The sequence below is a fragment of the Williamsoniiplasma luminosum genome (genome assembly GCF_002803985.1).
Classification (GTDB): domain Bacteria; phylum Bacillota_I; class Bacilli_A; order Mycoplasmatales; family Mycoplasmataceae; genus Williamsoniiplasma; species Williamsoniiplasma luminosum.
The window spans coordinates 288,357-346,027 of sequence record NZ_CP024963.1 but is presented as its reverse complement, the minus strand read 5'-3'; the positions used below and the strand labels follow the sequence as shown (position 1 = coordinate 346,027).

At 30.2% G+C, this 57,671-nt stretch carries 43 protein-coding genes (2 of these 43 cut by a window edge); 10 read left to right on the top strand and 33 right to left on the bottom strand.

Annotated elements, in window-relative coordinates:
- The 6 genes from ELUMI_RS01410 to ELUMI_RS04525 form a co-directional block, all read left to right on the top strand.
- Positions 1-3,053, top strand: the 3' portion of a protein-coding gene (locus tag ELUMI_RS01410; protein WP_100618536.1) for a lipoprotein. Its footprint begins 2,515 nt before the window's first position; only the last 3,053 of its 5,568 coding nucleotides appear in the window; its start codon lies off the left edge, out of view; its stop codon occupies positions 3,051-3,053.
- A gap of 45 nt (positions 3,054-3,098) precedes the next feature.
- Positions 3,099-3,287: a hypothetical protein gene (locus ELUMI_RS01405; protein WP_100618534.1), complete on the top strand. Its 189-nt coding sequence runs from the start codon at positions 3,099-3,101 to the stop codon at positions 3,285-3,287.
- A gap of 304 nt (positions 3,288-3,591) precedes the next feature.
- Positions 3,592-8,847 (top strand): lipoprotein, encoded by a 5,256-nt coding sequence (locus ELUMI_RS01400; protein ID WP_100618535.1) that lies wholly within the window; start codon positions 3,592-3,594, stop codon positions 8,845-8,847.
- A 158-nt stretch (positions 8,848-9,005) separates the two neighbouring features.
- Positions 9,006-9,194, top strand: a complete 189-nt coding sequence (locus ELUMI_RS01395) for a hypothetical protein (protein WP_100618534.1) — start codon at positions 9,006-9,008, stop codon at positions 9,192-9,194.
- A gap of 552 nt (positions 9,195-9,746) precedes the next feature.
- Complete coding sequence (locus ELUMI_RS01390) at positions 9,747-12,989, top strand: N-ethylmaleimide reductase (protein WP_100618533.1); 3,243 nt, start codon at positions 9,747-9,749, stop codon at positions 12,987-12,989.
- A 157-nt stretch (positions 12,990-13,146) separates the two neighbouring features.
- The gene (locus ELUMI_RS04525; RefSeq protein WP_156921426.1) at positions 13,147-13,317 is read left to right on the top strand and encodes a hypothetical protein; all 171 of its coding nucleotides are present in this window, start codon (positions 13,147-13,149) and stop codon (positions 13,315-13,317) included.
- A 101-nt stretch (positions 13,318-13,418) separates the two neighbouring features.
- Here ELUMI_RS04525 and ELUMI_RS01385 read toward each other — a convergent pair whose 3' ends face one another.
- Positions 13,419-14,405, bottom strand: a complete 987-nt coding sequence (locus tag ELUMI_RS01385; RefSeq protein ID WP_025734500.1) for a hypothetical protein — start codon at positions 14,403-14,405, stop codon at positions 13,419-13,421.
- 38 nt (positions 14,406-14,443) lie between these two features.
- The gene (gene alaS / locus ELUMI_RS01380; RefSeq protein WP_025734499.1) at positions 14,444-17,131 is read right to left on the bottom strand and encodes an alanine--tRNA ligase; all 2,688 of its coding nucleotides are present in this window, start codon (positions 17,129-17,131) and stop codon (positions 14,444-14,446) included.
- A 221-nt stretch (positions 17,132-17,352) separates the two neighbouring features.
- On the opposite strand from alaS, the gene ELUMI_RS01375 reads away from it, so the two are divergent.
- Entirely contained in the window at positions 17,353-18,231 is an 879-nt protein-coding gene (locus ELUMI_RS01375) for an HAD-IIB family hydrolase (protein WP_025734498.1), read from the top strand.
- A 39-nt stretch (positions 18,232-18,270) separates the two neighbouring features.
- On the opposite strand, the gene pepF is transcribed toward ELUMI_RS01375, so the two are convergent.
- From pepF to rpmE, 22 genes are all read right to left on the bottom strand, one after another.
- A complete protein-coding gene (gene pepF / locus ELUMI_RS01370; RefSeq protein WP_025734497.1) occupies positions 18,271-20,064 on the bottom strand; it encodes an oligoendopeptidase F in 1,794 nt (597 codons plus the stop codon).
- The gene (locus ELUMI_RS01365) at positions 20,064-20,687 is read right to left on the bottom strand and encodes a DsbA family oxidoreductase (RefSeq protein ID WP_025734496.1); all 624 of its coding nucleotides are present in this window, start codon (positions 20,685-20,687) and stop codon (positions 20,064-20,066) included. The genes pepF and ELUMI_RS01365 overlap by 1 nt, the downstream gene beginning before the upstream one ends.
- Positions 20,674-21,366, bottom strand: a complete 693-nt coding sequence (locus ELUMI_RS01360) for a hypothetical protein (RefSeq protein WP_025734495.1) — start codon at positions 21,364-21,366, stop codon at positions 20,674-20,676. The genes ELUMI_RS01365 and ELUMI_RS01360 overlap by 14 nt, the downstream gene beginning before the upstream one ends.
- Positions 21,367-21,860: 494 nt before the next feature.
- The gene (locus ELUMI_RS01355; RefSeq protein WP_025734494.1) at positions 21,861-23,210 is read right to left on the bottom strand and encodes a M17 family metallopeptidase; all 1,350 of its coding nucleotides are present in this window, start codon (positions 23,208-23,210) and stop codon (positions 21,861-21,863) included.
- A gap of 61 nt (positions 23,211-23,271) precedes the next feature.
- Complete coding sequence (locus tag ELUMI_RS01350) at positions 23,272-26,829, bottom strand: ABC transporter permease (RefSeq protein WP_025734493.1); 3,558 nt, start codon at positions 26,827-26,829, stop codon at positions 23,272-23,274.
- Positions 26,830-27,060: 231 nt separating this feature from the next.
- On the bottom strand, positions 27,061-28,248 hold the full coding sequence (gene tuf, locus ELUMI_RS01345) for an elongation factor Tu (protein WP_025734492.1): 1,188 nt from the start codon (positions 28,246-28,248) through the stop codon (positions 27,061-27,063).
- A 143-nt stretch (positions 28,249-28,391) separates the two neighbouring features.
- Positions 28,392-30,467 (bottom strand): elongation factor G, encoded by a 2,076-nt coding sequence (gene fusA / locus ELUMI_RS01340; RefSeq protein ID WP_025734491.1) that lies wholly within the window; start codon positions 30,465-30,467, stop codon positions 28,392-28,394.
- A 14-nt stretch (positions 30,468-30,481) separates the two neighbouring features.
- Entirely contained in the window at positions 30,482-30,949 is a 468-nt protein-coding gene (gene rpsG / locus ELUMI_RS01335; RefSeq protein ID WP_025734490.1) for a 30S ribosomal protein S7, read from the bottom strand.
- 63 nt (positions 30,950-31,012) lie between these two features.
- On the bottom strand, positions 31,013-31,423 hold the full coding sequence (gene rpsL, locus ELUMI_RS01330) for a 30S ribosomal protein S12 (RefSeq protein ID WP_035018922.1): 411 nt from the start codon (positions 31,421-31,423) through the stop codon (positions 31,013-31,015).
- Between the two features lie 211 nt (positions 31,424-31,634).
- Positions 31,635-32,615 carry a hypothetical protein gene (locus tag ELUMI_RS01325; protein WP_025734488.1) on the bottom strand — a complete coding sequence of 327 codons (981 nt, stop codon included), beginning with the start codon at positions 32,613-32,615 and terminating at the stop codon, positions 31,635-31,637.
- 42 nt (positions 32,616-32,657) lie between these two features.
- Positions 32,658-34,199 carry a cardiolipin synthase gene (gene cls, locus ELUMI_RS01320; RefSeq protein WP_025734487.1) on the bottom strand — a complete coding sequence of 514 codons (1,542 nt, stop codon included), beginning with the start codon at positions 34,197-34,199 and terminating at the stop codon, positions 32,658-32,660.
- Entirely contained in the window at positions 34,199-34,888 is a 690-nt protein-coding gene (locus tag ELUMI_RS01315; protein WP_025734486.1) for a hypothetical protein, read from the bottom strand. Before ELUMI_RS01315 ends, cls begins: the two co-directional genes overlap by 1 nt.
- 49 nt (positions 34,889-34,937) lie before the next feature.
- Positions 34,938-35,840, bottom strand: a complete 903-nt coding sequence (locus ELUMI_RS01310; RefSeq protein ID WP_025734485.1) for a hypothetical protein — start codon at positions 35,838-35,840, stop codon at positions 34,938-34,940.
- A gap of 79 nt (positions 35,841-35,919) precedes the next feature.
- Entirely contained in the window at positions 35,920-36,615 is a 696-nt protein-coding gene (locus ELUMI_RS01305; protein ID WP_025734484.1) for a hypothetical protein, read from the bottom strand.
- Positions 36,615-37,115, bottom strand: a complete 501-nt coding sequence (locus ELUMI_RS01300) for an L-threonylcarbamoyladenylate synthase (protein ID WP_025734483.1) — start codon at positions 37,113-37,115, stop codon at positions 36,615-36,617. Before ELUMI_RS01300 ends, ELUMI_RS01305 begins: the two co-directional genes overlap by 1 nt.
- Positions 37,105-38,550: a hypothetical protein gene (locus ELUMI_RS01295; RefSeq protein ID WP_025734482.1), complete on the bottom strand. Its 1,446-nt coding sequence runs from the start codon at positions 38,548-38,550 to the stop codon at positions 37,105-37,107. Before ELUMI_RS01295 ends, ELUMI_RS01300 begins: the two co-directional genes overlap by 11 nt.
- A gap of 9 nt (positions 38,551-38,559) precedes the next feature.
- The gene (gene prmC / locus ELUMI_RS01290) at positions 38,560-39,390 is read right to left on the bottom strand and encodes a peptide chain release factor N(5)-glutamine methyltransferase (RefSeq protein ID WP_025734481.1); all 831 of its coding nucleotides are present in this window, start codon (positions 39,388-39,390) and stop codon (positions 38,560-38,562) included.
- The gene (gene prfA / locus ELUMI_RS01285; protein WP_025734480.1) at positions 39,390-40,484 is read right to left on the bottom strand and encodes a peptide chain release factor 1; all 1,095 of its coding nucleotides are present in this window, start codon (positions 40,482-40,484) and stop codon (positions 39,390-39,392) included. The genes prmC and prfA overlap by 1 nt, the downstream gene beginning before the upstream one ends.
- A gap of 13 nt (positions 40,485-40,497) precedes the next feature.
- Positions 40,498-41,109, bottom strand: coding sequence for a thymidine kinase (locus tag ELUMI_RS01280; RefSeq protein ID WP_051449470.1), 612 nt, complete (start codon positions 41,107-41,109; stop codon positions 40,498-40,500).
- On the bottom strand, positions 41,099-42,058 hold the full coding sequence (locus ELUMI_RS01275) for a DHH family phosphoesterase (protein ID WP_025734479.1): 960 nt from the start codon (positions 42,056-42,058) through the stop codon (positions 41,099-41,101). Before ELUMI_RS01275 ends, ELUMI_RS01280 begins: the two co-directional genes overlap by 11 nt.
- Positions 42,048-43,937, bottom strand: coding sequence for a hypothetical protein (locus ELUMI_RS01270; RefSeq protein WP_025734478.1), 1,890 nt, complete (start codon positions 43,935-43,937; stop codon positions 42,048-42,050). Before ELUMI_RS01270 ends, ELUMI_RS01275 begins: the two co-directional genes overlap by 11 nt.
- Before the next feature lie 82 nt (positions 43,938-44,019).
- Positions 44,020-44,262, bottom strand: a complete 243-nt coding sequence (gene rpmE, locus ELUMI_RS01265; protein ID WP_025734477.1) for a 50S ribosomal protein L31 — start codon at positions 44,260-44,262, stop codon at positions 44,020-44,022.
- A 313-nt stretch (positions 44,263-44,575) separates the two neighbouring features.
- Between rpmE and ELUMI_RS01260 the strand changes: the two genes are divergently transcribed.
- Both ELUMI_RS01260 and ELUMI_RS01255 read left to right on the top strand, forming a co-directional pair.
- Positions 44,576-45,085, top strand: a complete 510-nt coding sequence (locus ELUMI_RS01260) for an isochorismatase family protein (RefSeq protein ID WP_025734476.1) — start codon at positions 44,576-44,578, stop codon at positions 45,083-45,085.
- A gap of 3 nt (positions 45,086-45,088) precedes the next feature.
- Positions 45,089-45,931, top strand: coding sequence for a Cof-type HAD-IIB family hydrolase (locus ELUMI_RS01255; protein ID WP_025734475.1), 843 nt, complete (start codon positions 45,089-45,091; stop codon positions 45,929-45,931).
- An 89-nt stretch (positions 45,932-46,020) separates the two neighbouring features.
- Here the strand turns inward: ELUMI_RS01255 and fba are convergent, their stop codons facing one another.
- The 5 genes from fba to gltX all read right to left on the bottom strand — a co-directional run bounded on the left by fba (position 46,021) and on the right by gltX (position 51,849).
- Entirely contained in the window at positions 46,021-46,926 is a 906-nt protein-coding gene (gene fba, locus ELUMI_RS01250; RefSeq protein WP_025734474.1) for a class II fructose-1,6-bisphosphate aldolase, read from the bottom strand.
- 95 nt (positions 46,927-47,021) lie between these two features.
- Positions 47,022-48,614 carry a CTP synthase gene (locus ELUMI_RS01245; RefSeq protein ID WP_025734473.1) on the bottom strand — a complete coding sequence of 531 codons (1,593 nt, stop codon included), beginning with the start codon at positions 48,612-48,614 and terminating at the stop codon, positions 47,022-47,024.
- 78 nt (positions 48,615-48,692) lie between these two features.
- Complete coding sequence (gene rpoE, locus ELUMI_RS01240) at positions 48,693-49,079, bottom strand: DNA-directed RNA polymerase subunit delta (protein ID WP_025734472.1); 387 nt, start codon at positions 49,077-49,079, stop codon at positions 48,693-48,695.
- A gap of 34 nt (positions 49,080-49,113) precedes the next feature.
- The gene (locus ELUMI_RS01235; protein WP_025734471.1) at positions 49,114-50,322 is read right to left on the bottom strand and encodes an HD domain-containing protein; all 1,209 of its coding nucleotides are present in this window, start codon (positions 50,320-50,322) and stop codon (positions 49,114-49,116) included.
- A 72-nt stretch (positions 50,323-50,394) separates the two neighbouring features.
- The gene (gene gltX, locus ELUMI_RS01230; RefSeq protein WP_025734470.1) at positions 50,395-51,849 is read right to left on the bottom strand and encodes a glutamate--tRNA ligase; all 1,455 of its coding nucleotides are present in this window, start codon (positions 51,847-51,849) and stop codon (positions 50,395-50,397) included.
- 180 nt (positions 51,850-52,029) lie between these two features.
- On the opposite strand from gltX, the gene ELUMI_RS01225 reads away from it, so the two are divergent.
- A complete protein-coding gene (locus ELUMI_RS01225; protein WP_025734469.1) occupies positions 52,030-54,063 on the top strand; it encodes a type IA DNA topoisomerase in 2,034 nt (677 codons plus the stop codon).
- Between the two features lie 117 nt (positions 54,064-54,180).
- On the opposite strand, the gene ELUMI_RS01220 is transcribed toward ELUMI_RS01225, so the two are convergent.
- From ELUMI_RS01220 to arcC, 4 genes are all read right to left on the bottom strand, one after another.
- Positions 54,181-54,849 (bottom strand): hypothetical protein, encoded by a 669-nt coding sequence (locus ELUMI_RS01220; RefSeq protein WP_025734468.1) that lies wholly within the window; start codon positions 54,847-54,849, stop codon positions 54,181-54,183.
- Between the two features lie 125 nt (positions 54,850-54,974).
- Positions 54,975-55,586, bottom strand: a complete 612-nt coding sequence (locus tag ELUMI_RS01215) for a hypothetical protein (protein WP_156921425.1) — start codon at positions 55,584-55,586, stop codon at positions 54,975-54,977.
- A gap of 514 nt (positions 55,587-56,100) precedes the next feature.
- Entirely contained in the window at positions 56,101-56,883 is a 783-nt protein-coding gene (locus ELUMI_RS01210) for an ABC transporter ATP-binding protein (RefSeq protein ID WP_025734466.1), read from the bottom strand.
- A gap of 168 nt (positions 56,884-57,051) precedes the next feature.
- Positions 57,052-57,671: the 3' portion of a carbamate kinase gene (gene arcC / locus ELUMI_RS01205; RefSeq protein ID WP_025734465.1), read on the bottom strand. Its footprint extends 313 nt past the window's final position; 620 of the gene's 933 nt are visible here — the last part of the coding sequence; the start codon falls outside the window, past its right edge; it ends in the stop codon at positions 57,052-57,054.

Below are 57,671 nucleotides of genomic sequence, written 5' to 3'. Positions count from 1 at the left end.
GAAAAGAAACAATTGATGACACTGTACATATTTCAACAATTGACGATGAACTGCAAAAAATTTTAGACCATAAAGAGCATGCAGGTTGAACTACAAACGATTTACAAACTAAAATCAATGAAAAATATGGAACTGGAGAAATTACAGTTGAGGAAATAAACTCTTCTTCTCGTGCATGAGACGAACAACATCACACACAAGAATGAAAATTTATTGGAAATGGTTTAATTAGCAATTCAGCTAAATATAACGGTGATATTATTTTGAAACATAAGTGATCAATTGTAATAAATACAACATCACCTATTTCACAAATTCAAGGTGAATTACAACACATTTTAGATGAGAAAAAACATGCAGGTTGAACTACAAACGATTTACAAACTAAAATTAATGAAAAATATGGAACTGGAGAAATTACAGTTGAGGAAATAAACTCTTCTTCTCGTGCATGAGAAACACAACATCACACACAAGAATGAAAATTTATTGGAAATGGTTCAGTCAACAATTCATATAAATATAATAGTGACGTTACTTTAACTCATGGTTGAAAAGAAACAAGTGACACAACCCAACCTATTTCAACAATTCAAACTGCATTAGAGGAAATTTTAAAATCTCGTCCGGCCCAAGCTTGAACTGAAAGTGAGTTGCAAACTGAAGTTAATACAAAATATCCTTTAGGTGGTATTAGTGTTAAAAAAGGTGGTTCATCTCGTGCTTCTCATCCGCAAAGCCACAATGATCCATATATTTTTAGTGGTGATGGTAATATTAGTAATGAACATCAGTACAAAGGGTCAATTACTTTAACACATAGTTGAACAGAAACAATTGATGACACTATAAATATTTCAACCATTACAACTGATTTACAAGCTATTTTAAATAAACGTCCAACTCAAGCTTGAACTCAAAGTGAGTTGCAAAATGAAGTTGATACAAAATATAACGTTGGAGAAATTACAGTTCAAAAAATCGACACTTTAACTCGTGCTTCTGGTGTAGAAAACCGTGTGCATCAATACAAATTTATCGGAAATGGTTTAACCAGCAATTCGTATAAATACAATGGTGATGTTACATTGGATCATGATTGAAAAGAAACAATTGATAAAACAAAAAATATTTCAACAATTTCAAATGATTTACTAGTTATTTTAAACAAACGCCCAACCCAAGCTTGAAGTCAAAGTGAGTTGCAAACTGAAGTTGATACAAAATATGGAGCAGGGGAAATTACAGTTGCAAAAATTGATGCTTTAACTCGTGCTTCAGGTATAGAAAATCGCAAACACCAATACCAATTTATTGGAAATGGCTTAATCAGCAATTCATATAAATACAATAGTAATGTTACATTGGATCATGATTGAAAAGAAACAATTGATAAAACAGAAAATATTTCAACAATTTCAAATGATTTGCAAACTATTTTAAACAAACGCCCAACCCAAGCTTGAAGTCAAAGTGAGTTGCAAACTGAAGTTGATACAAAATATGGAGCAGGGGAAATTACAGTTGCAAAAATCGATGCTTTAACTCGTGCTTCAGGTGTATTAGATCATACAAACCAATACAAATTTATTGGAAATGGTTCAATAAATAATTCATATAAATACAAGGGTGATGTTAATTTAGATCATAATTGAAAAGAAACAATTGATAAAACTATACATATTTCAACAATTTCAAATGATTTACAAGCTATTTTAAACAAACGCCCAACCCAAGTTTGAACTCAAAGTGAATTGCAAAATGAAGTTGATACAAAATATAATGTTGGAGAAATTAGAGTGGAGAAAATAGAATCTTCAAATCGTGCCACCATCACAAAACCATATACACAAAAATGAAAATTTATTGGAAAAGGAAATATAGACAATAATTTCCAATATTATGGTTATATTACTTTGGATCATAATGGTTCAGAACTTATTACTACAAATGGAGATATCAGTCATTTAAAAGTTCAAGTTAAAATTGGTGATACTATAGGGTTTGCTAAAAAGAAAGTGGCAGAAGCAATAAAAAATAATGTTTTTAGCAAAGCAAAAGAGGGTACCGATTATTATTTTGAACTTAATGAACTGGTGAACTTAACAGGCGCATGAAGTGCGCATGATACTGATACATTTGGAAAAAATGGAGAAGCTGGAGTATACACACAAGGAAATGAACTTAAAGGTTCTTTCAAACTTATTGTTGGAACTGGTCCAAAACCACCAGTAATTGATCCACCAGTTGATCCACCAAATCCAGGAAATAAGATTAATATTGATGGTCTTTTCGTTGATGCTTATATTGGGGAAACTGTCGGTCAAGCCAAACGTAAAGTAAAACAAGAATTATCAAAAAGATTAGGCAAAGACGCTGTCGAAGGTGTTGATTATGAAATGAAAAATAGTGAAATCACAGAATTCACAAGTGGAAATACAGATGATAATGCTGTAATCGACAGAGCTCCACTCTCTGCTAATTGATACATCTATGGAAAAAGTGATCGAATTAGTGGTAAGGGAAAAGTTCGAGTTTCACGTGATTCAAATGTAAAACCACCAACCGGAAATGATATTAGTAATATTAAGAGTGAGTTACAAAGTCTTTTAGATTCAGTTCCATTAGGTGACAAATATAAGATGGAAGCAGAAATTCAAAAAAAATTAGATAACAACTCAAAATATAGTGGAATAGTTGTAAAACTATGAAGGCATGATGCAAAGTACTTTGATTTTAAAGGGGGAACTAGTCAATACACTGGTGAAGTATCATTGTTATGAAATGGAAACTCAAATCCTGGTCCTAATCCAGGTGGAGGACCTATAGCCAAGATCAAAGATGAATTGCAGAGAATCGTCAGATCATTTACGAGCGCAAGTAGTATGGAGAGTCTGACAGCCAATATAAGAGATGCGGTAAATCGTGAATTCAGTGGTATAACTACGACATATGAATTTAGAAATGGAATACCTAGAAATTGATTTATATTTACTGGTGATGGCAATCCATGACATGGTCGTATAGACATAGCTTGAGCACTGCCATTATAAATTAAAGAAGTACTTTTAAAAAAAATACCCAAAGGAGGAAGACTTATGATCATCAAAAGAATAACAATCGATTTTGAAACCGAAGAAGAATATAAGGATTTTAAAGCTAAAATCAAGTATTTTAAAAAGAAGACATATATTACAAATAACGGGAATGTTATTAGGTATTGTGTGGACGCCAAGTTTGATATGGAAACAGATCAAGAAGAAGAACACACAATCAAAACAATATAATTTCTCAATCAAATAGTTGAATAAACTAAAATCTTAATAAAACAAAAAAAACGCAAATTTGCGTTTTTTTACTGCTTAAATGGATATAAAACCACTTCATTTGAGTCCAAACTCAAATTAATTTCATTTTTTTAAAAGTCTATAAATAGTTTTCGATAAGAGTGTGAAAAAGGCATAATTTTTGGTTTTTTTTGACTTTTTTTTGCCTTTTTAATCACAAAAGTGTTTATTTTTCAATACTTCTTGACAAAAAAAAAAAAAAAAGAAAATTAAGATAAGCTTATGGCTTGAAGGGATTTTAAAAATGAAAAAATTATTAGCATTATTAGGAAGTCTTTTAATGGTTGGGGGAAGTGCAACCACTGTTGTTGCTTGCGGAACTCGTGTTTATGATCGAGTTAATATTTCAGATATTAATATTGACTCAGTTCATGTTGGTGATGATTTTGAACAATTAAAACAAGATATTGAGACAGAAATAATAGAAATATCTAAAGAAGCAAGAATTGAAGTTGATTATGTCATTAATGGTGATACAAACAAACCAGGAACAATCGTTGTTGTTGCTGTGCCTTCAAGTAAATTACTTGAAGGAAAATTTGAAATAAGTGTTGGACAAATAGATATTTCCAAGATTCAAATTAATGATATCAAAGTCGGACTTGAAAAAGCTTCAGTTGAAGACAAAATTGATAAAGAAATTAAAGGCTTATTTGTTGATGCTCAATTAGGTTTAGATTATGTCATTGAAGGATTAGATGACTTATTACGTGGAACTAAGATTATTAGAACTGGATTGATCAGCGTTATTGCAAATGAAGATTATTTAACTGGTGGGTTTTTATTAGAAATTAATGAAAATGGTTCAACAACAACTCCACTCCCACCAACTAAGCCAACAATTCCTGGTTATAAAAAGAAAGATATTTCTAAAATTGAAATCAAAGATGTAACTAATAAAACAACAATGGTTGAAGTTAAAACAAAAGTGGCAGAAAAAATTAAAACTATATCTAAAGAAGCGATTTTAGGAGCTGATTATCTAATTGTTGGAAATCCACAACAAGATAAAATAATTAAAGTTAAAACAATTAGTTCAAGTTCATGAATTGAAGAGAATTTTGAAATTCAAGTGAAACAAGATATTTCGAATATTGAAATAAATAATATCAATGTCGGAATGGAAACTCGTGCAATTGAGGGTGAAATTTTGAATGCAGTCAAATCCTTATATGATAATGCTAAATTAGATACAGATTATAAAGTTGAAGGATTAAAAAATTTATTAATCGATGATCAGGACGAAAAAATTGACATCACTGGATATGTAAGTGTTCTGGCCATTGGAGATTATTTAATGGGAGCATTTTTATTAGAAATTAGTGAGGATGGATCAATAACTAAACCAATTGAAAAACCGAACCGACCAACAATTCCTGATGAAAAGAAAGATATTTATCTTTTACAAGGTGAAATTACAGATGTTGACAATGAAACAGACAAGAAAGAACTTGATGCTATTATTTATTCAAAAATCAAAGAATTTGCAGAACAGGATGTTTTAGTTGGATGAGATTATATAATTTCTGGAGATCCAAAAAAAGACAAGATTATCAAAGTTTCGGCAACTAGTTTGAGTGAATTAATTGAAGGAAGTTTTACAATCAATGTGAAACCAGTTATTCGTTCTATCGATATTTCAGACGTTGAAGTTAATGACATTAAATATGGGGATAACATAGATCAAGCTCATGCAAAAATTGCAGAAAAAATTAAAGCGAAATATGAAGATGCTCAATTACGCCAAGATTATACAGTTGAAGGGTTAGAAAAAATCATAAAAGAAGGTGTTATCGGAATTGATGGAAAGGTAACTGTTAAAGGTGTTGGAGCACGTTTACATGGGGGATTTGATTTAGAAATTAATGAAAATGGTTCAACAACAAAACCATTCGAACCGGGAACAAATCCACCTGGTTCTATTCGACCAGAACTAATTCCTCTTTTAACCAACATTGAAAATATTAAAATCACTGATGTAACTAATAAAACAACTGAGGGCGCACTTAAAAATAAAATTGAAGAAGAAATTCAAAAAATATCTAAGGAGGCTAAATTTGGTATTGATTATCTAATTGAAGGTAATCCCAAAAATGATAAACAAATTCAAGTTAAAGCAACTGGTTCAAGCAAGTGAATTATAGGAAGTTTTACAATTGATGTTAAACAACTTAACCTAACAGAAAATATTTCAAAAATTCAAGCTGAGCTACAAGCTATTTTGGATGAACGACCAACCCAAACTTGAACCGACACTGATTTACAAAATCGAATTAATACAAGATATGGCAATGGAGAGATTACAGTTCAAAAAAGCGAAACTTCAAATCGTATTTCTGGGGAAAATCTTCACCAAAATAAATACAACTTTATTGGAAACGGAACAGAATACAATAAGTTCAAATATGATGGCAACATAACTTTAACTCATAAGTGAAAAGAGACAGTTGACAAATCAGAAGATATTTCAACAATTACAAAAAATTTACAAGATATTTTAAGTGGTAGAAAAGAATCAGCTTGAACTCAAAGTGAGTTGCAAATTGAGGTTGATAAAATTGATGGTGTTGGAGCAATTACAGTGCAAAAAGATGGGGTTTCAACTCGTTCTTCAAGCATAGTGCCTGGCAAAGACAAATGAAAATTTATTGGAAATGGAAAAATTGATAATGCTTTCACATATAATGGTCAAACTAGTTTAGACCATAATTGATCAAAAACAACTGATACAACCAAACCTATTACAAACATTGATTCTCAATTACAAGCTATTTTAAGTGGTAGAAAAGAATCAGCTTGAACTCAAAGTGAGTTGCAAAATGAAGTTGATAAAATTGATGGTGTTGGAGCAATTACAGTGCAAAAAGATGGGGTTTCAACTCGTTCTTCAAGCATAGTGCCTGGCAAAGACAAATGAAAATTTATTGGAAATGGAAAAATTGATAATGCTTTCACATATAATGGTCAAACTAGTTTAGACCATAATTGATCAAAAACAACTGATACAACCAAACCTATTTCAGACATTAATGCTCAATTAGAAACTATTTTAAGTGGTAGAAAAGAATCAGCTTGAACTCAAAATGACTTGCAAACTGAAGTTGATAAACTTGATGGTGTTGGAGCAATCACGGTGCAAAAAGATGGGGTTTCAACTCGTTCTTCAAGCATAGTGCCTGGCAAAGACAAATGAAAATTTATTGGAAATGGAAAAGTTGAGAATGCTTTCAACTATAATGGTCAAACTAGTTTAGACCATAATTGATCAAAAACAACTGATACAACCAAACCTATTTCAGACATTAATGCTCAATTAGAAACTATTTTAAGTGGTAGAAAAGAATCAGCTTGAACTCAAAGTGAGTTGCAAATTGAGGTTGATAAAATTGATGGTGTTGGAGCAATTACAGTGCAAAAAGATGGGGTTTCAACTCGTTCTTCAAGCATAGTGCCTGGCAAAGACAAATGAAAATTTATTGGGAATGGAAAAGTTGAGAATGCTTTCAACTATAATGGTCAAACTAGTTTAGACCATAATTGATCAAAAACAACTGATACAACCAAACCTATTTCAGACATTAATGCTCAATTAGAAACTATTTTAAGTGGTAGAAAAGAATCAGCTTGAACTCAAAGTGAGTTGCAAATTGAGGTTGATAAAATTGATGGTGTTGGAGCAATTACAGTGCAAAAAGATGGGGTTTCAACTCGTTCTTCAAGCATAGTGCCTGGCAAAGACAAATGAAAATTTATTGGGAATGGAAAAGTTGAGAATGCTTTCAACTATAATGGTCAAACTAGTTTAGACCATAATTGATCAAAAACAACTGATACAACCAAACCTATTTCAGACATTAATGCTCAATTAGAAACTATTTTAAGTGGTAGAAAAGAATCAGCTTGAACTCAAAGTGAGTTGCAAATTGAGGTTGATAAAATTGATGGTGTTGGAGCAATTACAGTGCAAAAAGATGGGGTTTCAACTCGTTCTTCAAGCATAGTGCCTGGCAAAGACAAATGAAAATTTATTGGGAATGGAAAAGTTGAGAATGCTTTCAACTATAATGGTCAAACTAGTTTAGACCATAATTGATCAAAAACAACTGATACAACCAAACCTATAGGAGATCTTGAGTCTGCATTGAAAGCAATTTTAGCCGAACGTCCAACAGAAGCTTGAACTGAAAGTGATTTACAAAATCGAGTTAATAAAGATTATCCTTTAGGCGGAATTAGTGTTAAAAAAGGTAGTTTGTCTCGTGGTTCTCATACAGAAAACCGCGAAGATTTATATATTTTTAGTGCTAATGGCAATATCAATAATGTCCATGAATATGTTGGTGAACTTCCATTAACTCACACTTGAACAGAAACAATTTATATAAAAGATGATATTTCTAAAATTAAAATCACTGATGTAACCAATAAAACAACTGATAGTGAAGTTAAGAATAAAGTTGCGGATAAGATAAAAGCTATTAATAAAGCTGCAGTTTTAGGAACTGATTACACAATTAAAGGAAATCCACAAAATAGTCAAACTATTCAAATTAAAGCAACTGACTCAAGTGAATTAATTACAGGAGCATTTACAATTAATGTTCTAGATAATAGGAAAGATGTAAGCAAGATTAGTTTGGGAATTAAAATTGGAGAAACTGTAGCGAATACTCATGCTAAAATACAAGAAAAAATAAAAAAAGAAGTGTTGGGTAGATACCCTGATGAAGGCCGTGATTATCGAATCGATATGAACCAAGTAACTAAATTAACACATGACATTCATGGTGGACTCAATGCTACTTTTAAAGATTCAGGGACAGTAGACGTCTTTGGGGTTGGGGATAGACTTAAGGGTAAATTCATCTTTCATGTTAACAAGGATGGAACAGTTCCAGGTACAAATCCACCAGTTGATCCACCAACTCCAGGGAATAAGATTAATATTGATGGTCTTTTAGTTGATGCTTATGTCGGAGAAACTGTGGGTCAAGCCAAACGTAAAGTAAAACAAGAATTGTCAAAAAGATTAGGCAAAGACGCTGTTGAAGGTGTTGATTATGAGATGATGGATAGTGAAATATCATGATACACCAATGGAAATACAAATGACAACGCTGTAATCGACAAAGCTCCATATTCTGGTAATTGATACATCTATGGAAAAGGTGATCGAATTAGTGGTAAGGGAAAAGTTCGAGTTTCACATGATTCAAATGTAAAACCACCAAATCCTAATCCACCAAGTTCAAACGATGTTTCAATTGTGAGAGACAGATTACAAGCATTACTAGATAGACAAGCAATCCAAGAACATCATTCAATATTAGAAAAAAGAATGAACGAAGAATTAGCAAGTGACCCAGAATTAAAAGGCATAGTAGTACGACAAGCTTCTACAGGTAGAAATGAATATGTGTTCTGAGGGGATAAGAATGGATGAACAGGCAGAATAACACTGTCATGACGCAATCCAAACTGACCAAACAAATTACAATAATTTGTAATTTCACATCATCTTTTTAAATCAAGGTGTATAGAAAAATTGTTCATAAATTCATTTTGAACTGAAACTAAAAATAGAATAATTTTTACTACACACAACAATGATAGGCAATTACTAACTATAAATCAAATATACCCAAGAAAGGAAGACTTATGATCATCAAAAGAATAACAATCGATTTTGAAACCGAAGAAGAATATAAGGATTTTAAAGCTAAAATCAAGTATTTTAAAAAGAAGACATATATTACAAATAACGGGAATGTTATTAGGTATTGTGTGGATGCCAAGTTTGATATGGAGACAGATCAAGAAGAAGAACACACAATCAAAACAATATAATTTCTCAATTAAATAGAGTAGTAAACCAAAAGTTTATTACTCTTTTTTAATGGCTAAAAGTCCTTGTTTTTTGTGTTTCAAAAAACCTTCATTTTCACCAAATAAATTATAAATTTTTTTTGACAATAGCAGCAGAAAGTGGGAAAATAATATTGAGGCAAATATATAAAAATTAAAATGTCCTCAAAAAGATTATTGAAAAAATGATTCTTAAAAAATATCGATATTTCCACTTATCTTAGGGTTGAATAATTGTTTTAAAAAATGCTATGTGAGCAGTTTTTAAAACAATAAACCGAGTATTACCAAAATATAAAAGATTTAGTTTTCAAGTTTGAAAACTATCAAAACTCATATTAGTACCACAAATTTAAAAATGGTATTTATTTTAACCGACCTCTAATTAAGAAGTGTGTTATCTAAGTTATTTTGGCTATTGACCGATAAAAATCCTTAATACTCACAAAATCTAATTCGCAAAGAACATTAAAAATCTTTTTGACCTCATTTCATTTATAAATTCAGACCGCCTCAAAAGGATGTTTAAAAAAAATGAAAAAACTATTAACATTACTCTCGACTATCGGGATAGCAGGAACACTTTCTGCAACAGTTGTTTCTTGTGGCGTACGTGTTTATGAGAAACCAGAAGAAGAAGAAAATGATGCAGAACCTAAAGATATTTCTAAACTAAAAATTAATGATCTACAAGTTGGAATTAATGCAAAAATAATTCATGAAAAAATTCTTGGTGCAATTAGAACCATCTATAAAAAAGCTGAATTAGATCATGATTATTTGATTGAAGGATTGGATGAACTTTTAAGTAATGACGTTGTTAGAACAACTGGAAGTATAAGCATTATGGCTCAAGGGGAATATTTAGTCGGTGGATTTGTCATAGACATAAATGAAAATAGTTCAATCACAAGCCCAATTCCACCTGACCCAAACCCAAATCCGGGTGCTAAATTTGATATTACCAAACTTATAATTACGGGTGTAACTAATAAAACCACAATGGATGAAATCGAACAAAGAGTAGAAGCTAAAATTCAAGAAAATGTGGTTAAAGGTATTATGTTTGGGCGTGATTATACAATTGCTGGAAATCCCCAAAAAGATACCAACATCCAAATTCAAAGTACTAGTTTCAGTCATTGAATTACTGGAGGTTTCACCATTAAAGTTGAACCAATCATCAAGAAAGATATTTCAGACATTAAGATTAATGATATAAAAGTAGGGACAAGCAAGGATGCAATTTATACCAAAATTGGTAATGAAATTAAAGCTAAATATGGTGATGCTATTTTACGACAAGATTATCTAATCGAAGGGTTGGACAATCTCTTGGAAAACAATTTGATTCACATGACCGGAAGTGTGAGTGTTATTGCTCAAGGGGATTATTTAGTTGGTGGATTTGTCTTACAAATCAATGAAAATGATTCAACAACTAGCCCGATTTCACCAGATCCAAACTCAAATCCTGGGGCTAAATTTGATATAACAAAAACTACGATTGAAGGCATAAATAACAAGACTACGATTGATGAAGTTAAGCAAAAAGTTGAAGCAGAAATTAAAAAAAATGTAACTAATGGTGTCACATTTGGGCGTGATTACACAATTGCTGGAAATCCACAAAAAGATACCAACATCCAAATTCAAAGCACTAGCTTCAGCCATTGAATCACAGGAGGTTTTACAATTAAAATTGAACCAATCATCAAGAAAGATATTTCAGATATTAAGATTAATAATATAAAAGTGGGGACAAGCAAGGATGCATTTTATACCAAAGTTGGTGATGAAATCAAAGCTAAATATGATGGTGCTACACTAGGACAAGATTATTTAATTGAAGGACTAGATAATCTCTTGGGAAACAACTTAATTCACATGACTGGAAGTGTGAGTGTTATTGCTCAAGGGGATTATTTAGTTGGTGGTTTTGTCTTACAAATCAATGAAAATGATTCAACAACTAGTCCAATTTCACCAGATCCAAACCCAAATCCTGGGGCTAAATTTGATATAACAAAAATCACAATTGAAGGTATAAATAACAAGACTGCAATCGATGAAGTTAAGCAAAGAGTAGAAGCTAAAATTCAAGAAAATGTAAGTAATGGTGTCACATTTGGACGTGATTATACAATTGCTGGAAACCCAGAAAAAGATACCAAGATTCAAATTCAAAGTACTAGTTTCAGTCATTGAATTACTGGAGGTTTCACCATTAAAGTTGAACCAATCATCAAGAAAGATATTTCAGACATTAAGATTAATGATATAAAAGTAGGGACAAGCAAGGATGCAATTTATACCAAAATTGGTAATGAAATTAAAGCTAAATATGATGGTGCTACATTAGAACAAGATTATTTAATTGAAGGACTAGATAATCTCTTAGAAAACAACTTAATTCACATGACTGGAAGTATCAGCATTATTGCTCAAGGGGATTATTTAGTTGGTGGGTTTGTCTTACAAATCAATGAAAATGATTCAATCACTAGTCCAATTTCACCAGATCCAAATCCAAATCCTGGGGTTAAATTTGATATTACCAAAACTACAATTGAAGGTGTTAATAGTAAAATCACAATTGATGAAATTAAGCAAAAAGTAGAAGCAAAAATTCAAGAAAATGTTGTTAAAGGTGTTATGTTTGGGCGTGATTATATAATTGCTGGAAATCCCCAAAAAGATACCGACATTCAAATTCAAAGTACTAGTTTTAGTCTTTGAATCACAGGAAGTTTTACAATTAAAGTTGAACCAATTATCAAAAAAGATATTTCAAATATTAAGATTAATGATATAAAAGTGGGAACAGATAAAAATGCAATTTATACCAAAGTTGGTAATGAAATTAAAGTTAAATATGATGGTGCTATTTTAGGACAAGATTATCTAATCGAAGGAGTAGATAATCTCTTGGAAAACAATTTAATTCACATGACCGGAAGTGTGAGTGTTATTGCTCAAGGAGATTACTTAGTTGGTGGCTTTGTCTTACAAATCAGTGAAAATGATTCAATCACCAATCCAATTTCACCAGATCCAAATCCAAATCCTGGGGCTAAATTTGATATAACAAAAACTACGATTGAAGGCATAAATAACAAGACTACGATTGATGAAGTTAAACAAAAAGTTGAAGCAAAAATTCAAGAAAATGTAACTAATGGCGTAACATTTGGACGAGATTATACAATTGCTGGAAACCCAGAAAAAGATATGAACATTCAAATCCAAAGCACTAGTTTCAGTCATTGAATTATCGGAGGTTTTACAATTTCAGTAAAAAAACTTATTGACATTAAAACAATCCAAAATGAATTGCAAAAAATTTTAGATTCAGTTCCGTTAGATGACTATTATAAAATGGAAAGAGAAACTGAAAAGAGACTAAATAATATCCCGCAATATAGTGGAATCATTGTAAAACTATGAAGGTATGATGCAAAGTACTTTAAGTTTAAAGGCGGAACCAGTCAATACACTGGTGAAGTAGAATTGTTATGAAATGGAAGCACAAATCCTAATCCAGGAGGAGGAGATATCAGTCAAATTAAAGATCAATTACAACAAATATTAAATAGTGTATCCCTAAATCAAAGTAGTGATAATATAATCCATCAGGTAAAAAAGAAATTAGATGAAACTTTTGGTGGTAATTACATATGATTATCACAACACTGATCAGGTAATCGTTCAAAATATACATTCTATGGACGCGGAAATGGATGAACGGGTGAAATTACATTAACGTGAGGTCAATAAAAATAATTAATATAAATCAAGAAGACTGAAATTTGAAATAATTACCCAAATAAAAAGTATAAATAACCTCAAAACTAAACTCTGTAATATTTATTATTTACAGTAAAAAATAAACTATTATTAACTTTAATACAAAATACCCAAAGGAGCAAGTTTTATGATCATTAAAAGAATTACAGTAGATTTTGAAACCGAAGAAGAGTATCAAAATTTTAAAGCAAAAATGAAATATTTTAAAAAGAAAACATATATCACAAATAATGGTAACGTTATTAGATATTGTGTTGATTCTAATTTTCGTATAGAACATGGGGAGAAACATAATTAAAATATATAATTTCTAGATAAAAAGCTATGAACAAATGTTGCGAATTTGTTCATAGCTTTTTTAATTTTTAGTAATAGTTTTTGATTAAAAAATATGCGAGTTTAAATCTCGAACTTTGGTTTAAGTGTAGAGTCAAAACGTTGAATATTATTTTCCAAATCGATTTTACTTTTATCAGTTTGAGCAATTTTGAAAAGAATTTTTTGGATTGCTTGATTAGCGAAAATCGTTGGAAAAAAATTGATTTTCATTGATTTAAAGAGTTGATTTAAATAGTCCATTAAGTCTAAATATTCAAAACTATTTGCATATTTTTTGAAAGTTTCAACAATAATTTCTTCATTTCTAGTCACATTATATAAATGTCATGGTTTGGTTTCGGGTGTAAAATCTTCGCTGGCATTAATTTCTGCAACTAATTGATTCATGATTTCTTGAGCCAGAATTTTATCTTCTTTTTCAAAAGTTAAATTCACTGAAATATTTAAATTAAATTCCCCTTGTAAATAGAACATTCCAGTTTTAAAATCGATTAAATCTCAGTTTTGAAAATTTTCATTTTCAAAACTATAAATCGATTGATTTCGAAAATTTTGTTCAAAACTAAATTTACCAGTTTTGAAATAAACTTTATATTTAGTTTTATCTGGTTTATAATTTTCCCCCATTCAAACATGGTTTAAATTGACATCAATTTTTTCAATAATATTTAATTCTTCAACATCGTTTGGAAGTGATTTAACTTTAAAGTGTTTTAAATTACGATTACGAAAATCAAAGATTTCTTGTAAAAATTCGTTTTGAAATTTGCTTTGATTTAAGATTTTTTGTTCAAAACTATTTTTAGATAAACAAATAATTTTATTGTCACTTAAATAAATTTCAAAACGAATCATAAAGTATCCAATTAATGTAAAAGCAGGGCGATCAGCATTTTTGTATTTTAAAGCTCGATTTCAATTTGCACTACTTAAAATCGCATTTTCGATTTTGTTTGGTAACAAATCAAAAGTTTCATCACCAATTAAAAAAGTCGAAGCATGCTTTTGAACTTCAACTAAAATCGCTTGTTCTCCAATATACAGCATGCTTCTCCTTTCTTTATTTAAGACAAATCAAACATTGTCTATTTCTCAAATTTACCTTGGGCAAGATTGTGATTTCCTCCACCTTTGGTTCTAATTCCTGGCATGTTTTTGAACACTTCAATGGCTGGATATTGCCCTTGTAATTTTTCACTAACTGCAACCACAATGAAATTACCTTGATCAGATTCACTCAATAAAATGACGATTACATCATCAAAAGTGTTTCTTAATTCATCAGCTAGAATTTTTAATTCTTGCATGTTTAAATCATTGGCATTAATCTTAATTTGATTAACTCCTTGATCATTCAAACTTGGTTTTAAGTTTTTATAAGCATTTAATTTAGCGTTAGTATTTTTTAGAGCAACTTGTTTTTCAAATAAATAAACTTCAAGTTGGAATTCTTGACCAAGTATTTTTAACTCTTGAACATTGTCTCTGGTCATTTTAAAATGTTTAATTTCATTAAACATTTTTTCAATTTTGGGCGAACTTTGAATTGGTTTTAATTGCTCATATTTGTCCATGTTAATTTGAGCAGTTGCAAGTTGTTCATTTCAAATTTCATCATAATAATTTTGCACTCCAACAAAAGAAGTTAAACATTTAATACGAAATAATCCGCTTCCTTTAGATTCAATTCCTGTGATCACAAAATCTTCAATATCACTGGTGCTGTCAACATGTGTTCCTCCACAAAGTTCTGATGAAAAATCACCGAATTGAACAACTCTGACAATTTCATCATATTTTTCAGCAAAAAAGGCTAAAGCATGATGTTTTTCAACAGCTTCTTGCATGCTCACAAAATGCACTTCACGTTTAATTGCTTCTTTGATTTTTTGATTAACTAAAACTTGAGTTTGATGTAACTCTTCAGGTGTAATATTACGATTAAAAGTAAAGTCCATACGCAAACCATGTTCATCATTATATGATCCTGATTGCATTACCAAATCCCCCAAAACTGCTCTTAAAGCAGAGTGCACCATATGGGTTCCAGAGTGGTTTTTCATTGTGTAAACACGTTTATTTTTATCCACACTTGCATCAACCAAATCATTGATGCTTAATGTTCCTTCAACAGTTACACGGTGAATATTTTGACCTTGTGGTCCTTGTTGAACATCATCAACCGTCCCAACTCCTTTTAAGCCTTGAATGATTCCATGATCAGCTGCTTGTCCACCTTTTTCAGCATAAAATGGTGTTTGATCCAAAATTAAATATCCAGTTGTATCAGTCAATTCTTCAACTTCTTTTTCATCAACAAACATAAAAATAATTTTAGCATTTTTGTGAGTTAATTCTTCTCAACCAGTGAATTTTGATTTAACATCCATTTTGGTAAATAGTTCATTTTGTTTATCTCATGCTTGAACTTCTTTACGAGCATTTCTAGCTTTATCTTTGGCTTGATTTAATAAATTATTAAACCCTTCTAAATCAACTGCCACCTGACTATTTTGAGCAAGTTCGATTGTTTGTTCAATCGGAAACCCAAATGATTCAAACAAGAGCATTGCATTAGCAGCGCTCACTTTGCCTTCTTTTTGAATCATTTCTTCTAGCAATTCATAACCTTTAGACAAGGTTTGTAAAAACTTGTTCTCTTCATTCTTAATTGTTTCGACAATAATTGGTTTTTTATTCATTAAATATGGATAAAATTCACCCATACTTTTAATCACTTCATCAACTAGTTGATATAAAAAAGCATTGTTAATTCCTAATTCTTTTCCATAAATTGAACTACGACGAATTAAACGACGGATAATATATCCACGATCTTTATTTCCTGGAAACACCCCATCTGCAATCGCAAAACTAATTGCTCTAATGTGGTCAGCGATTACTTTAAAAGCAGTATTAATTCTTGTTTGTTTGGGGTTTGGATTGTCATAATTTTCAATTGAATATTGAAAATTATGCTTAGTCAATTTTTCAATTGCCTTAATTGTTGGAAAGAAAATGTCGGTTTCAAAGTTAGTTGGTGTATCTTGAAAAATTGACACAATGCGCTCTAAACCAGCACCAGTATCAATATTTTTTCTTGGCAATTCAGTATAGTTATTATTCCCATCATTATTAAATTGAGAAAAAACAATGTTTCAAATTTCGATATAACGATCGTTTTCAATATCTTCACTTAACAATTTAGTGCCAAGATTTTGTGGATCTCATTTGACTCCACGGTCATAAAAAATTTCTGTGTTTGGTCCACATGGTCCTTGTCCAACATCTCAAAAATTAGTATCTCTTCCCCCAGGGAAAATATGATCAGGTTTAATCCCGATGATTTCAGTTCAAATCTTGTAAGCTTCTTCATCTTCATTAAAAACAGTGATGTATAGTTTTTCTGGATCTAAATCAAATCAATCTTTACTAGTTAATAATTCTCAACCAAATTCAATTGCTTCTTTTTTAAAATAATCACCAATTGAAAAATTACCAAGCATTTCAAACAAAGTTTGGTGACGAGCAGTCACCCCGACATTTTCAATGTCATTTGTTCGGATGGCTTTTTGAGAATTAGTTAGACGTGGTGATGGAGGAGTTTTACGTCCATCAAAATATGGTTTCAAAGTTGCTACTCCGGAATTAATTCATAGCAATGATGGGTCTTCAACCGGAATTAAGGAAACCGGGGCTAAAAAATGATGTTCTTTGGCTTGAAAGAAGTCAACTCACATTTTTCTAATTTCATTTGATGATAATTTTTTCATTTTTCTCCTTTAAAATTATTGTGTATATTAAGTAATATTTTACCTTATTTGTCTTTCAAATCATTGAACATAAATGTTAATAATTTTATAAACTAGGCAGTTTTTTCACATTTTTTAAAAAATGTGAAAGTTTTAGTATAATTTTTATATTGCTACTATTATTTAACAATAATATTTTGATACCTAAATTTATGAAGATAAATTTTTAGTGAGGAGAATTTATGAAGATTGATTCAACAAAAAAGAGATTAATTTTGGTTGACTTGGATGGGACTGCCTTAAAAAACGATGGAAAAACATTACATCCCAAAACCAAACAAGCTTTAATTAAAGCTCAAGAAGAAGGGCATATTGTTTGTATTGTCACAGGAAGACCTGTTCGTGCAGCCATCCAATATTATAATGAATTAAAACTCAATACATTATTAACTAATTTTGATGGAGCTCATATTTCTGATCCAATTAAAAGAGAATTTAAACGTCTTGTTTTTCCGATTAATTATGAAATTATTATGGAAATTTTAAATGACGAAACAATTAATAAATCAATTGAAAACATCATGCTTGAAAGTTATGATAGAGTTTTAATTTGAAAAAAAGATGAAAATCTAGAAAACTTTTTCCATCTCAACGAAATTGAAGAAATCGGCATTGATAGTTTAATTGTGGGAAACCCTTGAGAATTTTGAAAGGGATCTTCAACAAATATTGTTTTAAAATTAAAAGGAGAAAAATACCTCCATCGCGTGATTCGAAGTTTAGCTAAATTCCAAGATGCAGTTAAAATTCAAAGTGATGTTTTATATGGAATTAAATCAGTTGATAAAGAACCAATTATTACCTTAACTAATAAAAATGTTGATAAAGGATTTGCCGCTGAAATTTTGGCTCAATATTATAATAAAGACATTCGTGATGTAATTGCTTTTGGAGATCAATTGAATGACTTTGAAATGTTAAGAAAAGTCGGGGTTGGAATCGCGATGCAAAACGGGGCTTCAACTTTAAAATTTATCGCCAACGGAATTACTCACAAAACCAATGATGATGGTGGAGTCGGGGACTACATTCAACGTTTATTAAAAGGTGAAGAATACTAATTGAAAAATGCAAACCAAGTGGTTTGCATTTTAAATAAGCTATTTTTTGAGCAAGATTGTTAACTCTTCAATGTGTTCTTCTAAAGCTCGGATTAAAGGTAAGTATGTTTCTTCTTTGGTGAAATCAATGCCTGAATCATACATAATTTTCATTGGTTCTTTATGCCCTCCAGCCTTTAAAAAGTTCAAGGTTGTTTCGATGTTTCCAGATTTAATATCTGTATATAATTTGTAACTGGCAACAACATCAATCGCATATTTATAAACATAATACGGAGAATGGAAAAAATGCGAAATATAAGGTCATCCATAACCAATTCCTTTGGAATTGGGTTTTTGATCAAACACATCATGACCATATTCTTGTTGGGTTTTAACAAATAGTTTTCCTAAAATATCAGCTGTTAATGGTTGGCCATTTTCCACCAGTTTATGAGCTTGATATTCAAAAGCGGAATATTGAATTTGCGTTGTGAATGTTCCTAAAAGATCTTGAATTCGGTGTTGTAATAAATAAATTTTTTCTTGTCTATTTTTGGCGTTTTTAAACATGTAATCAAACAATAAATGTTCATTAATCGTTGATGCCACTTCAGCTAAAATAATTGGATAATCATTTAACGGGTAAGGTTGATTTTGGTCTGCAAAAATCGTGTGCACAGAGTGCCCAATTTCATGTGCTAATGTATTCACTGAACCTAACTTATCATCTCAATTCATCAAAATTATTGGATCTAATCCAGAACCCCCAGATGAATAAGCACCATGGCGCTTATTAGTATCTTCATAATAATCAATTTTATTATTTGATCAAGCAACTTCTAAGGCTTGAAGATAATCTTTTCCCATGATTGATAACGCTTCTTTAATGATCACTTTTGCTTGTTCAACACTAAAGTTGCTTTTGTAATCTTCAACCAGTTTCAATGAACGATCAGTCACATAAAATTTTTCCAATTGGAAATAATTTTTAACTAACTGGAAATAATTTTTAAAAGGTTGATTATATTTTTTTCCAATTTCTAGTAATTTTAAGTAAATATCAACTGGGACAGAATCTCCACTTAAACTCGCTTGCAAAGTCGACTCATACCCTCTTAATTGCACGTCTTCAACACTGCCTTGTAAAATTCCTTCATAAATTGCTGTGAATGAATGCTTGCGATCAACATAATTTTTACTATATAATTTCGAAGCTTTAATTCTTAATTGTTGGTCTTGAATTGGGTCAGTATCTTCATAAATTTCAGTCAGCAAACTTTGTGTTAGAATTTGTTTTTTGCCTTTGTAAACAATTTTTTCATCATGTTTATCAGCAGTGCTTAAACTATCATAAATCGGGTGCACTGCCCCCATACTTCGACCGACTTTTGATAATAACTCTTCATCATGAGCATTCAATAAGTGTTTAGCTTCTTCAAAAAATTTCTTAAAGCCATAAATATGTGGATAATATTTTGGATCAGAATTTAAAAAGTTCATAATTGTTGTTTCACCAATTTCTTTAAATTCTGGGGCAATAAAAGATGTTGCAACAGAAATTTTTTGATATTCATGAGCGATCAATCCTTCAAGTTCTTGAAAGCTTTGGTCAGTTGCATCAGTATCTGCATAATGCAGATAAATACTCATTTTATTTACCAAAAAATCAAGCTCTTCTTCTAATCTTAAGTATTCAAAGAAAACTTCTTTTTGATTTAATTTGTTTTTAAAATCTTGATATTTTTGGGTTTTATCCACAAGCAAATTTAAGTCTTTTTTTCATTCATCGTGGTTCTTGTATAAGTGACTAAAATCTCATTTATATTCTTGGGTAGCTTCTTTTCTTTTCATTATAAATTCTCTAATTCTTTGATGATTTCTTGAACTGATAGAATCCCTTGAACCGCTGTTTCGTTTGGAAAAATTATATAAGGAACTTGTTCAATATCGTGTTCAATTGCCAATGATTCATCCGCTGTAATATCACTCAGAAATTTATTAGTCCCATACATATTTCTAATGGTTCTAGGATTGATATCATCAATTTGAGCTGTGATTTTAATAAGTGTTTGAACTTCGGAAATATCTAAACCATGAATAAAGTTGGCGAGAAAAATGACATTAATAATGTCTGTTTGAAATTCATTATCTTTATAAGCGTGCATTAATCGATGCGCTTCTAATGTGTTGGCTGGTTTAATATCATCAAAATTTATATGAATCGCATGGGTTTTAAGCATTGTTTTAATCTTTGGTTTTTCTAAAACTTTTTTAGCATTTTCCACATTATTTTGAAAACGTGAAATTTCATAATCTTTGGTATTATCAAAATCTGGGTCAACTTGAAAGGTTTTATATTCAACCTCAAATTTTTTATTCTTTAAACTTAAAAGTGCTTTGTTGAGGTTTTTAAACATCAAATAGGCAAGGGGAGAATTAAAATCTATTCATAACTGTATTCTATTTTTTATCATTTTTATCCTTCTTTTCTAATTCATCAATTATTTTATTTTGTTCCTGAATCAATTGTTCCATTCGTTTAGTTGCTTCTTCAAAAAAAAGAATTAAATTAGTTTGTAAAATTGAAAAAGAATTCACTTTGGTTATTCTTGTTTCATTTGGCATATCTTGAGTTAAATCTTTTAATTTTTTGTAAAAGTCTGGTAGGCCAACATTGATTGCATTAACAATTCTTTGCATCGGCATTGTTTTAATATTGAATTCCATAAATGGATCTTTTTGTTCAGCTTTGATTTTTTCAATTGATGAAAATTCTTCTGAATCAAACTTGATTGATTCAGTTTTGACTAAAATGTTAAAAATATTGATCAAATTTTGAATGTTTGAGGCATTGATTGGTTTGTCTGATCAAGATTGTTTTTTGACTGATAAAACGTCTAAATCCTTGGTCTCAACAATTCCTAATTTATTTTTGAAAACATCGTAAAGCATTTGACTAGGCATTTCACGATTAATCAAATCTGAAACAATTGAAGCAAAATATTTTGCTTCAATTCCTAACCCCAAATGTTGATTGGGTTTATTCGGATCTGGCCTGACTAATAAAAATGGAAAACTCCCCTCCAAAATCACCTTGTCATCTACACTACGCATTTTTTTAGCATTGTATAGAGTTCATGTTGCTAATTTCATAATATTGCCTCCTTCATTTTATATATTTTATCAAACAAAACCCAATCATAGTCAAAAGGTACAAATTTAGGGCATAACAAAAAGCAGCTCAAACCAGTCAATTTACCTTTATTGATTGGTTTAAGCCACAAAATTATTAATTAAAAATTATTATATGATTAGTATTATTTAGTTAATGTTTCTTTTTATCGTCAGTTGTTTTGTTTGAATTAGCACATTTAGTTTCATGTTTTTCATGAACTTTTTTGCATAAACCACAAATTTTTGACTCACTATTGTTTAACATTTTTTCTCTCCTCTCATAGTTATGAGATTTAGTTTTACCAGTTAAAAGTCATAACTATTTAAAAATATTATATGCTTTCTTTTTTACAAAAATCGTTTTGACGCTCAAAAACATTATTTCTTTTTTAAAGGTCAATGAAATAAAAAATCTCTCGAAAAACGGGTTTGTTTTTCGAGAGAATTAATTAAATTTTTGAATTAATAAATGCTTATTTATTTAACATTTCAAATAATGTTTTTAACATGATTGCATTACCACGACCATCACGATCAGCAGTTCCGGCAATATCTAAATGAAGGAATGGTTTTTCTTCAGCAAACACATTCAAGAAAGCAGCAGCAGTTGAACTACCAGCTTCTCTGCCTTTTTCTGCATTAGTTAAATCAGCAATTGGAGTTTTTTGCATCATTTCTAAATGTTCATCAATCAATGGTAATCTTCATAAACCTTCACCAGCAACTTTAGCTGCTTTTTCAGCTTCAGCATATAGTTCGTCATTTTTTGAAAATGCTCCAGTAAATCAATGACCTAATGCAATGGTAATTGCCCCAGTTAGAGTTGCTAAATCAATCACACGATCAGCTTTTTGTTCACGAACTGCATAAGTAATTCCATCAGCTAAAACTAATCTTCCTTCAGCATCTGTGTTGTCGATTTGAACAGTTTTACCATTCATTGAAGTTAAAACTGATTCAGTTAAAGTCGCGTTTCCACCAATACGGTTATCAGTAAACATTCCAATCGCAACAACATTTGCTTTGGCTTTAGCTTTTGCTAAAGCCATCACAGTTGTTAACATAATTGCTGCCCCAGACATATCAAATTTCATACCATCCATAAATTGTGCTGGTTTTAAATTATAACCTCCAGAGTCAAATGTAATTCCTTTTCCAACAAGTGCTGTTTTTGGTAATTTGGCATCACTTGTGTATTCTAAAACCACAACTTGTCCTTCAACGTTTGATCCAGCATTAACACCCAAGAATAATCCCATTCCCAATTCTTTAGCTTCTTTAACTCCAAGAATTTTGGCATTGATTCCAGCAATTTTTTTCGCATCATCAACAATTTTTTTAGCAAAGTAAACTGATGTTCCAATGTTTGGTGGAGTGTCTTGTAAAACTCTGGCATAGTTTGTCATTTCAGTTTTAATCACTTCAATTGCATGTTCTTTTTGGAAATCGTGTTTTGTTAAAAGATTGTAAACAATTTTGCTTTCTTCTTGTTTTTCTTTTAAAGAAAACGATTTGAAACTTACAAAATCAATAGTTTCAAAAATTGTGTTGAACACAATTTTTGGATCTAAATCTTTTGCAATTGCTATAATTGAATCTAAATCAATATTTAGATTCACTTTATTTGTTGCAACAAAATTTGCGAAAGCTTTTTTTAATTGCTTACGACGATCATTGGTTTTGGCGTTTAAAACCATGTAAATTTTTGCCTCACTACTAATCAAAGTCGTGCTTGCATCTTCTTTTGAAACAAATTTTGGAAGATTTGTTTCGGTTACCGCTACTAATGTAACTTCTTCTTGTTTTGCATTTAAATTAATCATTTTTAATTTCTCCTTCATTGATTTTTATTATAACATTTTAAAAACACCATTTTTAAAATGGTTATAAAACAGCTAACGCATTTCGCGGTAATTGTTTTTTAGTATAGATAATAATTGAAATAATCACCAAAGATGAGAACCCAATAATTAGTCCTGCTCAAATCAAAATGAATGGGAGATTTCAAACAAATGGAATTGCCAAATCGAGATTTTGAATCATCAGTGTGGAAGCAATATTAATTAGAATTCATGAAAGTAGAATACTTGTGGCCAAAGCTAAAAAGGCCGATATTAAATATCCACTTACTAAATATTTCAGAACCTCTTTTCTTTTATACCCCATGGTTTTAAGAAGTAAAATGGTTTCTCTATTTTCCAATAAGGCCAGAATTGTAATAATCATCGAAATTGTGACCGCAATTGCCGTTGTCAGTAAAATCGTATTTCTCATAATTCCAGCAAAAGGTTGGGTTAGGGTTTCGAGTCTTTTTGTGACTATATTAAATAATAAAACATCTGATTCCATATTATTCAAATATTGGATTATTTTGCTATGTGAATTTTTGAAATAATCACTAATTGATGAGCCAGGTGTCCCACTATCATAATTGGCAATCGGGAATGTTAAATATTCAAGTTGCATTGGGGTTTTATTTTGTGAGAAAAAGGAATTTGTTACATATATTGGATTGTTGTTATCAATCATTTTTCTGAATGTGTGATCATACAATAATCCCAAAGTCGGATCTTTGGAATTGATTATTGAAAGGTATTTAAACAGATTAGATTGCGGCAAGTAAACCGATAACATATATGTGTCTTGGGTGATAATTTTATTAACTTTCAAACTTAATGAATTGAGATTATCATAATTTGTTCTTGTTGAGATTGAGCGTTTGATAATTGCTGGTAGGCCTTCTAAGTTGATATTAAATTGATCACCTGGTTTTAAATGTGCAAAATCAGCATAATGCTTAGAAATATTTACCAAAAGACTTGGTCGAGGAGCTCTGTTTAGAACATTACTTCTATAACCTATTAATTCTCTGGTATTTTTTGCAAAATTAGAATCATAATAAAAGCGTTCTTTTGAATCATTATCATTTTCAAATGCAACAATATTTAAACCAATTCCAATTTTTGGATCAGTTGCATTTGTGGTAAAAATACCAATTTGTTTGCCCTCACTAATTGTGGGGGCACGCTTTTGACCAACAATCTTTCCAAAGACAATATTAATTCCATCAAATGTCGGAATTCTTTGTTTAATGTCAACCAATTTATTTAACATCATATTGACTGAAATACTTAAACCTGGTGTTTTGGTCAAATCTTCTAATTCCTTCATCTTTTTAGTGATGTCATTTTCATAACTAGGGTTTTTGATTATTTTGTCAACAATGTTAATAATGGTTTTTTTAGGAATGTACTTACCATTCATTTCTGAGTTTAATGTTTGTGCTTTTTGTGGCAAATCTTGTGCTCAAAATTTATCATCCAAGGCATCTTCCTGTTTTAATTCATTAACATCAATCACATCATATGCTTTGACAAAAGCATCGTTTGTTCTTGCTCGATCGAGAGCATAGGCATAAACAGGCATTGAACGATTAAATTTTATTGATTGATAAGGACTGTTTCAATTTTCATAAGTTTTAATTGACATCCCCATCGATCTTTGAAATTGAAATGAAAAGAGAATAACAGTAAAAGCCAAGGTTAAAATCACATAAGAAACTATATTCTTATAAATATTTTTAAACGCAAATGCCAAACCAATTCTGGTTTTACTATTCAATTTTCGCACTGTATATTTCAAATGAACTTGAAATTTAGGTAAGGTTTTGGCCACACCCATTCCAGATATTTTCAAAACTTTAGAATTGATAATGAAAATATTGATCACAAAGAAAGCAACAACATTAATTAAAATTAAACCCATTGAAACCAAGATTGAGACAAGATCGGTTGCAAAAAAATCGTGATAGAAGTTCAAGTTTTCATATGTTATATTCATGAAAATATTTTTAATTCAAAATGAACCAAGAATACTTAAGACAAAACCAATTATAATCGGAACTAAAAATGAGAGTGTTGTCAGAAGCGATAATTCCCAATTGTTGATTCCTAAAGATTTTAAAAAGAACAAATGTCTTTGTTGAAGTAAAATGATTTGTTGACTGATGAAGAAGAAAATTAAAAATAATAAAGCCAAAACAAAGATAACAATGATGATTGCAAGTGAAAGAAATATTTTTAATGTTAGTGTCACATTTGTAAAAGTTTCATGTTTTTCTCAATAAGTAGAAATTTGTAAATTGGGTTCAGGACGTCAATCTACCTTTTTCATCATGTTATTTTGGAATCATTGTGAAAAATATTTTTGCCCAGTTTCGATGCTATTTTCCTTTCAAAATTTTAATGGAAATTGATCAGGGTTAAAATTTTTTGAATAAAAATTATATTGTTCTAAATTTGTAAGCGGACTCTCTTCATTGTGAAAAGTTTCATAAAACATTTTATCAATCATTTGCACTGGCATATACAATTGAGAAGAACCTGTTCTATGTCACACATTGCTTGCATCCATATTAGTCCCAGCAAAAAGTAAAGGATAAGATTTAGTTTCTGTTTTATTATTTACCGTAACATTATAAATGTTCCCAATTTTTAAATTTAAATCTTCCTTAGTTTTTGGTTGAGTATAGAAGAAATGACCAAACTTTGGACTAGCTTTATTTAGATAGTCTTTATTTTGTTCAGCATTTAAATTAACCCATTGAATGTAATTGGTATAGTTTAAATAATTTTCATGAAATAACTTATAGTTAGGTATTGTGGCGGTTTTATCTACATCCAATAATTCACTAGTTTCGTCACCATAATAACCTTTATAAAGATCGCCCATTCAAGGTGTTGTTGTCAAAATTTCAGCACTGAAATTTTGATCCACATTAGCAATTGCAACTTTACTTTTTCATGTTCTTTCAAACTGAAAAGCAAAATCTTGTTGTTCAGGATTTTGTTTGACGTATTTATCAAGAATAAAAGCGGTTTGAATATTATTAACTCGAAATTGTGATCTAAAAACACTTTGAATTTTAGAAACATAGAGATTAATCATTTTTAACTCTCCTTTGCTTATAATGTGTCGCAATGTCGGAAGTGTTTGCAAATAAGAATTTGTGATCATTCTACTCGGATCTCAGCGATAAATATCACCTTCAAAATAAGCAAAATATTTATAAAGATCATTGATGACTCCAGTAAATATTTTTTCATCAATTCCTGGATTTTCAACCTCTTTAATTGTGTCTCAATAAAAATTATAGACGGGTAATCCTGCTTGTTCTTGTTGAATAAATAAGTTTTTATATCTATCTTCTAGTGGTTTTTCACCTTCATATTGAACTAAATATTTTTGAGTAATAAATCTTGCATTGGGGTATCTGTCCAAGCCCATAGTTTGACTAATATCTTTGGTAAAAGTTGCACTAAACACAAGTAAACCTAAAGCAAGTGAAGTTGCTACTATGAAAAATAAGTTAAAAACTAAATAAAGCGGTCAACGCGTTATGAAGTCTTTTAAAGATTGTTTAAAAAATAGTTTTAATTTCATAACTTTAGTACCTTTGTTTTGCTCACAATAAAAAGATATAGTATTTTTTCTATTAAGCAACAAATAATCTAAAAAAGAATTATCAAATGTTAATTTTACTCATTTGATAAACTTTTTTTGCCTTTTTTAAGACCAATTACCCTCCTTTACCTCAATCATATACAAAATTCATAAAAAAAGAAAAAAACAACTTGCAAAAGTTGTTTTTTAATATTGTCTAAAAATAGTTAATTAGTTTTCGATTCCAATAACAGTTCCGGCTCCAATAGTTCTTCCACCTTCACGGATTGAGAATTTAGTTCCTTGTTCAATGGCAACTGGTTTAATTAATTCAATTTCCATTTCCACGTTATCTCCAGGCATAACCATGTCAACACCTTTTGTTAATGTAACTTCTCCAGTCACGTCAGTTGTACGGAAGTAGAACTGAGGACGGTATTTGTTAAAGAACGGTTTGTGACGTCCACCTTCTTCTGAAGTTAAAGCATAAACTGAAGCTTTTAATTTTGTGTGTGGTTTAATAGTTCCAATTTTGGCAAGAACTTGTCCACGTTCGATAGAATTTCTATCAACTCCACGTAATAATACTCCAACGTTATCTCCAGCTTCAGCAAAGTCTAACAATTTTCTGAACATTTCTAATCCAGTAACAACTGTTTTGTGTGCTTGAGGGTGTAATCCAACGATTTCAACTTCTTCGTTAACTTTAACAGTTCCACGTTCAACACGTCCTGTTGCAACAGTTCCACGTCCTGTGATTGTAAATACGTCTTCAACAGGCATTAGGAAAGGTTTTGATGAGTCTCTTTCTGGAGTTGGGATGAATGAATCAACAGCTGCCATTAAGTCTTGAACAGCTTTCACTCATTTGTCTTCACCATTTAATGCTCCTAAAGCTGATCCACGGATAACTGGTGTGTTATCTCCATCAAATTCATAAGCAGTTAATAGATCACGAACTTCCATTTCAACTAAGTCGATTAGTTCTTCATCTTGAACCATGTCACATTTGTTTAAGAAAACAACCATGCAAGGCACTCCAACTTGACGTGACAATAAGATATGTTCACGAGTTTGAGGCATTGGTCCATCAGTTGCAGCAACAACTAAGATTGCTCCATCCATTTGGGCTGCTCCTGTAATCATGTTTTTAACGTAGTCAGCATGTCCTGGACAGTCAACGTGCGCGTAGTGACGATTTTTTGTTTTATATTCAACGTGTGAAGTATTAATTGTAATTCCACGTTCTCTTTCTTCTGGAGCGTTATCAATGTTTGCGTAATCTTTGAATTCTGCTCCACCTTCAGCTGCTAATACTTTTGTAATTGCTGCTGTTAAAGTAGTTTTCCCGTGGTCAACGTGTCCAATAGTTCCAACGTTAACATGGGGTAAACTACGGTCAAATGCTTCTTTTGCCATTTTAAATTTCTCCTTGTTTTTTCATAAATAGCGATATTAAATTTACTTTCTAACATCTTTTGGCCCCCGTAGGGACGTTTATTTTTTACTATATTATCTTAATCTTTTTTTCAGATTTTTGCTATATAGTGACTAGTTTTAAACTAATCTTTTTTACCTGATTTTTTGATAATTTCTTCTGCGATTGATTTTGGTGCTTCTGCATAGTGAGAAAAAATCATTGTGTAGTTTCCACGACCTTGTGTGAATGAACGCAACTCTGTTGCGTACCCGAACATTTCTGTTAATGGGACTTTTGATTTCACAGTTTGAGCGTTTCCACGTTGTTCTGAACCTTCAATTAATCCACGTTTTGATGAAATGTTACCCATTACATCTCCGTAATATTCATCAGGAATAGTTACTTCAACGTTCATAATTGGTTCTAAAAGCACAGGGTTCATTTTTTTAGCTGCTTCTTTTAAAGCAAATGAAGCAGCAATTTTATAAGCCATTTCGTTTGAATCGACATCATGCATTGATCCATCAATAATTGTTGCTTTAACATCAATCATTGGGTATCCAGCAATAATTCCGTTGTTTAGTGTGTTTTCTAATCCAGCACGAGCTGCATTGATATATTCTTTTGAAACACGTCCACCAGTAATTTTGTCGATTCATTCGAATCCTTTATCATGGTTTGGTTCAAATTCAATCACAACGTGACCATATGATCCACGTCCACCAGATTGTTTAATGTACTTACCTTCACCTTTTGCTGGTAATTTAATTGTTTCACGGTATGACACTTGAGGTGCTCCAACGTTGGTTTCAACGTGGAATTCACGACGCATACGGTCAACAATAATATCTAAGTGTAATTCACCCATTCCAGCAATAATAGTTTGTCCAGTTTCTTCATCTGTATAAGTTCTGAAAGTTGGATCTTCTTCTGAAAGTTTGTTTAAAGCAATTCCCATTTTTTCTTGGTCAGCTTTAGTTTTTGGTTCTAAAGCTAATTGAATAACTGGTTCTGGGAAAATCATTGATTCCAAGATAATTGGTTTTTTCTCGTCTGATAAAGTATCTCCAGTGGTTGTGTTTTTCAACCCAACAGCAGCAGCGATATCTCCAGCATAAACGATTTCAATTTCAGTACGGTTGTTGGCATGCATTTGTAAAATACGTCCAATACGTTCTTTTTGGTTTTTAGTTGAGTTTAAAACATAACTTCCTTTTTCCAAAATCCCTGAATAAACTCTAAAGAATGTTAACTTCCCAACAAATGGGTCAGTCATCACTTTAAAAGCTAAAGCTGAGAAAGGTTCGTTGTCTGTTGAATGTCTTTCATCTTCAGTTCCATCTAATAACATCCCTTTAATTGAAGGAACATCAAGTGGTGATGGAAGGTAGTCAATCACTGCATCTAACAATAATTTAACCCCTTTGTTTTTGAAAGCTGATCCAGCTAAAACTGGGAAGAAGTTAGCACTAATAACTCCTTTACGAATTGCTGATTTTAATTCAGGAATTGTAATTTCAACTCCATCTAAAAATTTCATCATTAATTCTTCATCATATTCAACTGCAGCTTCTACTAAGTGACCACGCAATTCTTTTGCATGTTCTAACATATCAGCTGGAATTTCGATTGGTGTTGCGACTTCGTCAGCACCACCATCGTAGTGATAAGCTTTCATTTCCACAAGATCAATGATCCCTGTGAAGTTTTCTTCAGCCCCGATTGGTAATTGGATTGGTGAAGCTTTTGCTCCCAATCGATCTCCGATCGATTTAACTGAATATTCAAAATCAGCTCCAGTTTTGTCCATTTTGTTAACAAAAACAATTCTTGGAACACGGTAAGTTGTCGCTTGTCTTCAAACAGTTTCAGTTTGAGGTTCAACCCCTGACTGACCATCTAAAACAGCCACAGCTCCATCTAAAACTCTTAATGAACGTTCAACTTCAACTGTGAAGTCAACGTGACCAGGAGTATCGATGATGTTGAAACGATTGTGTTTTCAAAACGCAGTCGTTGCAGCAGATGTAATTGTAATTCCACGTTCTTGTTCTTGTGCCATTCAATCCATTTGTGAAGCTCCTTCATGAGTTTCACCAATTTTATGAATTTTCCCTGTATGGAATAAGATACGCTCAGTTGTTGTTGTTTTACCAGCATCAATGTGCGCCATAATTCCAAAGTTACGAGTATCCTTTAATTGAAATTCTCTTGCCATAATTTTCCTCTCTATTATCAACGGTAGTGAGCAAACGCTTTGTTTGCTTCTGCCATTTTATGTGTATCTTCACGTTTTTTAACTGATCCACCCATATTATTTGATGCATCAATAATTTCGTTTGCTAATTTAATTTCCATTGTTTTTTCGTTTCTTAAACGAGCATAGTTAATTAATCAACGTAACGCTAATGTAATTCTTCTTTCATTTGAAACTTCAACTGGAACTTGGTAGTTAGCTCCCCCAATACGACGAACTTTAAGTTCTAAGTGTGGTTGAATGTTATCGATTGCTTTGTTAAAAACATCGATTGGTTCTTGACCAGTTTTTTCTTTGATAATATCAAATGCTGTATAAATAATTGTTTGAGCTGTTCCTCTTTTACCATCTAACATAATTTTGTTAATTGTTTTTGTAACTAATTTTGAGTTATAAATTGGATCTGATAAAACGTCTCTTTTTATTGCTTGATTTTTACGCATGGTTGTAATTCTCCTTTCATATTTTGATTTGTGTTGAACACAAATCTTGATTTTTTATTGTTTTTATTTTGGACGTTTAGTTCCGTATAATGAACGACCTTGTTTACGTTTTGCAACTGATTGAGTATCTAATGTACCACGAATAATATGGTAACGTACCCCAGGTAAATCCTTAACACGACCTCCACGAATTAAAACAACTGAGTGTTCTTGTAAGTTATGTCCTTCTCCTGGAATGTAAGCATTCACTTCCATTCCGTTTGTTAATCTAACACGAGCATATTTACGTAACGCTGAGTTAGGTTTTTTAGGTGTCATAGTAGCAACACGAGTACATACTCCACGTTTTTGTGGTGAAGAAACTTTAGTTACTTTCTTTTTTAAACTGTTTACACCGCGGTTTAAGGCTGGCGCTTTAGTTTTTCATGTTTTGGCTTTACGATTAGTTTTTACTAATTGGTTAATTGTAGGCATTGTATTTCCCCCTTTCACTTATCCGTGTGTATCGAACTCACACAATTAATATTATATACAATTTTTATGAAAATGATAAATATTTTTTAAACTAAATCTTTTTTATCTTTTACATTAAATTTTGAAGGATTATCGGGCGTATTTGGGTGTTTAGAATGATCAAAAAATCTCGTAACTATTGTTTGTAGTTACGAGATTTAAATAAGTTTTATTATTCTTTATTTACTTGTTGGTTGTGATGATTTTGGTTTTTAAGTTCCAAAATATTTTGAGTTAAATCAATTCCAACTCAAAAACAAATTGCAATAATTAAAACCATATCGATAGTTAGAAATGCTACTAAAATGATTGGTTTTGCTTGTGCCAACATCATAATACTTGTTGAAAATAATAAGATATCAAAGATGATTAAAATTAAACCTTTTTTCATTTGTTTATGAATTTTATTTTTTTCAATAAAATTCATCAAATGTGCTGCTAAAACCAAGCCATTAAAAAGACTAGTGATTAACATAATTACTCCAATTGAGTAGTATGCTGCATTTGTTGGGGTGATTGTTGGACGTCCGATTAATGCCAGGAAAATAACATCACCGATTCATCAAATAAGAGAGGAAATAATGAACAGAACTTCTAAAGTTGGAACACTTTTAAGGATTGAAGTATAGTTGAAGAAGAATTTGGCAATGACATTTTCTTTAACTCTTTTGATTGTTGTTTTTTCAATTGTTAAATTGTCAAAATTTTCTAATTTTTCTTCATTTAAATCAGTAAATTTATAATGTTCTTGATCATTGTGAGTTTTCAGAATATTTTTTTTCATTGTGCTCACAAAATCTTCTGCCAATGTTTTTTGAATGGTATCTAAAACAAAAGCTTTGCCCTTAACAACGACATTAAGGATTGCCAGTTCTTGATTGGATTTACTTTTTTCAATCGAAATCATCTTCACATCTCTAATATCAAATTTTTCAAATTCAACTTTACTATCAGGGTTGTCCATTTCTTTTTCAAAAAATCAAATATTCGAATCAGTTAACACTAATTCTATATATTTGATTGAAGTTGCTTCAGCAATTTCAACCTTTCTTGTAATTATACTTCCAATAATTTTTTCATCTTTATGAATTTCTGTTTTGATTGTAGGATATATGTTTTTAATTCCAAACTCTACATCGAATTCTTTAACCATCTTTTTCACCTCTTTTTTTATTATAAACTTTTTTATTGCATATTATAACAATGGTTCGATAACATTCAAAGTCATAATTCATGCTTTATAAAATTTATTTCAATTTTGTGAGGGTTTTTCAGTGTATAGTTTTGACAACGAAAAGTCTTTTTCAAATCGATGAGTCAACTGCGAATTAAAGGTTCCTGATTTAATCAAAGCCATTGTTTCTTGATTTGAAAAAAGTGCTCGGTAATCTAAATTGGTTGAACCTAGTAACGCAACTTGATCATCAAATAGAAATGCTTTTGTGTGATTAAAAGTGTTGTGAATTGAGTAAATTTTTACCCCTGCTTTAAACAAATCATCAGTTCATTTTTTAGAAATATCTAAGAGGAATCTTTTATCTGACATGCCCGGTAAAACTAATCTCACATCGATCCCTGATTTTGCAGCTGAAGCAATTGCTTTGATCATTTCAATCGGAGGAATAAAATAGGGAGTTTGTAATCAAATTCTTTTTTGCGCACTTTGAATTAAATTTAACAAGAGATCAAAATGCATTGGTGATTCGTGATTAGGTCCAGTTGTAACGATCTGGGTTAAATTGTTTGATTCATTGTGTTTTGAAATATTTTTTTTACCAATGTTTGGTTCAATATCAATAATTGATTTTTGCGTTACAAACATTCAATCAGAGACAAAAACCTTTTCAATGCCTTGAACTCCTTCGCCAACAATTCTAACCATTGAATCATTTCAATAACCAAAATTTTTGTTTTGATTGATGTATTCATCAGCAATATTTACACCACCAACATAACCAATTTCACCATCAATAGAAATGTCTTTTCTATGATCACGATAGTTGGTTTTCCAATCCATGAATGGAAAACGAACAGGTGAATAAGACACGATATGAATCCCCATGTTAGTCAATTCTTCAATGTTTTTTTTGGAGATCCTTCCATAAGATCCGATAAAATCATAAAGAATATATATCCTTACACCTTCACTGATTTTTTGTTTAAAAATATTCAATAAATTTCTGAAAAGTTCACCATCAGCAACAATGTACATATTGATCAAAATATATTCTTTAGCACAACTAACATCTTGTAAAATTTGCATTCAAGCTTTGGCTCCATTTGGAAAGAATTCTGTGTTTGAATTTTTATAAATGATTTGATGTTGTTGGTTTAAAGGCATTATAAATGCACGTTTAAATTGTGGAATTTCCACATCAATTATTGGTTTAATGATTTCTTTTTCTAGGCTTTCTTTTGAAGTAGATTTGAAATCTGCAAAGTTTTTAAATTTATATTCTCGACCAATTTTATATCGATAAATTCTTCCAAAAAATAAATATGAACCAAGCCCAATTACAGGAATGAAAGTGATAAATAAAGCTCATCTAAGTCTAGTTTCGATTCTTCTTTTTGGATTTAATAAAACAACAAAAGCTCAAGCAACAGATGCCATTTCTAGCCCAAATAGAAGTCATAAAGCTTCTATTGATGTAAAGATTGATAGAATTACCACGACCGCAATTAAGGTTGAAAGCATAAAAATTAAAGAGCTGATTGCTACTAGGGATTTTTTCATTATTGGTTCTCCTTGTTCATTTTTTTGAATCTTATCGCACCAATTCACTTGTTATTTTTGATAATTAAATCATTAAATTTAACTGGATTAATCGTTTGAATTGCACTAACCATGTTGGTTTGAGTCGATAATTTTGCAAGAAAAACATTAAAATCAGGATTGATATTTTGAACGTTTGAAAAGTAATGTAAATTTAAATACATTGATAAATAATAGGCGTATTCATAGTATAAATAGTAGTTTTCTTCTTGAATAAAAGGGGCTGCAAAAGCATTTGCAATTAAAGAATATAGTTGATTATAGTTAAAATATTTTTGAATTTGATCCTCTGAAAAAGCATAGTCCTGAATCACTTTTTGCTCTAAATTTTCAGTTGTCATAACCAAATTTAATTCATTCAGTAAATCAGTAATTCTTTCATTTAATTGGAGTTGAGTTTCAGCATCTAAAGCGCTGTTTGAAACGTAATATAACTGGGTTGAAAGCAGACGAATAATGTTCATATTGGTAATAAATTCATCATTATCCAATTTAGCAATTTTCAATAAAGCATTCATATTTCTTAGAATAATATTTTTTTTATCCACTTCTGACGCATACGAAAATTTCTTAGAATCAATTTCTCATTCTTCTAAGAAAAGCTTAAATTGTATATTTTGAAAGAATTTTTTAAGTGAAAATATTTTCATTATTTCCCCCTTCTATAAACCACAAAAAATAAGTTTTTAAACTTATTTTTTATCTTCCTCGAGATAGTGTTGGAAAGAATATTTTAGATTTATCAACACCTGCTGAAATATCACGAAGGAAAATTTTATTTTTTTTGTTTCCTTCAGTATTGGGAATTATATCCATGTCTGTAATGATTGGTCCGGGAATAAATCCAAACTCAACTCTAGTAGTTCCTTTGGGTACTAAAATATTCAACAATTCTTGTAAATCACATTGTGATTTAGAATATATTGAAACGATTCTAAAAACATTATCGATATTTGTAAAAATAACGAACGCATCTTTTGATGGGACGTGATAAACGTTTCGATCATAATATTTTAAAATATTAAATAATTTAATTGAAACATCTCCACTAGTGGCTATAATTGGGGACACTCTAGTTGTATGTTTAATTTCGTGATATAGCAAATCAAATTCTTTGCTGTTTGAAAGATCCATTTTTTTGACAATCACACCACTTGATGCTTTTTCAGGATCTCATTTTTTGCTATAAATAAATTCTTCAATTTTGTCAAAATGAGGGAAATCTTGTAAGAATTCATTGATGTCTTCGTCAAAAGAATAAATCGCATCAACGACATTTTCAAATTTATTCACAATCATATTCAAAAGAATTGATTCCACATCTTGATTCTTATATGAATCTCTGACAAGCAAACTAATTAATTGAATTCCTTTATATCGAGTGTTTCCAACGAAAACACTCATTTTCATCACTCCAACATTGGCAACAATATCACCTTTATGATTAACTAAGGCAAAAGGCACATAATTATCATCTCATTGGTATCTAACCATTCAATCTTCGAATGTTGATTTAGCGCCTTCTCTCTTCATTAAATTTAACAATTCAACATTATAATGTTTGTTATCTCTATAATCATAGATCAATTCAAATTTTTCCATCTCGTTTTCCTCTGGCTATGTGGTTATTGTAATCTTTAGCATTGGAAAAATCAACTACTAAAAAACACACGTTTTTCCACTAATTCAAATTGTACATTAATTTTTCGAGTTTAATTTTTTCATAGTTCGAAATAGTTTGGGTTTCGATCATTGCTCTTTCTGCTCGAGGGTTTAATAAGATAGTTTTTGCAATTTTAAATTTGGTATTTGACTCAAATAAAAGCTTTTGCAAAGTTAATTCTGCAGCGTATTTTTGATTATAGCCACTACGACTAGTTTTATAATTAATTAAAAATCATTCCTTTTTATTTGTGGCAATAATTGGAATTGTACCCATGAAAATCTGGTTTATATCAAGATTAATAAAGGTTTTATTAGCTCAAATATGGGAAATATTAAATTTGTAAATTAATTTATTAATGTCATAAATGATTGATTTTGCTAAGTTATTAATAAATTTATCTTTATCATCAATTGGGGTAAAAGTAAGTTCGAAACCTTTTTTATTATTGATTGCCAAAGATACAAGTTTATTAATTTCTTGTGTTCGTTGGATTAATGTTTCGATTAAATCTGGATTGCGTTTTTCAATAAAAGGGTAAACTTCATTTAAAAGACCTGAAATTGTTGGAATCTCGATCACTTCTTCTGCCAAAAACGGTTCAATGATTTTTAAATGATGATTTTCTAGTTGCTTCGGGTTTTTTAACAAATATTTAAACGTTTTTTCATCATAAACAACCGCATTATTAATGTCATGTATATTAATTGCCACTATCTTACTCAAACCTTATTTTCTCAATCAAAAATTCGAGAAGGTGTTGCATTATATTCTCGATCAAAATAAAGATTAACTGTTTTATGAAAAGTTTTTAATTCAAATTGAGAAAATAAGGGCGCTGCTCCATGCGTATTAACCGAAGTTGAATAGATCAATCCAACTTGATTAATGATTTTATTTAAATCTTTTCTTTTAGGTCTACGCAGTGCAATGGTCCCATTTTGCGTTTTTAAGATTATTGTTGTATTTTGATGAGTTTTGATAAATTTTTTAATCTCTTTATCAATTTTGACAACGTTTTTAAGTTGTTTGTATTTGGAAAATAAAGTAATTAATTCCTTGTTTTTGTCAGCTTTTTTTAATTCATTAATTCGGATTTTGTTTGTTATGTTGACAATACTTGATAAACCATAAATGGTGTCTGTTGGTAAAATAATAATTTTGTTGTCTTTTAAATTTGCAACAGCTTTGGCGATTTGTTCCTTAGTAAGCATATTCTTCATCCCCTTCTATTTCTTTTTGCAATTTGAAAAATGCTCGATGGATTTTGATATTTTTCACTAACCCGATACCGATACCTGTGAAGGTTGATCCTGCAAATGCAAAACTAATTATAGTTTCTGCAATGATCCCGTTTTGTGAAAATCATTCAATTTTATTGGTTCTAATTACATCTTGGATGGCATCTCAATGGAACATTGTTGTGATTTCTTGAAAATCTTTTGCTTGCATTAATCCTCTAAGTCCTTCTTCGAATTTTGCACCTTCAGTTTTTCAAATGTTGGCTAAATTATTAACTTCAAATTTGATAACCAACATAAGAATTAAGAGGAATAAAGTTTCAAAGGCTAAAACAACATTTTGTAAAATGAAAACATTGTCTGAAATTTGTTTTTCACTACGGACAATAATTGACAAGAAGAAAAATGTTGTGGAAAATGTAATTCCGATAATAATGATCGGTAATGAATTTAATGCAAAATATGCCAATGAATATTTATCACCCAATAAATTTGCATATAACAGATCAATTCCTTTAAAATCTTTTAACAAATTCGGTAAATTATACGATCATTGAATAAGCGCACCCATTTTGGTCGATGAATTAGAAATTAAAATTGTATAGATAAAATTAGGTAACAAAATCAAACCAACAATCACTAGTGCTCAAATTGAAATATTTCTTGTTGTTGGTTTGAAAAATTTATTCATTTTTTCAATAATTTTTGAACCAGCAAAACTTTTTGATGTTTTCAAATTATATTCAATATATTTTTCAATCCCAACAATATTTTCTTTTCTCGAAATGGCATTTTCTAAAAATAAAATGATTGAAAAAAGGATAATAATTTGAACAAACAAAACCCATCAGACAATCGATGGAGTTTTTCATGAAAAACTCAAATGGGGTCCAACGCTTTTTAAAGCAGCTGTAAAATTTTCATTAGCTTCAGTTGCTAATTCTAATTTAATGAAGGCGGCATAATTTGCATAGTGGTATTGTGATAAAGAAGTTAATAAAAACGAAACCATCAAAAATGTTGCTGTGGCTTTGATATAAATTGATTGCTTGGTTAATGTAATTGAATTGGAAGTGACGATTGGTTTATATAAAAAAATTAAAACAAGAGAAATCCCAAAAAAAACAAGTGAGGAAATAAGTGTTCCTCAGACATCATTAAATGAAGGCATGATAAAACCTTCCTTGGTTAAACTATTTAAATATTCAAAATAAACATGCAAATGTTTATCATTTGCAACAATAAAAATAAAAAGAAAGGTTAATGAATATAAAATGGTAAAAAGAAAAAGGACTAAAGCAGAAATTTTGTAAAGAAACGCATTTTTTTTAATTACATTTTCATTTGGATCTTTTATTTTTCAATTTAATTTAAATTTTGAACCAAAATTATGATTTCTCTTTTGCATTTTTCCTCCTTAAATATTTGTAATCATTATACATCTTCAATTATTTGAATTGTCTTTTAAAAACTCATGGTTAAAATTTTTATCTGTGACAAATTCAGTATAAAGTTTTTCAATTGCCGTTTTTTGTTCAAAACCAAATTCCATAATTAGACAAAAATTATTAATATCCTTAATAATTTTTGGGAAATTTAAAAACATTTCTTTGTAAAATTTAAGACCTTTTTCATCAGCAAACAGTGCGTTTTGTGGTTCGTATTTGGTTGAAAAACCAACATTTGCATCTTGAAAATCAATATATGGTGGATTGCAAACAATTAAATCACCTTTGATTTGGTTTTCCAATAATGGTTCTAAAAAATCACCTTGCAAAATCTGAATTTTTGTCGCTTGAATTTTTGCTAGATTAATTTTGCAAACTTCCAAAGCTTGGTCTGAAAGATCTAATAAATAAGTTGAATTATTTGTTAGATGATTTAACGTGATACCGATATTCCCACTGCCTGTGCAAAGATCAATTATGACTTTATTATTTTGATTATTTAATCATTTCAAAGCTTGTTCAACAACTAATTCTGTTTCGATTCTCGGAATCAAAACACGCTGATCAACAAAAAAGTCGATGCCGTAAAATCTTTTGTTGTTAACAATATAAGCAACAGGAACGAATTGTTTTAATGCTTCAATCACACTTTCATATTTAGATATATTTTCAATTAATTTGTCTTGATGACAAATTAATCAATCATATTTATGTCCGGTTAGATATTCTAAGATTTCATAAATTTCTGATTGATTCAAAATATGCTTTTTCAATTCTAAATATGCTTGGTGAATTGTCATTAATTAGCTTCCTCTTCAAGTCTTTGAGCAACTTGTTCTAATTGATGGTGGTTAATTAAACTAATAATAAACTCATCAATATTTCCCTCCATTACTTGATCTAATTTATTTAATGATAAGTTGACTCTATGGTCAGTAACACGATTTTGAGGATAATTATAAGTTCTGATTTTTTCAGATCTCGCTCCAGTTCCAACTGCATTTTTTCTTGTTGCATCAGCAACTGATTGTTGTTTTTCAACTTCTGCTTCGTAAACTTTGGCACGCAACATTTTCATTGCAGTTTCTTTATTATCAAGTTGACTACGTCCATCTTGACTTGACGCCACAATTCCTGTTGGTAAGTGAGTAATTCTGACAGCTGAATCAGTGGTGTTAACATGTTGACCTCCAGCCCCAGATGATCGGTATGTATCAATTCTTAAATCAATTGGTTTAATGTTTATTTCTACATCACTCATTTCAGGAAGAACCGCAACAGTTGCTGTTGAAGTTTGGATTCGACCTTTTGCTTCGGTTTTGGGCACACGTTGAACACGATGAGCTCCTGATTCAAATTTTAATTTTGAATATACTCCATCACCTTTAACCATAAAAACGATTTGTGAATATCCTCCAGCTTCAGAAATTGAAGCTTCCATAATATTCATTTTTCAACCAGCTTTTTCACAATATAATTTGTACATTTTAAAAAGGTCACCAGCAAAAATGTTTCCTTCATCTCCACCAGCTGCACCACGGATTTCGATAATTACATTTTTATCATCATTTGGATCTTTGGGAATTAACATTTGTTCAATTTCTGGAACTAATTTTTCAATGATTTCTTCATTTTCTTGAAGATCCATTTTGGCAAGTTCGATCATTTCTTGATCTTTTTCAATGTTAAAAATTTCTTTAGCCTCTTTGATCGCAACTAAAGCTTTTTTGTATTCTTGAAATTTGGCAACAACATCTTCTAGAGTAGATCTCTCTTTATTTAATTCTGTTAATTTTTTAATATCTGAAGTGATGTTTTCATCTTGTAAATCTAAATCAATTTTATTGATTCTTTTTTCCATGGTTTCTAAAGCTTCGAGAGTTTTTGGATTCATTTTATCCCCTTTTCTATTCTGGTTTTATATAACAATTACGGCAACGAGCCTCATAACTATCTTGTCCATCAACTAAAATTAGTTGATCTGATTTTTTGGCATAATTACCATTTACTAATCTTTGTGTGCGATTGGCAAAATTACCACATTTGTGACAAATTGCAGTCAATTTGTCAACAAATTCAGCCATTGGTAAAAGTCTGTCCACGTTTTGGAATGCGTCTGATTTAAAATCTTTATCCAATCCAGTAACAATCACTACCACACCTTTATTTGCAAGTTCATCGATGAAATCAACAACGTTTAAATCTAAAAATTGAACTTCATCAATTCCAACAACATCAATGGTTTGCTTCTTATTTTCTCTTTCAAAAATATCTCTTATTTCTTCAGTTGAAGACACAGGAAAGGAAGGCAAAATTGAACCAGAATGTGATGCAATTGAAGATGAAGAATATCTTTGATCAATACTTGGTTTAAAAGCAATCACATTATTTTTAGCATAAGCTTGTCTTCTTAATCTTCGAATAAATTCTTCGGTTTTTCCAGCAAACATGCACCCAGTTATAAGTTCAATTCAACCTAATTTTTCATTGGTTTGGTTTGATAAGATATTATTTTTCATTTTCGATTCCTTTTTTGGTTTTAAGTAGTTTTTCAAGATTGGCAACAAGCTTTTTGACTTCGTTTAAATCCTTAAGTTTTGCCCCACTTGCTAATTTGTGACCTCCACCATTATAATTGATTGCCACTGAATTAACATCATAATCTCTTGAACGAAGTGAAACTTTATAAATACCTTCTCATTCAATCACTGTGAATCAAATTTTGATTTCATTTAGCCCAGCCATTGTGCTTAATGCAGATTTAACTTCATCATATGATAAAGCAAATTTTTTGTAATCTTTTTCTTCAAGAATGATATGGGCAATCCCGCTTTTTGTTAATTGCATTTTCCCAAAGGCATAGTTTGTTCATTGTCTTTGTTTCAAAGAACCAACATATAAAAACTTATTAATTTTATTTAGATCAGCACCAGCCATTAACAATGTTTTTGCAACTTCCATTGTTTCTGGACTAGTTCTATCAAACAAAAAACGTCCTGAATCTGTTGAGATACCTGTATAAATGTTTTCAGCAGCTTCTTTAGAAATTTTCAATTTCATCATGATTGCTCACATTCCAATGACTTGTGCAGCCGCAACTGCTTCAACATCAACGATATTATAATTTCCATAATTTTCAACTGGAATATGGTGATCAATTTTAAGAACCTCTGCTCCTTGATTTCATTGATCAAAATCCAATCTAGATGAGTTCCCTGTATCAACAGTGATAATTAAGGCTTTTGATAAAGTGTTTTGATCAAAATTTTGTGAAAAATTTTGATCGTCATTTAGTCTCGCTCCAGGGATAAAAATATTTTTATTTTTTCAATTTTCTTGAATTAAATGTGCAAGTCCCATTGCGCTCCCTTGAGCATCTCAATCTGGTAATTGGTGCTTAACAATTACGATATTATCGTATTCGCTTATTTTTTTACTAATTAATTTAGCATCTTTTTTACTTATCATTTGGTTTCCTTTTTACTATAATTGCTGTTGGTTGAATATAGATTAATATTTTTTTATTTGGTTCAATAATTTTATCTGAATAGAAAGTTATTTTAGTTCCAGAATTAGTAACACCCACTCATATTTTTCGATTTAAAAATTTAGAACTAGCTTTGGTTAAAACTTCCAGAATCAATTGTCCAGCAACACCTTTTTGTTCCTCTAATTTTATCATAAATGGATTAATATTTATCTTGCCACTTTCATCAAAGGCAGTACTTTTCACTGGTCAAAACCTTTCTTCAAATTCAATTCCATCTTTAACTTTTTTATATGAAATTAAATTGATATTTATAAATGGTTTTGCAGAATGAAGAACTCCATTATTATAAATTTTTTCTGGCATCATTTTAGTAAGTCTATTTTTATCATCTATTGAATAAATTGGTTGATCAAAATCAAGAATCGAAACAAAGTCATCTGTTAAGTTCACAAAACAAAGATTTGGATGTTCTTTTTTAATCACTTCAATGGTATTCATTAAAAGTTTGGCATCATTTTTTGTTAACAAATTTATGACATTGTAAAAAACAATATTTTTTTTATTCATATTAATTGCTTTTAGAATTTTTAAATAAATGATATTGATTGAAGAAATTTTAAATCCACTTTTTAGATATCAATCAAATTTAATATTTAATTTTTTTAAATTTTCTTGTGTTCAAGTGGTTGCTTGTTTGTAGATTCCTTCAATTTGTTTTTTATAATGTCTTTTTAAAATTTTAAATTCATTTTTGTTTCCGATTTTATTTGTTCTTGCCAGAACTTTGGTGTGATATTCATGTGTTAAATGAATGATTTGTTTTTCACTTAACGCCCCGTCATTACGGATCGATTCAAAAAGAACTTTTTTTTGTGAAATTTTGAAATCTTCAAGTAAATCTTGAATCGTTTTGGTTCAGTTTTCTAAATATTTTTGAGTAACAAATTGTTCTTCTTTTTCAATCTTGTTATCAATAAAAAATTTCTTGATTTCAATATCAATTTGTTTTTTAGTCGCTTTGATTATTTTATGATTTTTAATTAATCTGACTCTTAATTCCAAAAGTCTAATCGCAATTATTCGCAATTGTTTTTGAACCATATAATTAGGTTGCTCATATTTAAATTTGTAAATTACTTTTTTTAACTCTTTGTTGGCTGATTTACGAACATTATATTCACACGGGCAAGAGTGTCTCAAATCTTTAAATCCATAAATTTGATCCCAAACAACTTGATAAAAAGTTAGAGATAAATTATCTAATTCTCAACTTAACATTAAATTAAAATATCCAAGAATTAACATTTTAATTTGGGCATAAAATTTGGAAAAATTTTTTTCATTTTGTTTTTGATTCAACTCTTCAATTTTAGCAATAAATGCTTTGTGCAAAGTTTTGTTTATGTGTTTAACTTTACTCAAAAAAAATGAAATTGTTTGATCGATTTCTCTTCTTAAATGCATTTCAGTTACATCGTTTCGAGAATTTACAAATGATAAGTAATCAAATTTTTTATCATTTTTATGTGTTCTTGCACCTCTTAGAAAATGATTATCAAATAATCGCGATAAATTTAAAGTCGTTCTTGGTGGAACTAACCTTTCAAACCAAGTATCAGGAGAAATAAAATTCACTTTATTTTTCACAAATTTAGCACCAACTAAATCTGTATTGTTGATTTGAAATCTTCCTGATAAAATTCTGGTTTCACCTTTTAATGTATGTTTAATAAATTTTTTTTGTTTTTTATTACGAGAAAAAATAGTCACAAATTCTGAATCATTGACTTCAAAATTAACGTTTTCTAAAATGTTTTTTTTATCAATAAATTTTAAATTGTCTAATCTATAACTCATTTGATCCTCAAATCTATATTTATAATTTTAAAGGTTTTATTGCAAAAGAAAAAGGCATACATTGCCTTTTTGATTTACTCGATTAATTTTTGTTTTTCTTTGAATTAATTTCGTCTTTTTTAGCAAATTTTGCTTTGAATTGTTCAACACGACCTGCAGTGTTTGAAAATAGTTGGTTTCCAGTGTAAAAAGCATGGCAATTTGAACAAACGTCAATTCTGATTTCCTCAGCTTTTGTCGAACCGATTTCCATTACGTTATCGCAAGTTGTACATACAAATTTCGCATTGTCGAAATATTTTGGTTGAATATCTTTATTTGGCATAGATTTTATCTCCTTTACTATGTTTTCACAGATATACTTTTAAGTACTTAGTATATTATAGTGGGTTTTTGAAAAAAAACCATTATAAATTAAAAATATTGCTTTGAAACCAAAGGTTGAAACTTATATTTTTGCAGCAAAGATCATAACTTTCGCACTCGCTTTTGTAAGCGAGTGCTTTCAAACTTTCTTAATCTTACCTAAAGATTTTGCAGAATTTAAAAAAATGAATTTTCTTTATTTGATATATGTTTCTTTATCAACAAAAAACTAGATCCTTCGAATTAATCCATTAAAATAAAAAGGTGATGAAATGAGGCTAAAAATGAAAAGAGAAGCACTACTGATTGTTGATTACCAATATGATTTTGTTGACCCTAAGGGAAGTTTATATATTCCACGGGCAGAAACTTTAAAACCATATCTTGAAAATTTAATTCAAAACTTTCACAACAAACATCAACTGGTTGTTGCTTCAATGGATTTTCATCCAAATAATCATCTGTCATTTAAAATTTGACCACCACACTGTGTACAAGGCAGTTTTGGGTCTAATTTATATTTAGACAATGATGCAATTAGCATGATTGATAAGGTGATTATCAAAGGTGTTGACCAAAATTGTGAAAGTTATTCTGCTTTTTTTGATGATTTCAAAAAAAGCAATGGTTTAGATGAATATTTAAAACTAAACCAAATTACAGATCTCACAATTGTTGGAGTGGCATTAAACATATGTGTCAAACACACATATGATGATGCAATAAAATTAGGATATAAAGCCCAAATTGATCTAAATGGTTCAATTGGATTAGAAGGATAAAAAATGAAAATAAAAGCGATCGTACTCGATATTGACGGGACATTAATTACTAATGAAAGAATCATTTCATCAGGAACTAAGAAAGCTTTAATTCAAGCTCAAAGAGATGGAATTAAAGTGATTTTAGCGTCTGGTCGACCAACTCCTGGAATGATGGAATTTGCAAAAGAATTGGAATTAGACAAAAATCATGGATTTTTAATTTCTTATAATGGGGCTGTGGTCACTGATTTACAAACCAATGAAATTATTTATGAAAAAACACTTTCAGCAGAACAAGCACAAAACATTATCGCCCATTTAAAAGAATTTAATGTGTTAGTGATGTTGTATAAAGGTGATTATGTTTATGTTGAAAATGCTTATTATGAACAAATCGCTTGAAATGGACACAAGTTAAATATTGTTGAGCACGAAGCTCATGGATGTGATATGTTGATTTGCGAAGTCAAAGACCTTGTTGAATTTGCTGATTTTCCAATGTATAAAGTTTTATCTGCTGGACAATCAGATTATTTAAGATCAGTTGAACAAGAACTAAGAGCTCCGTTTATCGGTAAAGCAAATTCAATGTTTACTTCAGATTTCTTTTATGAATATACTGCGATTGGAATTGACAAAGCCAATGCTCTAAAAAGTTTTTTACCTCAACTAGGTATTGATCCTGAAAACTTACTAGCTTTTGGGGATGGTCAAAACGATATGAGCATGCTTGAATATGCCGGGATTGGGGTTGCGATGGGAAATGCTCGCGAAGAGGTTCAAAATGTAGCTGATTTCGTAACCAAAACAAATAATGAAGATGGAATTGTTCATGCTTTAAATAAATATTTAAAAAATGACTAATACTCGGCTTTAAAAAATGCAACCAATAAGTGAACAATTCACTTGTTGGTTGCATTTTATTTTTGTTCTATCAAATTGATAAATTTTTATTATTTTTTAACTGAATCAGCTTTTCCTAAGCATCCAAATCATGTTGTTAATTCAACAAATGTAGTTTTTAATGCTTTGTATCCTGGGGCTAATAATTTACGTGGATCAAATCCCTTAGTTTCGTCATTTAAATCTTTTTTGGCTTCAAAATATAAACGAGTTGCATCACGGAATGCTAATTGCAATTCTGTGTTGACGTTAATTTTTGAGATTCCCATTGAGATTGCTTTTTTAACTTGGTCTTGAGGAATTCCTGAACCACCATGTAAAACCATCGGGAAAGGTGCTGCTTTTTGCAATGCCTCTAATGTTTCAAATGAAAGTGATTTTCATCATTCAGGATATTTTCCATGGATGTTTCCAATTCCAGCTGCCAACATTGAGATTCCTAATTTAGAAACTTCAGCAGCTTCTTTTGGATCTCCAAGTTCACCTTGACCAACAACTCCATCTTCTTCTCCACCAATTGAACCAATTTCTGCTTCAACTGAAACTTCGTATTGTTTTGCATAAGCAACAACTTCTTTGGTTTTTGCCACGTTTTCTGCATATGGTAAATGTGATCCATCAAACATTACTGATGAGTATCCAGCATCAATGACTTTTTTACACATCTCAACAGTTTGACCATGGTCTAAATGTAATGCCACAGGAATTGTAATGTTTAAATCTTCTAATAAACCATTCACCATTCCGACAACAACATCAACTCCACCCATGTATTTAATTGCTCCTTCACTTGTTGCAATAATTGTTGGTGTGTTTGTTTCTTGAGCGGCTTCTAAAATTGCTTTTGTTCATTCTAAATTATTAATATTAAAATGTCCAATTGCAAATTTGTTTTGATGTGCTGCTTCAATCATGTTGTGAGCATTAACTAATCTTTTGTTGTAAATTTTTGACATATTTTTTCCTCTTATTTATCTATTCTTTAACTATATTATTATAACCATTATTATGTGCTTTTCTTTTTTTGAACAAAGAAAAGCAAAAAGAGCAATTATTTTTTGATAATTGCATCAACAAAACCTTTAAACATTGGATTTGGTTTATTTGGTCTTGATGTAAATTCTGGATGAAATTGAACTCCCATGAAAAAATCATTTGCAGGAATTTCAATCATTTCAACTAAGTTTTTGGCTTGATAAATTCCCGAAAAAACTAAACCAGCTTTTTCAAACGCTTCTTGATATGAATTGTTAAATTCATAACGATGACGGTGTCTTTCTCAAATTTCGGTTTTACCATACAATTTATGCGCTAAAGTATTCGGTTTCAGTGTGGCTTTTGAAGCACCTAAACGTAATGTTCCGCCTAAATTGTTTTGATCAATTCCATGGATGAAATCAATGATTGGATTTTTTGTTGCATCATTAAATTCAGTTGAATTGGCATCTTTTAATCCTAAAACATTTCTTGCAAATTCAATTGAAGCAATTTGCATTCCTAAACAAATTCCTAAATAAGGAACGTTATTTTCACGAGCAAATTTTGCAGCTAAAATCATTCCGTCAATCCCACGATTACCAAAACCACCAGGAACTAAAATTCCTTGAGCATTTTTGAACACTTCTTGATAATTTTGTTCATTCAATTCCTCTGAGTGCACTCAGTTTAGTTTTAATTTTCTTTTATTGGCATATCCAGCAATTTTTAAAGATTCAATAACTGATAAATAAGCATCCGGCATTTCAATGTATTTTCCAACAAAACTAACTTCAAATTCTTCTTTTGATTCATGAATATTGGCCACAAATTTTTCTCATTCTTGCATGTTTGTTGGTTGAGATTTTAATTTTAATTGGTCAATCACAATTTTGTGCAAATTTTGTTGTCCCATCATCACCGGAACTTCATAAATTGAATCAACATCAATTGCTTGAATCACATTTTCTTTAGGCACGTTACAAAATAATGAAATTTTATTCGCAATTTCAATTGGGGTTTTTTTATCAGAGCGAGTGACAATAATATCTGGTTGAATTCCTAAACTTAAAAGTTCTTTAACTGAATGTTGGATTGGTTTAGTTTTATATTCTTTAGAAGCTGAAATATAAGGAACCAATCCAACATGAACAAATAAGACATTTTCTTTGCCTTTTTCCATGCGAATTTGACGCAATGCTTCTAAAAATGGTTGAGATTCAATATCCCCAACTGTTCCACCAATTTCAGTGATCACAACATCCACATTTGGTTCATCAGCAATTGCATAAACTTTATTTTTAATATGATCGGTGATATGAGGAATTACTTGAACAGTTTTTCCTCCTCAATCACCACGTCTTTCTGCTTCTAAAATATCTAAGTAAATTCTTCCAGAAGAAGTTGAAGATTTTTTTGACAAATTAGTATCAATAAATCTTTCATAATGTCCTAAATCTAAATCAGTTTCTGCTCCATCATCTGTCACATAAACTTCTCCGTGTTGATATGGGGACATTGTTCCCGGATCAACATTTAAATATGGATCAAATTTTTGCATAAAAACTTTGATCCCTGAATTTACTAATAATCTCCCAAGCGAGCTTCCAGTAATTCCTTTTCCTAATCCTGAAACCACCCCACCAGTTATAAAAATATATTTCGTCATTTTGTTCTCCTCTTCTTATTTTAAAATTATAAAAAATAAAAAGGTCATAAAAAACTAATTTTTTAAAAACCTTTAAATTTATTCTTCAATATCTCCGTCACCGAAATCATCTTCTTCGGGTTCGTAGTCTTCCTCTTCTTCTTCGTCTATTGCACCGTAGAAGGTTAAGTTTTCATCTTCAATTGCTGAAGCTTGGACTGATCTAATAGTGTTTAGATTGTCATACTGCTTTTTCACATCGTCAATTTTCATGTTGCTACTTAAAGCTCATGAACCGTCTTGTGCTAATGCAAAGCGATTGTCTGTAATTAAAGAGGCGTATAGATTTGCCATAACCGCATTTAAATCTTGGTGCTCTTGCACTTGTTTTTTTGAAATATTTTTTCAGATTTCATTAAATTTAACTGGGGTCTTTTTTTCTTGCAGAAATTCGTAAGCTAAATCTATATTTGATAATTTTGACATAATAATACCTCCCATATCTATCACTCAAAATATATTACACTAATTTTTTCGGAAATAACAAAATTTTTTCATTATTAGTTTCGTTAATGATTTTCATTGATTCCCCAAACATTGAATATTTAGAAAGGGGCTCTAATTGGGTCTTGTTTTGAATCCAAATCGTCTCATCTTTTCCATTAATTATTCCATCTCGATAAATAATTGATTTTTTTGGTGTTAATTCAATTAAATAATAGTTAGGATCTAAACCATTTTTTTCTAATTGCTTGAATAGAAGTTTTTTATCAACTTCTGATTCCTTGGCAATGGCAAAAGTTTTGCGATCCAACAATCTTAATGATAAATCAGCAAGAATTTTATCATCAGATTTTTTTGTAACTTTAAAGATTTCAAACATTGTGTAATCATCTAATTCTAAATATTTATCAATTGGAATGCTTTGATTATTCAAAAGTTCTTTAAAAATATTTTCAAGATAAATATTTTTAAAGTCAAAATTTGACTGATAAAGATCTTTTAAACGTTTGAATCAAACCTCTAATAAAGCATCAAAAATAATTGAACATTTGTGATTATAAACTTGTTTGTACATGTGATGTCGTCCAAGTAAATAAGATTCAATCGCATAAACTAATTTTTTAGGAAAGACCATTTTATGATCAACAACTTTAATATGTCGAACAATTCAACGAATGTCTAATGTCGCATAATCAACACCACAATTATAAGAATCTCTTTTTAAATAATCCAATCTGTCAGCATCAAGTTGGGAACTGACTAATAAATTTAAAATTTTATTTGGATGTGTCCCTTCAATAATTGAGACAACATCATTGGGATCAATTTGATATTTATTTAAAATTTTTAAAATATTACCGTTTGGGTTTTTAATAATATAACCACTATATTTTTCGTGCTTTTCGGCATTGATTTTTTCAAATGAATGAGAAAATGGACCATGACCAACATCATGCATCAATCCAGCTAATAAAACTAGTTTTTGATCTTTTTCAGAAATTTGTGAAAGATCATTTGATTCAAAAAATAAGGTCAGAATATGATAAACACCAATTGAGTGTGAAAATCTAGTGTGAGTTGCCCCAGGATAAGCCAAGGCCGTTCCTCCTAGTTGCAAAATTCTTCTTAATCTTTGCATTTCAAATGTGTCTAAAATTTCGATGAATATTGGGTCATTAAAATATATATCACCATGAACGTTATCTCTAATAACTTTTTCGTACATATGGTTAATTCCTTCGTGCTATTTATTGCTATTTATTATAAAGAAAAACCACTTTTTTTCAACAAAAGTGGTCTATTGATTTTTCACAAAATCGATATTTTCAAGAACTTTGTCTTTTCCGATTAAGAAAATGCAGTCCGCTAGAGCTGGTCCGTGTTCAGTTTTTGAAGCATAAATTCTAATCGGCATGAACAAATCCTTACCTTTGCATTCAGCTTCTGTTCCGCTGTTTTTGATAATATTTTTAATATTTTCAATATTTCATTCTTCTAACTGACGAATTTTATCTTCAAAAATATTAATTAATCCAAGACGGTTTTCGAATTGAACAAGTTGTTCTTTTGTGATTTCGTTGAATTCAAAATTTTCAAAAAAGAGACCAATTTTTTCATTGATTTGAACACCAAAATCAATTTCTTTTTTAAATAATAAGAGAACTTGATTGATTCAGTCTTCAGATTTATTAGTTAAATTAAATTTATCTTGATCAACAAAAGGTTTGACAAAATTTAAATAATCATCATCACTTAATGCCTTCATATATTGAGAATTGATTCATGTCATTTTCACCATATCAAATGTTGATGGAGATTTACTAAATCTTTTTTCATCAAAAATTTTAATTAATTCATCTGTAGTAAAAATTTCTTGTTCGACCCCTGGAGATCAACCAAGTAAAGCAATATAGTTAAATATTGCTTGTGGTAAATAACCTTGTTTTTTATATTGTTCGATAAAAAACAAGTTATTACCACTTCTTTTTGAAAGCTTTTTCCCAGTTGAATCAACAATTAATGTAAGGTGCGCAAATCTTGGATATGTTCAACCAAAAGCATCAAAAATCATCATTTGACGTGGTGTATTGGAAATATGTTCTTCTCCACGAATGACGTGGGTGATTTCCATATCAAAGTCATCAACAACAACAGCAAAATTATAAGTTGGAATCCCGTTAGTTTTTAAAATTACAAAATCCCCTAAATCTTTACCATAAAAAATCACATCTCCACGCACCATATCATTTAAGTTTCATGATTTTAAAGGGACTTTAAATCTAATTGAAAATGGTTTGTTGGTTTTATCATTATCAGCTAATTCTTGAGCTGATAATGATAAACATTTTTTATTATATTGAGTGGCTACAATTCCTTGTTCAGTTTGTTTTTCATAATCAGCTGTCAGTTCTTCAGATGTACAAAAGCATTTATAAGCATCTCCTTTTTCAACTAATTCTAAAGCTAATTGTTTATAACGATCAAATTTTTGTGACTGCATATATTTGCCATATTTTGCCAATCCCGGTTTTAAAAATGATTCATCAGGAATAATTCCCATTCAATTTAAATTTTCAAATTGTGATTCAATTGCCCCATCCACATTACGTTCTAAATCCGTGTCTTCAATTCTGACAATAAAATCTCCATCAAAATGTTTGGCAAAAACATAATTCATTAATGCTGTTCTTGTATTCCCAATATGTAAAAAACCAGTTGGTGAGGGTGCGTACCTTAATCTAAACTTGCTCATAATTCTCCTTTAAATGCTAATATATATAATAACACCAAAATAAATGAAGAAATTTTTCAAAAAAGTTAATATTAAAATATTAAGTTATTATCATAATTATATAGTCCTTGTTTTACTTTTAAAAATAAGTATTATATTTTAATGAGGAATTATATCAAGAAGATCCAAGGAGGAATTTATATGAGTAAAGTCTTAGTTTTGTTAGAATCACCAGCCAAAGTTGCAAAAATTCAACACTTTTTAAGTGAGGGTTTTCCTGAAAACGAATACGTTGTAATGGCAAGTGGGGGGCATATTAATAAGATTGCTGATAAGGGTGTTGCCCTTTTAGGAATTGATTTGGAAACAATGACACCCACTTTCGTTAACGAAAAAACTAAAAAAGAAAATATTAGTAATATTAAAAAAGCAGGGAAAACCGCTGATTTAATTGTTCTAGCTTCCGATCCGGATCGTGAAGGAGAAGCGATTGCTTGACACCTTGCAAATCTTTTTGAAAATATGAACAAAGAAATCAAAAGGGTAACTTTTGATGAAATTACAAAAAATGCTGTCATTAAGAGTTTTGAAAATATGCAAGAGATTGATCAGGATTTAGTTAATGCTCAAACAACCAGACAAATGCTTGATAAAATTATTGGATATTTGGTCTCAAAATCATTGCAAAAATCAACTGGTTTAATGAGTGCTGGGCGTGTGCAAACTCCAGCTTTATATATCTTGGCAGAACGTGCAAAAGAAATTAATGCTTTTGTTCCAACCCCATACCACAAAATCAGTGTTCAAGATGATAGTCAAAAACTTTCAATGCCATTATTTAAAGACAAAAATAATAGCAATTTCAATGACGACAAAACATACTGAATTACTGATGAAATTGCTCAAAATATTTTAAGTGAATTAACTGAAGATTATAAGTGTATTGATTACAAAGCCAACGCTTTTGAAACTCGTAGTTTTTCTCCTTATTCAACTGCCAACATGTTAGTTGATGGGTTTTCAAAATTAAAATTAAGTACAAGTCAAATTACTGTAGCTGCTCAAAAATTATATGAAGCTGGATTAGTAACTTATATTCGTACAGATTCAAATCGTTACTCTGCAGATTTCATCAATGATGCTAAAACTTATATTGCTAATCGATGAGATGAAAAATTATATGCAGATCCAATTGTTAAAAAAGATAACAATGCTCAAGACGCCCATGAATCAATTAGACCAACAGACCTTAAGAACACTCCTGATGTTATTGAAACACAATTGAGTGACGCTGTCCAAAAACGTCTTTATACAATGATTTGATGGAACACCATCAAATCATTGATGCATGGACCAAGTGGGTTTAATCACTCATGAGTTTTTGACAATAGCGGATATAAATTTAAACAAACTTATCAAGAAGTTTTAAATCCTGGATATCAAGCTTTAAAAACAAATACTAAACATGATGAAGATATTGAACTTGATGACGAAAGTGATGAAGTTGTAAAAACAGAACTTGATCAAGTTCCAATGCTTGCTAAAGAAAAAGATTTTGTCATTAAAATTGATAAGTCTTTAATTAAAGATGAAACAACTGAAACTAAACCACCGCGCATGTATAATCCCGGAACATTGATTAAGGAACTGCGTTCACTTGGAATTGGTCGACCTTCAACTTATAACCCCATTCTGACAAAATTAAAAGAACGAGAATATGTTGATTTTGAACGCTCAAAACCAATTGAAGTAACTAATAAAGGTTTTGATGCAGAGAAATTTTTATATGCTAACTATAATGATTTCTTTAACTTAGGTTATACAGCTGATATGGAAGCGAAATTAGATTTAATTAGTGAAGGTAAGTTCAACAACGTTGATTGATTAAAAGAAACTTATGCTAATCTTTCAACTAAAGTTAAAGAAGAAATTGAAAAAGCTAAAACCGGAACAGAAATTTGTCCTCGTTGTCATGAAGGAACTTTAGTTTTTATTAAAACTAGGTTTGGGCGTGGACGTGGATGTTCAAATTTTACAACTACTAAATGTGGTTATCGTGAGTATCAACAACCAGATGATACTTGAAAAGAATACGTTGAACCAACCCCTGAGCAACGTGAAGAAAACGCTAAAAAACGTGAAGAATTTTTAGCTAAACGCAAAGAATATTGAGATAATAGACGCAAAGCTAAAGAAGAAAAAGCAGCAAAAATCAAAGAAGAAAAAACAAAATAATTAATTATTTTGTTGAATAATAAAACCCACAAATAATGAATTTTTAATTCATTATTTGTGGGTTTTTTAAACTGAAAATTTATATCTAATTTAATTTTGTAAAGAAGATTTTGACCATTATTTAATTATCTTTTTATAAAAGATAAAGTATGAAAGTAAGATAAAAATTAGTACAATCAAAATCATCATTACATAACTTAATGGGAGGTTAATTGTATTGCCCAATACTTCTATTGATTTATAATTTCTACCATTGTTCTGACCTGTAAATTTATAAAAACCCATCTTATTATCGGTACCTCAATCCACACCCACTGCTTTATATACAGTAGTTACTAGTTTTGAGGGTTGGGGTGAAAAAGGTTCGGTATCTAAAGGTAATTCTAAAATATCATCACTAGAAGTATTGATAAGTTGCTTTCAAAATACATTCAAAGGATTTCAAGATTTAGCTTTAATTTCTTGAAAAACTCCTTCTTCTTTTGAGAATAAATCGTTTTCATTCCTTTCAACTCGCTTGTCAACATATGCAGTTTTTTCAATAAGATTAAACATGACTTTTTGAATTGTTCGGACACCTGGTGCGATGTCCAAAAATTTAGACCATGTTCAATCAGTTTTAACATCATAATCTAATTTTTCATTTTCAATGAAATTAAAATTGTTTATAGATTGTCGCTTATCAAAACTTTCAAATGCTCCTCCATTTAATAATAGATAGTTTCCCTTAATTATTTCTTTTGTTAAATTTAATAATTTAGATTCTTGTTCATCAGATTGTTTCAATAATTTTTCTAATGTTTGGAAATATTCGAATTCTCCAAAAAAACGCTTATTTTTATTTCCAATATCTCTACGACCCGATCCATCATCATAAAAAAGAGATTTTTTAATTTGACTAGGTGAATACGCTATTTGTTTTCTTCAGGGGTTTTAAAACCACCAATTTCTTTTATGCGTTTCATTCATTTTCAAATAGTTGTTTCCTTAATTTTTGGGGAAAGTTCTACATAAATTTCTTCTCATTCTTTCGGTGGGTAACTATTAGTTCTTTCCTTTATAAATACAGGCAGTTTTTCAACTTCCGATCCTAATCCGGTAAGCATTAAGTCATATAGATAATTTTTATCAAAATCCTCTAATGAAGGATAAACAGGATTACGTAAATAATAGTCGGAATTTTTTTTATATTCGGGAGTTGAAAAAAAAGCTATTGTCAAATCCATGTCATTGGTATTTATATTTAAAGGCGTTGTTTTGTCAGCTTTATAATATGTAAATTTATTTTCTTTAAAGCTTTTCATATCATTAATCATTTGATTAATGTACGAATCTCCACCATATTTCTCACTCAAATCATTTACTTTTTTTGCAATTTGTAAACTATAATTTTGACTAGCAAAATCATATGGAACACCGCGCAATCTGTCTGAAGACGCAAGGGGACCTCCAAATGGAATCGCTGCAAATAGCACAAAAGTTAGTGTTCCGACAACTCCAATTAAAACGCTTTTTTTAATCATGATTATTAACAAGAGAACTCCCATTAAAAATAAATCATAAATAATTATAAAAAATAGTCCTGGAGTAAATTTTAAAGCAATAAGTTTGCTAGACCCTGAAGGGGCTACAATAAATCAAAAGAAATATAAAAAAATGTAAATAAAGATAAAACTAAATGTGAAAACTCTATTAGCCAACACTCTTTCTCAAAACAATTTGGATTTTGAAACTCCGCTTCTAATTTCTAAATTTATTACACCTGTTTCAATTTCTTTACTAAAGTTTTGTGAAATATTAAAAATGTGAAAAAAAGTAACCCAAATAAACATTAAAAGTAGTGGCACAAAAGAAGTTAAAATTCTATCACCTAGTTGAATGTCAACCAAAATAAAAGCAAGTAAAATTTCTCAAATGATTGCAAATAAAAATATTGCGGAAGTAAAAATAATTCACGTTTTAGAAGTTAATATTTCTAATGAAATTCTTTTAAATATTGAAAGAGAAAAGAATTTTTTATTACTTAGAAACTGAAGTTTATGCATTGTTTTCACCTTCCTTTTCTCGGAAAATATCTTCAATGCGTTTGTATTGAATTGAAGATTTTTCCGAATCAACGTGTTCGTTATAAACATTTCTTAAATTTTCTTTTGCTGGATCAAAAGCATTTTGATATTGAATTTCACCATCTTTTATAATAATTACTTCATTTATAAGTGAACTAAGTTCATCAATATTATGGCTTGTAATTACTATGGTTGTATTACGCTTTTCTGCCAAAAATTTTAAGACCTCTAAAAATTCAATTCTTGATTTTACATCAAGATTGGATGTGGGCTCATCTAAAATAATTAGTTCTGGATCAGTCACTAAAGTTGCTAAAAGTAGTGCTCTTTTTTGCATCCCAGCTGAAAGTTCGTCAAACTTAGATTTAGCAAATTCTTCTAAGTTTAAGGCTTTTAAAAGTTCGAAATAAATTTTATCAACTTCTTTTTTATCGATACCTTTTAAACTTGCAGAATAGTATGCATATTTTTTGATTTTGTAATGTTTGGGATAACTATTTTGATCTGGAAAGAAAGAAATTTTTTGTAACGCTTCTTTTTTTTCATGAGCAATTCCATCAACCAAGACATCTCCGCTATCTTTTTTGTATTCACCAAAAATTAACTTAATCGTGGTGGTTTTCCCGGCTCCATTATCACCAATGAAACCAACAATTTTGCCTTTATCTATTGCAAAAGACACTTGATTCACTCCGGCTCCATTCTTAAATTTTTTGGTTAAATTTTGAATTGTTAAGATTTTTTGTGTAGTCAAAATAACATCCCTCCTATATATACTTTATGTATACGTTAATTTAACAATATAATTAATAAAAAGGGGTAAAAATGCTCAAAAAATCTTAAAATATTATCAATTGCAAACAAAAAATGGAAGTTTACATATGAGATAAATCCCATTGTTTTTCCATTTTTTGTTTAGGTATTATTTTATGATTTTGGTTCCTGAAGCACCTTTTAAAACATCTTCAACTTTATCTAAAGATCCAATAAAGGCTGGTTTACCATTTGTTGATTTAACAAAGGCCATTGCGGCTTGAACTTTAGGTAACATTGACCCAGGGGCAAATTGATTTTCACCAATATATTTTTCAGCCTCTGAAATTGACATTTCAGCTAAGCCTTTTTCATTTGGTTGTTTGTAATTAATTAACACTCGATCAATGGCAGTTAAGATAACCAGTGAATCAGCATCAATAATTTCAGCAATTTTAGCAGCTGCAAAATCTTTGTCAATAACAGCAGCAACTCCCAGATAATCATTGCCTTTTTTAATGACCGGAACTCCACCTCCACCAGCTGTGATGGTGATGAATTTTTGTTCAACTAAAGTTTTGACAATTTCTTTTTCAACAATATCAATTGGTTTAGGACTAGCAATCACTCTTCTTCAACCACGACCAGCATCTTCTTTAACATCTCAACCGTTAGTTTTAGCCATTTGTTTAGCTTCCACTTCTGACATAAATAATCCGATTGGTTTTGATGGATTTTGAAATGCTTGATCATTGGCATCAACAACAGTTTGCGTCACAATTGAAGCAA